This window comes from Streptomyces sp. NPDC043746 (assembly GCF_056436485.1).
The window spans coordinates 99,413-156,369 of record NZ_JBWKCM010000007.1 but is presented as its reverse complement, the minus strand read 5'-3'; the positions used below and the strand labels follow the sequence as shown (position 1 = coordinate 156,369).

At 73.3% G+C, this 56,957-nt stretch carries 47 protein-coding genes, 1 other RNA gene and 1 pseudogene (2 of these 49 running past the window's edge); 23 read left to right on the top strand and 26 right to left on the bottom strand.

What is annotated here, in order from left to right; translation table 11 throughout:
- The 3 genes from AC0682_RS10585 to AC0682_RS10575 form a co-directional block, all read left to right on the top strand.
- Positions 1–1,560, top strand: the 3' portion of a protein-coding gene (locus tag AC0682_RS10585) for an anthranilate synthase family protein (protein WP_478532195.1). 396 nt of this gene lie to the left of the window's left edge; only the last 1,560 of its 1,956 coding nucleotides appear in the window; its start codon lies off the left edge, out of view; the stop codon is at positions 1,558–1,560.
- Between the two features lie 137 nt (positions 1,561–1,697).
- On the top strand, positions 1,698–3,275 hold the full coding sequence (locus AC0682_RS10580) for a class I adenylate-forming enzyme family protein (RefSeq protein WP_478532194.1): 1,578 nt from the start codon (positions 1,698–1,700) through the stop codon (positions 3,273–3,275).
- Between the two features lie 38 nt (positions 3,276–3,313).
- On the top strand, positions 3,314–4,885 hold the full coding sequence (locus AC0682_RS10575) for an FAD-dependent monooxygenase (RefSeq protein ID WP_478532193.1): 1,572 nt from the start codon (positions 3,314–3,316) through the stop codon (positions 4,883–4,885).
- Positions 4,886–5,016: 131 nt separating this feature from the next.
- Here the strand turns inward: AC0682_RS10575 and pdxR are convergent, their stop codons facing one another.
- Positions 5,017–6,564 carry a MocR-like pyridoxine biosynthesis transcription factor PdxR gene (gene pdxR, locus AC0682_RS10570; protein ID WP_478532192.1) on the bottom strand — a complete coding sequence of 516 codons (1,548 nt, stop codon included), beginning with the start codon at positions 6,562–6,564 and terminating at the stop codon, positions 5,017–5,019.
- Between the two features lie 46 nt (positions 6,565–6,610).
- On the opposite strand from pdxR, the gene AC0682_RS10565 reads away from it, so the two are divergent.
- From AC0682_RS10565 to AC0682_RS10545, 5 genes are all read left to right on the top strand, one after another.
- A complete protein-coding gene (locus AC0682_RS10565; protein ID WP_478532191.1) occupies positions 6,611–7,063 on the top strand; it encodes a carboxymuconolactone decarboxylase family protein in 453 nt (150 codons plus the stop codon).
- Between the two features lie 95 nt (positions 7,064–7,158).
- Positions 7,159–8,367 carry an MFS transporter gene (locus AC0682_RS10560; RefSeq protein WP_478532190.1) on the top strand — a complete coding sequence of 403 codons (1,209 nt, stop codon included), beginning with the start codon at positions 7,159–7,161 and terminating at the stop codon, positions 8,365–8,367.
- 160 nt (positions 8,368–8,527) lie between these two features.
- Complete coding sequence (locus tag AC0682_RS10555) at positions 8,528–10,057, top strand: FAD-binding oxidoreductase (protein ID WP_478532189.1); 1,530 nt, start codon at positions 8,528–8,530, stop codon at positions 10,055–10,057.
- 380 nt (positions 10,058–10,437) lie between these two features.
- The gene (locus AC0682_RS10550; RefSeq protein ID WP_478532187.1) at positions 10,438–12,327 is read left to right on the top strand and encodes an AfsR/SARP family transcriptional regulator; all 1,890 of its coding nucleotides are present in this window, start codon (positions 10,438–10,440) and stop codon (positions 12,325–12,327) included.
- A 325-nt stretch (positions 12,328–12,652) separates the two neighbouring features.
- A complete protein-coding gene (locus AC0682_RS10545) occupies positions 12,653–14,179 on the top strand; it encodes an MFS transporter (RefSeq protein ID WP_478532185.1) in 1,527 nt (508 codons plus the stop codon).
- A gap of 137 nt (positions 14,180–14,316) precedes the next feature.
- Here the strand turns inward: AC0682_RS10545 and AC0682_RS10540 are convergent, their stop codons facing one another.
- Together AC0682_RS10540 and AC0682_RS10535 are read right to left on the bottom strand one after the other, a co-directional pair.
- The gene (locus tag AC0682_RS10540; RefSeq protein ID WP_162888353.1) at positions 14,317–14,490 is read right to left on the bottom strand and encodes a hypothetical protein; all 174 of its coding nucleotides are present in this window, start codon (positions 14,488–14,490) and stop codon (positions 14,317–14,319) included.
- 158 nt (positions 14,491–14,648) lie between these two features.
- Positions 14,649–15,935, bottom strand: coding sequence for a hypothetical protein (locus AC0682_RS10535; protein ID WP_478532183.1), 1,287 nt, complete (start codon positions 15,933–15,935; stop codon positions 14,649–14,651).
- A gap of 212 nt (positions 15,936–16,147) precedes the next feature.
- On the opposite strand from AC0682_RS10535, the gene AC0682_RS10530 reads away from it, so the two are divergent.
- The 4 genes from AC0682_RS10530 (at position 16,148) to AC0682_RS10515 (ending at position 20,383) form a co-directional block, all read left to right on the top strand.
- On the top strand, positions 16,148–17,185 hold the full coding sequence (locus tag AC0682_RS10530) for an ABC transporter substrate-binding protein (protein WP_478532181.1): 1,038 nt from the start codon (positions 16,148–16,150) through the stop codon (positions 17,183–17,185).
- 257 nt (positions 17,186–17,442) lie between these two features.
- Positions 17,443–18,279, top strand: coding sequence for a Nif3-like dinuclear metal center hexameric protein (locus AC0682_RS10525; protein ID WP_478532179.1), 837 nt, complete (start codon positions 17,443–17,445; stop codon positions 18,277–18,279).
- Positions 18,276–19,019 carry a zinc ribbon domain-containing protein gene (locus AC0682_RS10520; RefSeq protein ID WP_254813276.1) on the top strand — a complete coding sequence of 248 codons (744 nt, stop codon included), beginning with the start codon at positions 18,276–18,278 and terminating at the stop codon, positions 19,017–19,019. Before AC0682_RS10525 ends, AC0682_RS10520 begins: the two co-directional genes overlap by 4 nt.
- Positions 19,019–20,383, top strand: coding sequence for a bifunctional RNase H/acid phosphatase (locus AC0682_RS10515; RefSeq protein WP_254812658.1), 1,365 nt, complete (start codon positions 19,019–19,021; stop codon positions 20,381–20,383). Before AC0682_RS10520 ends, AC0682_RS10515 begins: the two co-directional genes overlap by 1 nt.
- Before the next feature lie 33 nt (positions 20,384–20,416).
- On the opposite strand, the gene AC0682_RS10510 is transcribed toward AC0682_RS10515, so the two are convergent.
- Positions 20,417–21,070, bottom strand: coding sequence for a bifunctional 4-hydroxy-2-oxoglutarate aldolase/2-dehydro-3-deoxy-phosphogluconate aldolase (locus tag AC0682_RS10510; RefSeq protein ID WP_478532178.1), 654 nt, complete (start codon positions 21,068–21,070; stop codon positions 20,417–20,419).
- Between the two features lie 63 nt (positions 21,071–21,133).
- A complete protein-coding gene (gene yaaA / locus AC0682_RS10505) occupies positions 21,134–21,934 on the bottom strand; it encodes a peroxide stress protein YaaA (protein WP_478532177.1) in 801 nt (266 codons plus the stop codon).
- A 401-nt stretch (positions 21,935–22,335) separates the two neighbouring features.
- Here yaaA and AC0682_RS10500 point away from each other — a divergent pair, with 401 nt between their 5' ends.
- The gene (locus AC0682_RS10500; RefSeq protein ID WP_478532176.1) at positions 22,336–23,034 is read left to right on the top strand and encodes a TetR/AcrR family transcriptional regulator; all 699 of its coding nucleotides are present in this window, start codon (positions 22,336–22,338) and stop codon (positions 23,032–23,034) included.
- A 144-nt stretch (positions 23,035–23,178) separates the two neighbouring features.
- Here the strand turns inward: AC0682_RS10500 and AC0682_RS10495 are convergent, their stop codons facing one another.
- From AC0682_RS10495 to AC0682_RS10460, 8 genes are all read right to left on the bottom strand, one after another.
- A complete protein-coding gene (locus AC0682_RS10495; RefSeq protein ID WP_478532175.1) occupies positions 23,179–23,949 on the bottom strand; it encodes an SDR family NAD(P)-dependent oxidoreductase in 771 nt (256 codons plus the stop codon).
- Positions 23,942–25,150 carry an MFS transporter gene (locus AC0682_RS10490; protein WP_478532174.1) on the bottom strand — a complete coding sequence of 403 codons (1,209 nt, stop codon included), beginning with the start codon at positions 25,148–25,150 and terminating at the stop codon, positions 23,942–23,944. The genes AC0682_RS10495 and AC0682_RS10490 overlap by 8 nt, the downstream gene beginning before the upstream one ends.
- 3 nt (positions 25,151–25,153) lie before the next feature.
- Positions 25,154–25,711, bottom strand: coding sequence for a quercetin 2,3-dioxygenase (locus AC0682_RS10485; RefSeq protein ID WP_478532173.1), 558 nt, complete (start codon positions 25,709–25,711; stop codon positions 25,154–25,156).
- 11 nt (positions 25,712–25,722) lie between these two features.
- A complete protein-coding gene (locus tag AC0682_RS10480; RefSeq protein ID WP_478532172.1) occupies positions 25,723–26,808 on the bottom strand; it encodes a methionyl-tRNA formyltransferase in 1,086 nt (361 codons plus the stop codon).
- 115 nt (positions 26,809–26,923) lie between these two features.
- Positions 26,924–28,138: an acyl-CoA dehydrogenase family protein gene (locus AC0682_RS10475; protein WP_478532171.1), complete on the bottom strand. Its 1,215-nt coding sequence runs from the start codon at positions 28,136–28,138 to the stop codon at positions 26,924–26,926.
- Positions 28,139–28,170: 32 nt separating this feature from the next.
- Positions 28,171–29,694 carry an FAD-binding oxidoreductase gene (locus AC0682_RS10470; protein ID WP_478532170.1) on the bottom strand — a complete coding sequence of 508 codons (1,524 nt, stop codon included), beginning with the start codon at positions 29,692–29,694 and terminating at the stop codon, positions 28,171–28,173.
- Positions 29,695–29,891: 197 nt separating this feature from the next.
- Positions 29,892–30,482 (bottom strand): chorismate mutase, encoded by a 591-nt coding sequence (locus tag AC0682_RS10465; protein ID WP_478532169.1) that lies wholly within the window; start codon positions 30,480–30,482, stop codon positions 29,892–29,894.
- Positions 30,479–31,012, bottom strand: coding sequence for a flavin reductase family protein (locus AC0682_RS10460; RefSeq protein ID WP_478532168.1), 534 nt, complete (start codon positions 31,010–31,012; stop codon positions 30,479–30,481). The genes AC0682_RS10465 and AC0682_RS10460 overlap by 4 nt, the downstream gene beginning before the upstream one ends.
- Before the next feature lie 202 nt (positions 31,013–31,214).
- Here AC0682_RS10460 and AC0682_RS10455 point away from each other — a divergent pair, with 202 nt between their 5' ends.
- Together AC0682_RS10455 and rnpB are read left to right on the top strand one after the other, a co-directional pair.
- Positions 31,215–32,585, top strand: a complete 1,371-nt coding sequence (locus tag AC0682_RS10455; RefSeq protein ID WP_478532322.1) for an amino acid permease — start codon at positions 31,215–31,217, stop codon at positions 32,583–32,585.
- Positions 32,586–32,885: 300 nt separating this feature from the next.
- An RNA gene (rnpB, locus tag AC0682_RS10450) (RNase P RNA component class A) lies at positions 32,886–33,294 on the top strand.
- A gap of 32 nt (positions 33,295–33,326) precedes the next feature.
- Here rnpB and AC0682_RS10445 read toward each other — a convergent pair.
- From AC0682_RS10445 to AC0682_RS10435, 3 genes are all read right to left on the bottom strand, one after another.
- On the bottom strand, positions 33,327–33,767 hold the full coding sequence (locus AC0682_RS10445; RefSeq protein ID WP_478532167.1) for a hypothetical protein: 441 nt from the start codon (positions 33,765–33,767) through the stop codon (positions 33,327–33,329).
- A 109-nt stretch (positions 33,768–33,876) separates the two neighbouring features.
- A complete protein-coding gene (locus tag AC0682_RS10440) occupies positions 33,877–34,743 on the bottom strand; it encodes a glycosyltransferase family 2 protein (RefSeq protein ID WP_478532320.1) in 867 nt (288 codons plus the stop codon).
- A gap of 117 nt (positions 34,744–34,860) precedes the next feature.
- Positions 34,861–35,610: a GNAT family N-acetyltransferase gene (locus AC0682_RS10435; protein WP_478532165.1), complete on the bottom strand. Its 750-nt coding sequence runs from the start codon at positions 35,608–35,610 to the stop codon at positions 34,861–34,863.
- 97 nt (positions 35,611–35,707) lie between these two features.
- Between AC0682_RS10435 and AC0682_RS10430 the strand changes: the two genes are divergently transcribed.
- Positions 35,708–36,814: a hypothetical protein gene (locus AC0682_RS10430; RefSeq protein ID WP_478532164.1), complete on the top strand. Its 1,107-nt coding sequence runs from the start codon at positions 35,708–35,710 to the stop codon at positions 36,812–36,814.
- A gap of 260 nt (positions 36,815–37,074) precedes the next feature.
- Positions 37,075–38,346: a hypothetical protein gene (locus AC0682_RS10425; RefSeq protein WP_478532163.1), complete on the top strand. Its 1,272-nt coding sequence runs from the start codon at positions 37,075–37,077 to the stop codon at positions 38,344–38,346.
- A gap of 96 nt (positions 38,347–38,442) precedes the next feature.
- Here AC0682_RS10425 and AC0682_RS10420 read toward each other — a convergent pair whose 3' ends face one another.
- From AC0682_RS10420 to AC0682_RS10410, 3 genes are all read right to left on the bottom strand, one after another.
- Complete coding sequence (locus AC0682_RS10420; protein WP_478532162.1) at positions 38,443–39,300, bottom strand: PhzF family phenazine biosynthesis protein; 858 nt, start codon at positions 39,298–39,300, stop codon at positions 38,443–38,445.
- A 138-nt stretch (positions 39,301–39,438) separates the two neighbouring features.
- On the bottom strand, positions 39,439–39,918 hold the full coding sequence (locus AC0682_RS10415; RefSeq protein ID WP_478532161.1) for a lamin tail domain-containing protein: 480 nt from the start codon (positions 39,916–39,918) through the stop codon (positions 39,439–39,441).
- A gap of 163 nt (positions 39,919–40,081) precedes the next feature.
- Complete coding sequence (locus AC0682_RS10410; protein WP_478532160.1) at positions 40,082–40,837, bottom strand: SDR family oxidoreductase; 756 nt, start codon at positions 40,835–40,837, stop codon at positions 40,082–40,084.
- Positions 40,838–41,086: 249 nt separating this feature from the next.
- On the opposite strand from AC0682_RS10410, the gene AC0682_RS10405 reads away from it, so the two are divergent.
- Positions 41,087–42,760 (top strand): alkaline phosphatase D family protein, encoded by a 1,674-nt coding sequence (locus tag AC0682_RS10405; RefSeq protein ID WP_478532159.1) that lies wholly within the window; start codon positions 41,087–41,089, stop codon positions 42,758–42,760.
- A 20-nt stretch (positions 42,761–42,780) separates the two neighbouring features.
- Here AC0682_RS10405 and AC0682_RS10400 read toward each other — a convergent pair whose 3' ends face one another.
- Complete coding sequence (locus AC0682_RS10400; RefSeq protein WP_478532158.1) at positions 42,781–43,797, bottom strand: Gfo/Idh/MocA family protein; 1,017 nt, start codon at positions 43,795–43,797, stop codon at positions 42,781–42,783.
- 88 nt (positions 43,798–43,885) lie between these two features.
- On the opposite strand from AC0682_RS10400, the gene AC0682_RS10395 reads away from it, so the two are divergent.
- Entirely contained in the window at positions 43,886–45,292 is a 1,407-nt protein-coding gene (locus AC0682_RS10395) for a multidrug effflux MFS transporter (RefSeq protein WP_478532157.1), read from the top strand.
- 209 nt (positions 45,293–45,501) lie between these two features.
- Here AC0682_RS10395 and AC0682_RS10390 read toward each other — a convergent pair whose 3' ends face one another.
- Complete coding sequence (locus AC0682_RS10390) at positions 45,502–46,863, bottom strand: hypothetical protein (RefSeq protein WP_478532156.1); 1,362 nt, start codon at positions 46,861–46,863, stop codon at positions 45,502–45,504.
- 190 nt (positions 46,864–47,053) lie between these two features.
- Between AC0682_RS10390 and AC0682_RS10385 the strand changes: the two genes are divergently transcribed.
- On the top strand, positions 47,054–48,049 hold the full coding sequence (locus tag AC0682_RS10385) for a small ribosomal subunit Rsm22 family protein (protein ID WP_478532155.1): 996 nt from the start codon (positions 47,054–47,056) through the stop codon (positions 48,047–48,049).
- Positions 48,050–48,307: 258 nt separating this feature from the next.
- Here AC0682_RS10385 and ddaH read toward each other — a convergent pair whose 3' ends face one another.
- Entirely contained in the window at positions 48,308–49,123 is an 816-nt protein-coding gene (gene ddaH / locus AC0682_RS10380) for a dimethylargininase (protein ID WP_254812661.1), read from the bottom strand.
- Positions 49,124–49,333: 210 nt separating this feature from the next.
- Between ddaH and AC0682_RS10375 the strand changes: the two genes are divergently transcribed.
- Positions 49,334–49,978, top strand: a complete 645-nt coding sequence (locus AC0682_RS10375) for a TetR/AcrR family transcriptional regulator (protein ID WP_478532154.1) — start codon at positions 49,334–49,336, stop codon at positions 49,976–49,978.
- Positions 49,979–50,130: 152 nt separating this feature from the next.
- Entirely contained in the window at positions 50,131–50,877 is a 747-nt protein-coding gene (locus AC0682_RS10370) for a bifunctional DNA primase/polymerase (protein WP_254812663.1), read from the top strand.
- A gap of 87 nt (positions 50,878–50,964) precedes the next feature.
- Here the strand turns inward: AC0682_RS10370 and AC0682_RS10365 are convergent, their stop codons facing one another.
- The 4 genes and pseudogenes from AC0682_RS10365 to AC0682_RS10350 form a co-directional block, all read right to left on the bottom strand.
- A complete protein-coding gene (locus tag AC0682_RS10365) occupies positions 50,965–51,969 on the bottom strand; it encodes an SCO2278 family lipoprotein (RefSeq protein WP_478532153.1) in 1,005 nt (334 codons plus the stop codon).
- Positions 51,970–52,149: 180 nt separating this feature from the next.
- On the bottom strand, positions 52,150–52,992 hold the full coding sequence (locus AC0682_RS10360; RefSeq protein WP_478532152.1) for a heme ABC transporter ATP-binding protein: 843 nt from the start codon (positions 52,990–52,992) through the stop codon (positions 52,150–52,152).
- Positions 52,989–54,029, bottom strand: a pseudogene (locus tag AC0682_RS10355) (FecCD family ABC transporter permease); the annotation flags it as partial. The pseudogene AC0682_RS10355 and the gene AC0682_RS10360, both read right to left, overlap by 4 nt.
- Positions 54,030–54,284: 255 nt before the next feature.
- Positions 54,285–55,352 carry a heme/hemin ABC transporter substrate-binding protein gene (locus AC0682_RS10350; protein ID WP_478532151.1) on the bottom strand — a complete coding sequence of 356 codons (1,068 nt, stop codon included), beginning with the start codon at positions 55,350–55,352 and terminating at the stop codon, positions 54,285–54,287.
- Positions 55,353–55,507: 155 nt separating this feature from the next.
- On the opposite strand from AC0682_RS10350, the gene AC0682_RS10345 reads away from it, so the two are divergent.
- Positions 55,508–56,957: the 5' portion of an HtaA domain-containing protein gene (locus tag AC0682_RS10345; RefSeq protein WP_478532149.1), read on the top strand. The gene runs 50 nt beyond the window's last position; 1,450 of the gene's 1,500 nt are visible here — the first part of the coding sequence; it begins with the start codon at positions 55,508–55,510; its stop codon lies off the right edge, out of view.

Here is a 56,957-nt window from a genome sequence, read left to right as displayed (position 1 = left end):
TTCGACCTGGACGACGCCGAGTACGCCGAGGTGGTGCGCCGCGTCATCACCGACGAGATCGGCCAGGGGGTGGGCGCCAACTTCGTCCTCAAACGGTCGTTCGTCACCCGGATCACCGACTACCACCCGCGCAGCGCGCTCACCCTCTTCCGCCGGCTGCTGGAGCAGGAGACGGGCGGCTACTGGACGTTCGTCGTCCACACCGGGGACCGTACGTTCGTCGGCGCCACCCCCGAGCGGCACATCAGCGTCCGCGCGGGCACGGCCGTGATGAACCCCATCAGCGGTACCTACCGCTACCCCGGCACCGGCCCGACCCTGCCGGAGGTCATGGACTTCCTCGCGGACCGCAAGGAGGCCGACGAGCTGTACATGGTCGTCGACGAAGAGCTGAAGATGATGTCCCGGATCTGCGACGGCGGTGTCCGGGTCACCGGCCCGTATCTCAAGGAGATGGCCCGGCTCGCCCACACCGAGTACTTCATCGAGGGCTCCACCACGCGCGACCCCCGCGAGATCCTGCGCGAGACCATGTTCGCCCCGACGGTCACCGGCAGCCCGCTGGAGAGCGCGGCCCGGGTGATCAGCCGTTACGAGCCCGGCGGGCGCGGCTACTACAGCGGGGTCCTCGCCCTCGTGGGGCGGGACCGGCACGGCGCCCGGGAACTGGACTCCGCCATCCTCATCCGCACCGCCGACATCGATGCCGGGGGCACCGTGAACATCGGCGTCGGCGCCACGCTGGTGCGCCACTCCGACCCGGAGTCGGAGGTCGCCGAGACCCGGGCCAAGGCGTCGGGGCTGCTCGCGGCGCTGCGTACGGGCCGGAGCGGCCGGTTCGCCGACCACCCCGACGTACGGTCGGCGCTGGCCCGCCGCAACGACGGCATCGCCGGGTTCTGGCTGGCCGAGGAGACCGAGCGCTCCCGCCCCCAGCCCGCGCTGTCGGGCCGGCGGGTGCTGGTGGTGGACGCCGAGGACACCTTCACCTCCATGATCGGCCACCAACTGCGTTCCATGGGCCTGGACGTGGCGGTGCACCGCTTCGACGAGCCGTACTCCTTCGACGGGCACGACCTGGTCGTCATGGGACCCGGCCCCGGCGACCCGCGTGACACCGCGCACCCCAAGATCGCGCATCTGCGCGGGGCGGTCCGCCGACTGCTCGCGGAGCGGCGGCCGTTCCTCGCCGTCTGCCTCAGCCACCAGGTGCTCTCCCAGGAGCTGGGCTTCCCGGTCGTCCGCCGTGCGGTTCCCAACCAGGGCACCCAGAAGGAGATCGACCTCTTCGGTTCGGTGGAGCGCGTCGGTTTCTACAACACCTTCGCCGCCCACAGCACCGACGGGAAGAAGGACTGCCCGGACGTCGGGACGGTCGAGGTGAGCCGCGACCCGGAGAGCGGGGAGGTCCACTCCCTGCGCGGCCCGCACTTCGCCTCCGTCCAGTTCCACCCCGAATCGGTCCTCACGCAGGACGGCATCCGGATCACCGGCTCGCTGCTGGCCGGGTTCCTGGGCGACGGGGACCTGACGCGGAGAGAACCCTCCGCGGCCCTGTGACGGGCCGGGGGCCGCCCCGACTCCCCCCGCCCCGCCCGTGATTCCCGGCAGCGCCGCCCCCCGGGTACACCCCCTGCTGACACGCACAGCGAACGACCAACGCCGAACAGCGAACCACGATCTGAGGAGCTACAGCGATGCTTCCCGCGCAGTCCAGCGACAAGGGTCTCTACATGGGCCTCGTGGCCGAACGGGCCGCGGCCCAGTACGGCGACCAGCTCATCATCCTCGACCACGACCTGGCCCTCTTCCCCGAGGCCGGGCGCGAGATCACCTACACCCAGCTCGCCGATTACATCGACGACACGGCGGCCCGGCTCCACGCGGCGGGCGTCCGCCAGAGCCAGCACGTGGCCATCCACAAGTCCAACGGCTTCGACATCAACATCGTCTCCAGCGCCGTCGCCCGGCTCGGCGCGGTCCCGGTCCAGCTCTCGCCCGCGCTGAACGCCGAGAGCGTCCTCGAACTGCTCCGCCGTCTGGGCGCCCCGTTCCTGGTCACCGACACGGCGAAGCTGGAGGGCCCGTTCGCCGGGGCCCCGCTGGACGAGATCACCAACGAGGTCATCGTCGTCGCCGGTTCGCACCCCGGCGCGATCTCGCTGGCGGACCTGGCCGGGTCTCCCCGCCAGGAGCCGGTCGTGCTCCACGCGGACCTGCCCGCGCTGATGACGCACACCTCCGGCACCACCGGACTGCCCAAGCTGGTGGTCCACTCCGCCCGTACCCTGCACGGCCGCTACCGCCCGCAGGCCAAGCTCTTCGACATGATCCGCGAGCACGAGACCGTGGCGCTCCATGTCTCCTACGTGCACTCGCGGATGCCGCTGGCGCTCGCCGTGCTGCTGCCGCGGGGCCACAAGATGGTCGTCATGAACGACGCGGACCCGCAGAAGGCCGCCGAGCTGTGGGCGAGGACCCGCCCCGGCTTCATCGAGTCCCACCCCAACTCCTTCATGGAGTGGGAGGAGTTGGCCGACCACCCGCTGAAGCCGCTGGCCTCGGTGAAGTACTTCTCCACCACCTTCGACGCCATCCACCCGAGCACCATGCACAAGCTGCTGCACGCCAGCGAGCGCAGCTCACCGCTCTTCTACCAGATCTACGGGCAGAGCGAGACCGGCCCGCTGGTCGGCCGCGGCTTCACCCGCAAGACCGCGCTCGGCGCCGACGGCCGCTGCCAGGGCTACGCCTTCCCGGGCGACACCAAGTTCAAGCTGGTCAGCCGGAACGGCAAGGAGGTCACCCGGGACAACCCCGGCTACATCGACGTCCAGGCCGCCGGCCGGGCGCTCGGCTACTTCGGTGAGCGCGAGCGGTACGACACCCAGGTGCACGGCGGCTGGTGGCGGGGCATGGACCTCGGCTACCGCACCGAGGAGGGCTGCCTCCACCTCCTGGACCGCGAGGTGGACTCCATCCCCGGCATCCACTCCACCCTGGAGATCGAGGACGTCGTCCTCGGCCGCCTTGACGAGCTGACCGAACTCGTCGTCGTCCCCGGCCCGTTGGGCGAGGCGGTCCCCGTCCTGTCCACCCGTGACGACCGGCCGCTGGACCGCGACCGCTGGAAGGACGCCACCACCCGGTGGCCGCAGCTGGCGGAGCCCGTGCAGATGAAGATCACCGAGCTGCCCCGCACCGCCACCATGAAGGTGCAGCGCATCGAACTCGCGGCGCGCCTGCGCGCCCTCGCCATCGGGCAGTCGTCCTGACCGCGGACGGACCGGCGACAGAGGGAGGAGGGACCGAGATGGCTGTCGGTGACGCCGACGTCCTGGTCGTCGGGGGCGGCCCCACCGGACTGCTCACCGCGTGCGAACTGCTGCGCCGCGGCGTACGGGTCCGGATCGTCGACCGGGCCCAGGAGCCCACCGGAGTACCCAAGGCGCTGTCGCTCTGGCCGCGGGTGCGGGACATCCTGACGGACCTCGGGGTGGGCGACGAGGTGCAGCACACCTCGGTGCCCGTCCGGGCGTTCCGCTACTTCTCCGACCGCCGTCCGGTCGCCTCCCTCACCTTCACCGAGGAGCTGGCGGCCCGTCAGCTCCCGCAGTACGAGACCGAGCGCGTCCTCACCGAGCGGCTGCACGCCCTGGGCGGCAAGATCGAGCGCGGGGTGCGGCTGCTATGCCTGGACGACGTGGACTTCTCCGGGCGGACCGAGCCCGGCGGCACCGTGACCGCCGTCCTCGAACACGAGGACGGCGGCGGGGTGGAGCGGTTCACCGTGCCCTTCGTCGTCGGCGCGGACGGGGCGGGCAGCGCGGTGCGGGGGCAGCTCGGGATCGGCTTCGAGGGCTCCACGTACGAGATGGCCTTCGCGCTCATCGACACGTACATCGAGGGCCATCTGCCGCCGGACGAGATCTCCTACTACCAGACCACCAACGGCACCCTGGTGGTCGTGCCCCAGCCGCGGGGGGTGTTCCGCTTCCTCTCGGTGATGCCCGACGGCGGCGAGATGTCCCGCGAGGCCATGCAGGAGATCATCGACACCCGGGGTCCGCACGGCGTACGGATCACCGAGCCGGTCTGGGAGACCGTCTTCCGGGTCCACGCCCGGCGGGCCACGGACTTCCGGCGCGGCCGGGTCTTCCTGGCCGGGGACGCCGCGCACGTGCACAGCCCGGCGGGCGGGCAGGGCATGAACAACGGCCTCCAGGACGCGCAGAACCTCTCCTGGAAGCTGGCGGCGGTGCTCAAGGGCCGCTCGCCGCTCGCCCTGCTGGACAGCTACGGCACCGAGCGCGCCGAGGCCACCCGCCGGATCGTCCGGGACACCGATCTGCACACCCGCGCCCTGACCGCCCGCACCGCCCGGCGGGCGGCCGTCCGCGACACCGCGTTCCGGCTGCTGGACCGCTCCGGGGCGGCCGCGGCGCTCTACGCCCCGGTCATGGCCGGGCGGCGGCTCGCCTACACCCCCGAGCGGGCCACCCAGCAGCCCTCCGACCGGCGCTGCCGGGTACGGAACCGGCTGCCGGGAGCCGTCGGGCCGGGCTCGGTCTTCCCGCGCGCCCTGGCCCTGGCCCTCGGTACGGCGGGCCCGGAGGCGGACCCGGAGGCATGGACGCTGGTGCTGCGCCCGCCCGCCGGAGACGCCCTCTGGGCGCCCCGCGCGGAACGCGCCCTGGCGGCGGGCCGGCCGGGGCTGCGGGTCCTCACCCCGCCGCCGAAACTGCTGGCCGGCCACGGGATCTGCGGCGCCCCCGGCTACCACCTGATCCGCCCGGACGGCCACATCGCCGCCCACGGCCACCTGGCGGACCTGGACCGCCTGGAGGCCGAACTCGCCCTCGGGATCATCGCGGAGGAGGGCTGAGGCGTCCGCGGCCGGACCGGCGCCTGCCTCATCCCGGCACCCGCCCGGCCACCTCGGGGCCACCCGCCGCCGGGCCTCAGCCCCGGGCCCGCGCCGGGCCGGCCGTGTGGCTGCCCGGCCGGCCCGCCCCCTCACGCCGGTGCCCGGCCGGTACGGCGGCCCCGGCCGCGCCGCGTCACCGTCTCGTCCTGCGGCGGATCGGGCAGGGCCAGGCACAGCGCGTCCAGAGCCGCCGCGAAGGCGTGGTCGGGCGGGGTTCCGTAGCCGATGACCAGGCCGTCGCGCGGGGGCACCGTGCTGTCGGGGTGGCGGTAGGCGTGCAGGCCGTCCAGGGCCAGCCCCTGCCGACGCGCCGCGCGCAGGGCCAACTCCTCTGTACCGTCGGGGAGTTCGAGTACCGCGTGCAGCCCGGCCGCGACCCCGCTGACCTTGATGTGCGGGGCCCGTTCGGCGATCATGCGGGCCAGCTGGTCGCGGCGGCGCCGGTAGTGCAGCCGCATCTGGCGCAGGTGCCGGTCGTAGGCGCCGCGGGCGATGAAGTCGGCCAGCGTGAGCTGGTCGAGCACCCCGGACCACATCTCCCTGGGCCCCTTGACCGCGAGCACGTCGTCCACGAGCCACCCCGGCAGCACCATCCACCCCAGCCGCAGCGCGGGGGAGAGGCTCTTGCTGGTCGAGCCGATGTAGACGACCCGGTCGGGGTCCAGGCCCTGCACGGCGCCGACCGGCTGCCGGTCGTAGCGGAACTCCCCGTCGTAGTCGTCCTCCACCAGCAACCCGCCGTGCGACCGCGCCCAGTCGACGACCGCCGTCCGCCGGTCCGGGTGCAGCGGCCCGCCGGTGGGGAACTGGTGCGCCGGGGTGAGCAGCACCGCTCCGGCGCCGGTGCCGGGGAGTTCGTCGATCCGCGCCCCGGAGGAGTCGACCGTCAGGGGTGCGGTGCGCAGCCCCGCCTCGTGGAGGATGCCCCGGTGGAAGTCGAGTCCGTACGACTCCACCGCGACGGTGCCCTTCAGCACCCCGCCCAGCAGCTCCAGGGCGTGGGCGAAGCCGGAGCAGACGACGATCCGGTCGGGCTCGGTCCGCACGCCCCGGGCCCGCGCCAGGTACTCCGCCAGCGTCTCGCGCAGCTCCACCCGGCCGCGCGGATCGCCCACCCCGAAGGCGTCGTTGGGTGCGGCGGCGACGGCCGAGCGCACCGAGGTGACCCAGGCGGCGCGCGGGAAGGCGGCCGCGTCGGGGGAGCTGGGCATCAGGTCGTGCACGAGCCGCCGGCGCATCTGCCGCTGCGGTCGGCGCTGCTGGTCGGGGTGGAGCGGGGTGGTGCGCCTCGCCACCCGGGTGCCCGAGCCCTGCCGGGCGGTGAGCCACCCCTCCTCGACCAGCTCGGCGTAGGCGGCGGCGACGGTGTTGCGGGCGATGCCCAGGTCACCGGCGAGGCTGCGGTAGGGCGGCAGGCGGGTGCCGGGCGCCAGCCGGCCTGAGCGGATGGCCTCCTGTAACGCGTGCATGAGCTGGGCCCGCAGACTGCCCTCGCCGGAGAGTTCGAGGTGGAAGTCGGTGCCGACCGAGGTGCCGGACGGGGGGTCGGCCGGAGTGTCGGCCGGGGCGTCGGGGGAGGGCCCGGGTTCGTTCTCCGCGTCCCCGGAGCCGGGAGTATTGACCCATGTTTCTGCCATGGGAATGCACCATACCTGGGGTCGTTTCCGCGCTTACGGTCAATGCATGACCACTTACCAGGTGCCTCAGCGCATGAACTTCACCACCGTCGCCCCCAAGGTCTTCAAGGCCGTTCTCGCCCTCGACGCCGCCGCCCGCGAAGGCATCGACCCCGTTCTGCTGGAGCTGGTGCAGATCCGCGCCTCGCAGATCAACCGCTGTGCCTACTGCATCGACTACCACACGTCCGACGCCCGCAAGGCCGGCGAGTCGGAGGAGCGGATCTACCAGCTCTCCGCGTGGGAGGAGTCGAGCCTCTTCACCGAGGCCGAGCGCGCCGCCCTGGCCCTGACCGAGGCCATCACCGTCCTGCCCGAGGGCGTCTCGGACGAGGTCTACGCGGAGGCCGCGAAGCACTTCGGGGAGAAGGAGCTGGCCCAGTTGATCGCGCTCATCTTCACCGTCAACACCTGGAACCGGATGAACGTCGCCACCCGCAAGACGCCCGGCACCGAGTAGTCCACAGCACCCCGCGGGCGGTGGCCGCCTCCTCGCCCGTCGGCCACCGCCCGCGTCATGCCTCGACCATTTACTGATGAAGGGCTGACCAAGCCATGACCACCGTCCAGTCCGGGGTCCCAGCCGACACCGGTCGTTCGCCTGTCAAGGGTTGGCTCGCCGTACTGGCGGTCACCCTCGGCATCTTCTCCCTGATGACCTCCGAGCTTCTCCCCGTGGGGCTGCTCACCCCCGTCGGCACCGCCCTGGACGTCTCCGAGGGCACCGCGGGCCTGATGGTGACCGTACCCGGCCTGGTCGCCGCCGTCTCCGCGCCGCTGGTCACCGTGGCCACCGGGCGCATCGACCGCCGGATCGTCCTGGTGGTGCTGATCGGGCTGATGGGCGCCGCGAACCTGGCCTCCGCCTTCGCCACCAGCTTCACCGTGGTCCTGGTCGCCCGGTTCCTGATCGGTGTCAGCGTCGGTGGCTTCTGGTCCATCGCGGGCGGTATCGCCCTGCGCCTGGTGCCCGCCAAGCATGTCGCCCGTGCCACCGCCGTCATCTTCGGCGGCGTGGAGACCGCGTCCGTCCTGGGTGTGCCGCTGGGTACGTTCATCGGTGACATGAGCAGTTGGCGTACGGCCTTCGGCGCCGTGGGCATCCTCGGCCTGGTCTCGCTGGCCTGCATGCTCTTCCTGATGCCGAAGATCCCGGCCGAGCAGTCCCTCTCGTTCTCCGCGCTGCCGAAGGTCTTCAAGACCAACGCCGGGGTCCGGATCGGTATCGCCCTGACCTTCCTGGTCATCACCGGCCACTTCCTGGCCTACACCTTCGTCCGGCCGATCCTCCAGGAGGACGGGATCCGGGCCGGTGCGATCGGCGCGCTGCTGCTGACCTTCGGCGTCGCCGGCATCTGCGGCAACTTCATCGCCGGGGCCCTCATCACCAGGAGCCTCCGGAAGACCGTCATGGGCATCTCGGTGGTCCTCACCGCCGGCATGGTGATCCTCGCGGTCGTCGACGCCAACGTCTTCACCGCCGGAGCCATCCTGGTCCTGTGGGGCCTGGGCTACGGCGCGGTGCCGGTCACCTTCCAGAGCTGGATCATGGACGCCGCGCCGGAGGCGACCGAGGCGGCCACCTCGCTGTACGTCTCCGCGTTCAACCTCTCCATCGCGCTCGGCGCGCTCTTCGGCGGCTTCGCCGTCGACGGCATCGGCGCCACCAGCGTGCTGTGGATCGGTGCCGCACTGGCCTTCGCGGCCCTGTTCGTGGTCGGCGGCTCCCGCCGCGCCACCGCGGCCGAGCCCGCCGCCCCGTAGCGGCCACCCCCGAAACCGCCCGTCCCCCGTGGACGTCCCCCGCGCACGGGGGACGGGCTTCCTCGCTCTGCCCGATTCACCCCAGGGCCCCTTCGCGCGCCCTGGACGCCGCCGCCCGCCCGGTCCGGCGGCGTCCCCGACCATCGAACCGAGGAACGGCATGACCGAGAACACCGTCCCTGTCGCAGGAGTGGTCCGCCCCGGAGACGAGGCCTACGAGGCACTGTCCGTCCGGGGCCTCAACAAGCGCTTCACCGCCGAGCCGGAGAAGTTCCACGTCGCCACCACCACCGAGCAGGTCGTGGACGCGGTGCGCGAAGCGGTCTGGGAGGGCAAGCGCATAGCCGTACGCAGCGGCGGCCACGGCTACGAGAACGCGGTCGGCGACCCCGCCGTCCAGGTCGTCATCGACCTGGGCGAGATGCGGGAGGTCTCCTTCGACCCCGAGCGCAAGGCGTTCGCCGTCGGACCCGGTGTCCGCACGGCGGAGCTGTACCGGGCCCTGTACGAGGGGTGGGGCGTCGCCCTCCCCGCCGGAGACAGCGCCACCGTCGGGCTGGGCGGCCACGCGGCAGGCGGCGGCTTCGGCTCCCTGAGCCGCCGCGAGGGCCTGGCCGTGGACCACCTGCTGGCCGTGGAGGTCGTCGTGGTCGACCCCTCCGGCGAGGTCCGCGCCGTCGTGGCCACCCGCGACCCCGAGGATCCGCACCACGAACTGTGGTGGGCCCACACCGGCGGTGGCGGCGGCAACTTCGGCATCGTCACCCGCTACTGGTTCCGTTCCCCCGACGCCACGGGCGACGACCCCCGCGGCGCCCTGCCCAAACCCCCCGCCTCCGTACTGACGGGCACCGTCCTGTTCAACCGGGAGTCCCTGGACCGGACGGCCCTGCGCACCCTGACGGGCAACTTCGCCCGCTGGCACGAGGCCAACGGCGCGCCCGGCTCCCCGTACGACTCCCTCTTCGGCGGCCTCGTCCTGTTCGGCCGCCCCCGCACGGGCGACGCGGGCATGGGGGCCGTGGGCTTCGTCCACCTGGACGCCGCCCTGCCCGACGCCGGACGGCTGCTGGACGACTACGTCGCGGCGCTCACCGAGGGGCTCGGCGACTTCCCGGTCGTGCTGCCCACCGAGACCCTGCCCTGGCTGGAGGCGAAGAAGGCGCTCGCGGCGGCCCAGGACGCGGAGATCGGCCGGCAGAAAGTCAAGTGGGCGTTCCTGCGCACCGGTTACGCCGACGACCAGATCGACACCCTCCACGACTACCTCGACAGCGTGGACCACAGCAACGACAGCAGCCTGGTGGCGCTCCAGTCCCACGGCGGCCGCATCAGCGCGGTGGCGCCCGACGCCACCGCCTCCGCCCAGCGCGGTGCCGTCATGGGCGCCTTCTTCATGAACACCTGGCAGGACCCGGAGCTGGACGACGCCAACGTCGACTGGATGCGCCGGCTCTTCCGGGACCTGCACGCCAAGACCGGCGGGGTCCCGGTGCCGGGGGAGCGGTACGACGGCTGCTACATCAACTTCCCGGACGTGGACGTGGCCGACCCCCGCTGGAACACCTCGGAAGTCCCCTGGCAGCAGCTCTACTACCAGGGCAACGCCGAACGCCTGCGCGCGGTCAAGGCCAGGTGGGACGCCCTCGGCGTCTTCCGCCACACCCTGTCGATCGGTGACCAGGGCTGACCCCGTCTCCCGGTGGGCGGCCGGCCGGTCCCGGAACCGGTCGGCCCGCCGGAAGGTCCGTACTTGACGTGACCACAACGAGCGAAAACGCCACTTCCGGCCACTCACCGTTCTATTCCGGACACTCTGAGGTCTCATGATCGGGAAGTGGCCCCGGTGCACGAGAATTCTGTCCGTCCACGGCGGAGGGGACGGCCACCCCTCCGACGGGACGGGACGGCCTGGGGCGGGCCGTCCGGGGGACAGGACCACCTGAGGACAGAACGACCTGACGTGGACAAGTGTCCGCAGCGGACTGCTCGTCGTGCGACCAGAGCCAAACCACAGGTAAGGACGTCGTAATGCCGCACTTTGCCCTTCTCGGACCGATGGAAGTACGCGTGAACGGCGAGCTGCGGACACCCAGTGCGCCCATGGCCCGCCGGGTCCTGGCCCTGCTGCTCGCCCATGCGGACCGTGTCGTCCCCATGGAGCTGCTGATCGACGAGCTGTGGGGCGAGCAGCCGCCCAGGAAAGCACGCAAGACCGTGCAGACCTACATCTACCAGCTGCGCAAAGCCCTCTGCGGCGAAGGGGCCGGCCAGAGCCAGGAGCTGGTCGAGACCCACCCGCACGGCTACCGGCTCCCGCTCCAGGACTGCCGACTGGACGTACAAGAGTTCCAGACCCTGCTGCGCGAGGGGCGCGAGGCGCTCACCCGGGGCCGGGCGAGCGAGGGCGCCGCACTCCTGCGCCGGGGCCTGGAGCTGTGGCGCGGCGCACCGCTGGAGGACGTGGAGACCGGGCCCCTCCTGGCCGCCCAGACCGCACGGCTGGAACGGCTCAAGATCCAGGCGCTGGAGCAGCGCATCGCGGCGGACCTGGCCCTCGGCGGCAACCAGTCCCTGCTGGAGGAGATCCGGGACCTGACCCATCAGTACCCCCTGCACGAGGAGTTCTGCGCCCAGCTCATGACGGCCGCCAAGCGCTGCGGCCAGCGGGGCGAAGCCCTCTCCGCCTACGCCCGGCTGCGCCGGGCCATGGCCGAGCAGCTCGGTCTGGAGCCCTCCACCCGGCTGCGGGAACTCCAGGACCGGGTGCTGGCCGGACACGACGAGCAGGTCCACGCCCCCGCCCGGGGCGGAGCCGCCGGCGCCCCCTTCCAGCTGCCCCCGGCCATCGGCGACTTCGTCGGCCGCCGGGACGAGCTGGAGCGCATCGAGCGCGCCGTGCGCGAGACCGGGCCCGTCCCGGGGGTCCGGATCGTGACGGTGACCGGCGCGCCCGGCATGGGCAAGACCCAGATCGCGCTCCAGGTCGCCCACCGGCTGCGCAAGGACTTCCCCGACGGGCAGCTCAAGGCGAGCCTGCACATGGAGGACGGCACGGCCCAGCCCCCGGCCGAGACGCTCAGGGAGCTGCTGGCGGCCGTCGGGTACGACCGGCGCTCCCTGCCCGAGCGGACCGACGACCTGGCCCGGATGTTCCGCAGCTGGGCGGCCGGCCGCCGCTTCCTGCTGCTGCTGGACGACGCGGCGGGCCGCGAGGAGGTGCTGCCCCTGCTGCCGGCGGGCGTGGACAACGCGGTCATCGTCACCTCCCGCTGGCGGATGATCGGCCTGCCGGGCGCGGTGACCTCCGTGGAGGTGGGGCTGCTGCCCGAGGCCGACGGGCGGCGGCTGCTGGCCCAGGTGGTCGGCGCCGACCGGACGGCCCGGGAGCCCGACGCCGCCGCGGCCATCGTGGCCGGGTGCGAGGGGATGCCCACCGCCATCCGCGCCATCGGGAGCCGGATCACCGCCTGGCCCGGCCACAGCCTCGCGGACTTCGCCGCCCGCCTGGCGGACGAGCGGGGCCGCCTGGAGGAGCTGAGCAGCCCGCACCTGGACGTCCGCCGCTATCTGGTCGGGGCCGCGGACCGGCTGCCGTACGCCGCCCGGGAGGTGCTGGCGGAGATCAGCAGCGCGGGGGACGCGGACGTCACCGTCACCGACCTCGCCCACGTCCTGCACCGGTCGGTGCCCTCGATCGAGCACTCGGTGGAACTGCTGACGGCCCACCGCGTGCTCACCCCCGTGGTGCAGAACGGCAGCCACGTCCTGCGTATCCCGCCCCTGATGCGCCTCGCCTTCGCCCGCGACGGCCGTGCCCGCACCGGTGACCCCTTAGTCGGAGAGACGGCGATCCACGACAGCCGGTGCCCGTACGCCGCGCAGGTCTGCTCCTGCCCGCTCGCGCGGGGCGCGCACCGGTCGGAGAGCAGGCAGCTGCGGGCCGCGCCCGCCTGCTGAAGCCCACCGGCCCCGTACCGGCCCGTGGGTTCGGTCGTGGCGAAACGTGTTCTCCTCGCGCGCCGTTTCCCCGTGGCTGCCACCGGCGAGGGAACCGCGGGGGCAGCGGCACGGGTGACCCATCGGTACGGCGACCGGCGTCGGCGACACCGAGGAACACCGCGCGCCGGCCCGCTCCGTACCGGGGCGCGGCGGCGGTGGTGAGCGGCGGGGAGGGGGCGCCGGGGCTCCGGCCCCAGGCCCGTGGGGACCCCGGTCCTACGACCGAGGTGAGCCGGGATCTCCTTCCGATACCCGATGTACGGGGCACGTACTACCTGCGACCATGACCGGCATGGCAGATGTCCCCGCACCCGCGTCCCCCCGTACCTCCCGCTCCCGGATACCCACCGGCGCGTGGGCCGTCGTGCTCGCCGCCTGTACGGGGCAGTTCCTCGTCGTCCTCGACGTCTCCGTGGTCAACGTGGCGCTGCCCTCCATGCGGGCCGACCTGGGGCTGAGCCACGGCGCGCTCCAGTGGGTCGTCAACGCCTACTCGATCGCGTTCGCCGGGTTCATGCTGCTGGGCGGGCGGGCCGCCGACATCTACGGCCGGAAGCGGATGTTCCTCGTCGGGCTCGGGGTCTTCACCGCCGCCTCCCTCGCGGGCGGCCTCGCCCAGGAGGGGTGGCAGCTCCTGGCGGCCCGGGCGGCGCAGGGGCTCGGGGCCGCCGTCCTGGCCCCCGCCACCCTCACCATCCTGACCGCCGCCGTCCCCGAGGGGCCCGCCCGGACCAAGGCGATAGCGACCTGGATGGCGGTCGGCGCGGGCGGCGGCGCGGCCGGCGGGCTCATCGGCGGGATCCTCACCGACGCCCTCTCCTGGCGCTGGGTCCTCCTCATCAACGTCCCCGTCGGCGCGCTCGTCCTGGTCGCCGCCGCCCTGTGGATCACCGAGGGCCGGGCGGGCGACCGCCGCCGTATCGACCTGCTGGGGGCCGTCCTGGTCACCGCGGGCCTCGCCACCGTCGCGTACGGCATCGTCCAGACCGAGGCCGTGGGGTGGACGGCCGCCGCCACCCTGGTCCCGCTGGCGGCCGGGGTGGTGCTGCTGGGGGCGTTCGTCCTGGCCGAGGCGCGGACGGCGGTGCCGCTGGTCCCGCTGCGGGTCTTCGGCGTACGGGCGGTCTCCTCGGCCAACGCGGCGATGCTCCTCATGGGGTCGGCGACCTTCGCCATGTGGTACTTCATGACCGTCTACGCCCAGAACGTGCTGGGCTACACGCCGTTGCAGGCCGGTCTCGCCCTGATGCCGACCTCCGCCGCCGTCATCCTCGGCTCCAAGGCCGCGCCCCGGATCATGGCGCGTACGGGTCCCAAGGCCCTCGCTGTCACCGGGGTGCTCGTCACCGCCGCCGGGTTCGGCTGGCAGTCCACCATGGGCGTCCACGGCTCCTACCTCACCGCGATCATGTTCCCCGGCATCCTGATGATGGCCGGAGCGGGCCTCGCCTCCACCCCGCTGGCCGCCCTCGCCACCTCCGGCGCGGCCCCCGCGGACGCCGGACTCGTCTCCGGCCTCGTCAACACCTCCCGCACGATGGGCGGCGCACTCGGCCTCGCGGTGCTCTCCACGGTCGCCGCCGCCCGTACGGCGGGCTCGTCGGACCCGGCGGAGGTCACCGCCGGATACGCCTCGGCGTTCCGTACGGCGTGCGGGGTGCTGCTGGTCGGCGTGGTGGTGATGCTGGCCTGGCTGCCGAACCACCGGACACCCCGCGTACGGCAGGAGCAGGCGGCGGAACCGGTGCCGACGGCGAAGGCGCGGACGCGCGAACGGCCTCAGGAACAAGGCCTGGGGAACAAGGTCTGAGGGGCGGTGTCCGAACCGCCCGGACCTGACATGCCGTCACCTCTCGTCCCGGCTTCCGGGGCTGCGCTGTGCATGAGCCGAACGGGCCCGGAACGGCTGTTCGCCGTTCCGGGCCCGTCATACTCTCCGCCTCCGGCTCAGGCCGCCCGGGACTCCTCCGGGGCGGGCCTGCGGTGGCGTCCGTGCGGCTGCACCGAGGTGTTCTCCATCGACGCACCCCCTCGGTGCTTTCCGGAACCGCCGGTCGCGGCCCCTTCCGCGTCGCCCCCCGGCGTACGCGGTGCGGTCGTGTCGGTTCGGGCTTCAGACATGTGGGAAGTCACCCCGTTGTGATCGCTTACCTGTGTCGCACGCAGGTGTTCCTGTGCGCCTGCGCGTGTGGTGCGTGTACCGGCCCCGCCTCCGCCGCCCGACGCGGTCACCGTCGGCGCCCGCCAGGTACGGCTGCGTAGCCCCAAGAGCCCCGAGTCTAGTCAGTCGACGCCACTCGGTGCAGAGGCGCCTGCCCCAGAGGAACGGGCTTGCACACGACAGGAGGGGCGACAGCCGCGGACGGTTCCGTTCCGTGTCCCTCACCGCCCGCTCCGACCGTTCCGCCCGCCTCCGGGGACGGTTCCTCGTCGCCCGGAGCGTCGAGCAGCGCCACACCGCAGGGCGTCGAGGCGTTCGCGTACGGAAGGTGCAGCACACCGTCCCGGCTCCAGAAACCGGCCCCCGCCGACCAGCCCTCCGGCGCCGCGAAGTGGTGCAGCCGCCGCCCCTGCGGGCGCCAGATCCCCACCCAGCTCCCGGCCGCCCCGTCCACCCGCAGCGCCACGGCGCAGCTCTCCGGCATCAGCATCTGACCCGGCTGGACCGCGAACGGCGTCACCGCCACATCCGCCGGACGCAGGCACTCCGGGAAGCGGACCGGCAGACAGCTGCCCAGCACGCCCCAGCCGAGCCGGTCGTGGCCCGGCGCGTTCGAGCGGATGAGCAGCAGCCCGCTGTCCGCGTCGGCCAGCAGCAGCCGGTCGTCGCTCGACGGCGCGATCTGGAGCAGGGGGGTCACCTCGCCGTTCCGCTCCAGGTCCACGGCGACCGCCTTGACCGGCCCGCCGCCCGGCAGCCGCCGGTCCAGGGCCAGCATCCGGCCCGCCCGGTCCAGCCACACCCCGCCCGAGCAGCGCCCCGGGACCTCCGCGACCAGCTCCGGCCCGAAGGCGCCCCCGGCCACCAGCCAGAGCAGCGAGGAGTGGTCGCCGCAGGAGAGGCCGTACACGCTGCGACCGTCCGGTGAGGGCGGCAGCAGCGTCATCGCCTCGCACTCGACCGCGCCCAGGGCCAGTTCGCCGGTGGCGGGCCCGGTCGGGTAGAGCAGCGAGAACATCTGACGGTCCGCCACCCGCCGCCGGATCAGCACCCGCCCGTCGGCGAGCGGCACCACCTGCGCGTCCGGCTCCTCGGGCTGGTTGAGCGGCAGCGGTACGGCGTAGGGCTCGGGCCCGTCCAGCGTCCAGCGCTCCGGGTACCAGGCCCGCTGCCCGCCGGGCGGGCCGGGCGCCGCCGTCAACCGGGCCCCGTACGCACCGTCCGCGGTGAGCGTGAGGACGTCGGGGGCGTGGGGCGCCCCGGGCGCGGGACTTCCCTCCCGGGCGGGCTCCCGCGCCCCGCCGGGCCCCCCGGGTCCGTCCGGGCCGGGGCCAGCCGTCTCCGGGCCGGGATCCGCCGCCGTGGCGGCCCCGGCGGTTCCGCCCTCGATGGCACAGGCAGTCATGGACTCGTCACCTCCAGCTACGCAAGCTAGTTTTCGCACTTCCAGCCGAACAACACGTGCCACCGCACTTCACACATAAGGGTGGTGATGCCCGGATTCTCCTGAGGTGGAGAGGGTGGATGTGCTGGCGGAGCGGGGGCGCGCCTAGGGTGAGTCAGCCCTCACCGAACAGGCGTGCCTCACGCACGTACGCGCACCAGCAGGAGCAGACGATGTCCCTTCGGCCTCGCGGCACCGCCGCCCTCGCCCTGGCGGTCGCCGCCTCCCTCGCCCTCTCGGCCTGCGGGGGCGGCGACGGCGCAGACGCGGCCAAGGGGGAGGCGGGCGGTGACAGGAAGGCGGCCGCCGCCACCGGCGGCAAGGACTTCGCGGAGGCGGCGAGGAGGACGGCGGCGTACGGCACCGAGGCTGAGCCGGGCGCGTTTCCCCGTACCGTCACCCACGCCATGGGGAAGACCGAGATCAAGACGCCCCCGAAGAGGGTGGTCGTCCTGGACGTCGGGGAGTTCGACAACGTCGTGTCGCTCGGCCTGAAGCCCGTCGGCTACGCGCCGAGCGAGGGTGACGCGGCGATCCCCTCGTACCTGGAGAAGGGTGCGGGCAGCCCGAAGAGCGTCGGCACGATCAACAGCCTCAACCTCGAAGCCATAGCGGGGCTCCAGCCCGACCTGATCCTCGGCAGCCAGCTGCGCGCGGCCGACAAGTACGACGAGCTGTCCAAGATCGCCCCGACCGTCTTCTCCATCCGCCCCGGCTTCACCTGGAAGGAGAACTACCTCCTCAACGCGGCCGCCCTGGACCGCACCGAGAAGGCCCACTCCGCGCTGGCCGCCCACCAGGCGAAGGCGGAGAAGCTCGGCCAGGACATCGGCGCCGACAAGCCGACCGTCTCCATGGTCCGCTACATGCCCGACCGCCTCCGCCTCTACGCGAAGGCGTCGTTCATCGGCACGATCCTGGAGGACGTCGGCCTGCCCCGCCCGGAGAACCAGCGGGTCGACGACCTCGCCACCGAGATCAGCCCGGAGCGGATCGACGAGGCCGACGCCGACTGGATCTTCACCGGCGTCTACGGCGACCCGAAGGCGACCCAGCGCGACAGCGCCCGGTCCAACCCGCTGTGGAAGAAGCTCGACGCGGTGAAGGAGGGCCGGGCCAAGGACGTCTCCGACGAGACCTGGTACCTGGGCCTCGGCGTCACCGCGGCGGGCCTGGTCCTCGACGACCTCCGCGCGAACCTGGTGAAGTAGGCCCCTTCGCGTGAGGGGGGCTGAGGCGACCGTCTCCGCGCGGACCGGGAGGGAGCGGCCGCTTCCGCCTGAGGGCGGGTGAAGCGACCGTCTCCGCGCGGACACGGGAGAGAGCGGCCCCTGCCGTGGAAGCCGGGTGGAGTGACCGCCTCCGCGCCGACCTGGTGGAGTAACGATTCGTGTCCGGCCGCCGGTCCCGGCGTACAGGTCCGGCGGCCCGGGGCGGCGGGCCTGCGCGGACAGGTAGCCTTTCCCCCGTGCCCCGTCTGTCTGAAGTCCTCGCCGCCCTCGACGCCCTCTGGCCCCCCGAGCGGGCCGAGGGATGGGACGCGGTCGGCACCGTCTGCGGCGACCCGGACGCCGAGGTCGACCGGGTGCTGTTCGCCGTCGACCCCGTCCGCGAGATCGTGGACGAGGCCCTGGAGTTCGGCGCCCAGCTGATCGTCACCCACCACCCGCTCTATCTGCGCGGGACGACGACGGTCGCCGCCGACACCTTCAAGGGCAGGGTCGTCCACACCCTCATCAAGCACGACATCGCCCTCCACGTCGCGCACACCAACGCCGACACCGCCGACCCCGGCGTCTCCGACGCCCTCGCGGGCGCCCTGGACCTGCGCGTCACCGGACCCCTCGTACCGGACCCCACCGACCCCCGGGGGCGGCGCGGACTCGGCCGGATCTGCGAGCTGGACCACCCCGAGACCCTGGCCGACTTCGCCGCCCGCGCCGCCGCCCGGCTCCCCGCCACCGCGCAGGGCATCCGGCTGGCCGGCGACCCGGAGGCCTGCGTGCGGACCGTCGCCGTCAGCGGCGGCTCCGGCGACAGCCTCTTCGACGCCGTACGAGCCTCCGGCGTCGACGCCTTCCTCACCGCCGACCTGCGCCACCACCCGGCATCCGAGGCCGTGCGGCACTCGCCGCTCGGCCTGGTCGACGCCGCGCACTGGGCCACCGAGTGGCCCTGGTGCGAGCAGGCGGCCGCTCAGCTCGACGTGATCTCCGACCGCCACGGATGGGACCTGCGGGTCCATGTCTCGAAGCAGGTCACCGACCCCTGGACCACCCACCATTCCTCTGGAGCCCCCAACTGAACGCCGCGCCCGCCGACCAGATCCGACTCCTCGAAGTCCAGGCCCTCGACGTACGCCTCGCCCAGCTCGCCCACAAGCGCGCCTCGCTGCCGGAGCACGCCGAGATCGAGCAGCTGACAGGCGACCTCGCCCAGCTCCGTGACCTGCTGGTCGCCTCCACCACCGAGGAGAGCGACACCAGCCGCGAGCAGACCAAGGCCGAGCAGGACGTCGACCAGGTGCGCCAGCGCGCCGTCCGCGACCAGCAGCGGCTGGACTCCGGCGCGGTCTCCTCGCCCAAGGACCTGGAGAGCCTCCAGCGCGAGATCGCCTCGCTCGCCAAGCGCCAGGGCGACCTGGAGGACGTCGTCCTGGAGATCATGGAGCGCCGCGAGGCCGCCCAGGAGCGGGTCGCGGAGCTGACCCGGCGGGTCGCCGCCGTCCAGGCCAAGGTCGACGACGCCACCGCCCGCCGGGACGCCGCCACCGCCGAGCTGGACGCCGAGGCCGCCACGGTGACCAAGGACCGCGAGGTCGTCGCCGAGGTCATCCCCGCCGACCTGATCAAGCTGTACGACAAGCTCCGCGCCCAGCAGGGCGGGGTCGGCGCCGCCCGCCTCTACCAGCGCCGCTGCGAGGGCTGCCGCCTGGAGCTGAACATCACCGAGGTCAACGAGGTGAAGGCCGCCTCCCCCGACACGGTCCTGCGCTGCGAGAACTGCCGCCGCATCCTGGTCCGCACCGCGGAGTCGGGCCTGTAATGAGCGCTGTCCGGCGGCTGGTGGTCGAGGCGGACGGCGGCTCCCGGGGCAACCCGGGGCCCGCCGGTTACGGTGCGGTGGTCATCGACGCGGCCACCGGCGAGACGCTCGCGGAAGCCGCCGAGTACATCGGCGTCGCGACCAACAACGTGGCCGAGTACCGGGGCCTGATCGCCGGCCTGACGGCCGCGAAGGCGCTCTTCCCGGACGCTGGGACCACCGGGGCGGACCTGCGGGTCCACGTCCGGATGGACTCCAAGCTGGTGGTCGAGCAGATGTCGGGGCGCTGGAAGATCAAGCACCCCGACATGAAGCCGCTGGCGGCCCGCGCCGCCGCGATCCTGCCGCCGTCCTCCGTCACGTACGAGTGGATCCCGCGCGCCCGGAACAAGCACGCGGACCGGCTCGCCAACGAGGCGATGGACGCGGGCCGCGAGGGCCGCCCGTGGGAGGCCTCCGCCTCCACCGCCGAGCTGGACGCCCCCGCCCGCACCCCGCTGCCCGACCGGGGCCCGCCCGGCGACGCGGTGGCGGGCGCGGCGAAGGCCCGGGCCGCACTGGCGGCGGCGCGGGGCGGGGCGGAGGCGGGCAGGCTGTTCGAGGTCGGGGGAGTCGGGGGAGAGGAACCGCAAGCGCCCGTGCCGACGGCCGCTGGGCCGACGACTCCGGAGCCCACCGACGTCACCGCCGTGGTCGCCGCCCCGGCCCCGCAGGTCGGCTGGGCCGCCGCCCCCGACCTGGGCGCACCCGCCACCTTCGTCCTGCTCCGGCACGGCGAGACCGCGCTCACCCCCGAGAAACGGTTCTCCGGCAGTGGCGGCACCGACCCCGAACTCTCCGCCACCGGCCGCGACCAGGCCGCCCGGGCCGCCGCCCACTTCGCGGCCCTCGGCACCGTCCAGGAGATCGTCAGCTCACCGCTGCGCCGCTGCCGGGAGACCGCCGAGGCCGTCGCGGACCGCCTCGGCCTGGACGTCCGCACCGAGGACGACCTGCGCGAGACGGACTTCGGCGCGTGGGAGGGGCTGACCTTCGGTGAGGTGCGTGAGCGGTACGGGGACGACCTGACGGCCTGGCTCGCCTCCCCGGACACCGCGCCGACGGGCGGCGGCGAGAGCTTCACGGAGGTGGCGGCCCGGGTCGCGGCTGCCCGGGACCGGCTGACCGCCCGGTACGCGGGCCGCACGGTCCTGCTCGTCACCCACGTCACCCCGATCAAGACGCTGGTGCGGCTGGCGCTGGAGGCCCCGGCGCAGGCGATGTTCCGGATGGAGCTGTCGGCCGCCTCGATCTCCACGGTCGCCTACTACGGGGACGGCAACGCCTCGGTGCGGCTGCTCAACGACACCTCGCACCTGCGCTAGCCGGGCAGCCCCGGTGCCCTGGTTTACGGGGGCTCAGGCCCCCAGAGCCGCCGCCTCCGCCGCCAGCCGGCCCACCCGGTCCCAGTCCTTCGCCGCGATCGCTTCGCCCGGCACCATCCAACTGCCGCCCACACAGGCGACGTTCGGCAGGGCGAGGTACGAGGGGGCGGAGGCGGGCGAGATGCCGCCGGTCGGGCAGAAGCGGGCCTGGGGGAGCGGGGCGGAGAGGGCCTTGAGATAGGCGGTGCCGCCCGCCGCCTCGGCCGGGAAGAACTTCATGTCGCTCACCCCGTGCTCCAGCAGGGCCACCACCTCGGAGGTGGTCGAGACGCCGGGCAGGAACGGCACCCCGGACTCCCGCATCGCCTCCAGCAGCGCGTCCGTCCACCCCGGGCTGACCAGGAACCGGGCGCCCGCGTCGACGGCGTCCCGGACGTGCTGCGGCGAGATGACCGTGCCCGCGCCGACGACCGCGCCCGGCACCTCGGCGGCGACGGCCCCGATGGCATCGAGCGCGGCGGGCGTCCGCAGGGTCACCTCGATCGCCGGAAGCCCACCGGCCACCAGCGCCCGTGCCAGCGGCACCGCGTCGGCCGCGTCGTGCAGGACGACGACGGGGATGACGGGGGCGAGATCCAGGACGGAGGTGTCGGAGGGCGCGGCGGGCGGCGGCGAGGAGGAGGTCATGGGCTCCATCCTGCCGCGCCGCCGACGAAATCTGCAACGCTCGTTGCGTAGGATGCAACGAGACTAGTGGATCTCCGTCACCACCACATCGAGGGACCACGGCCGCCCGGCGCGCGCGGGGGCCTCGGCCTCCACCGCGTACCCGAGATCGCGCAGCGCATCCACCAGCTCCGCCGGGTCCTTCGGCCGGGCCCCCGCCGACAGCAGGTCGCGGACCAGCCGCCCCTTCGTCGCCTTGTTGAAGTGGCTGACCACGGACCGCTTCTCCACCCCGTCCACGATCTGGGACTGGAGCACCCGCACGCTCGCCGTCCGTGCGGCGACCTCACCCTTGGGCTTCCACGCGGACGCGTAGGCGGAGGACCGCAGGTCCAGGACGAGCCCGTCCCCGGCGGCCTCGGGCAGGACCGCCTCCATGGGCCCGCGCCAGTACGCGCCGAGCGCGCCGAGGCCGGGGAGCTTCACGCCCATCGAGCAGCGGTACGGCGGAATCCGGTCCCCGATCCGGACCGCGCCCCAGAGCCCGGAGAAGACCAGCAGCGACGAGGACGCGAGCCGCCGGGCGCCCGCGTCCAGGGAGGCCAGGCCGAGGGCGTCGTACAGCACCCCGGTGTACAGCTCCCCGGCCGGCCGGGTCCCGGCGGTCCGCAGCTCCGCGTTCTTCCCCACCTCGCCCCGCAGCCCCACGCTCAGCCCGAGCACCCCACGGGCCTTCTCCTCGTCCGCCTGGCACAGCTCCACCAGCTCGTCCAGGACCGCCGCCCGCCCCTCGGCGAGCCCCGGCAGCGACAGCGACTCCGGCTTCAGGGGAGCCCCGCGCCCCGAGGCGGCCTTTCCTTCGGAGGGCGGCAACAGCACGAGCACGGCGGTTCTCCTTCGTACGCACGACCGGTCGGCCCCCGGTGGGCGTGCGGGCGCGCCGGGATCCTCGGCAAGGGTACGGGGGCGGGGGGTGCCGGCGCCGACCTGTACCAGCCTGCCGTCCGGGTGGCGGCGCTCCACCCGGCCCGTGAGGTGACTCCGACGAGCGCGGCGATCTCTCCGATGCGCATGCGGCTAAGGGCCCCTGGCGTCGCGGCAAGGTCGAGGACCTTCCGCCGCGCCCCGTCGGCGGATGAAAGGGCAGGGCGGAGGCGGGGCGGAAAGCGCGGGACGGAAAACGGTGAGTGATCGGCACTCAGTTTATTAACGGCGTTTATCTTACCAGGCGTACGCTGCGAACCAAACGCCGTATAGTTCTGCCCCCCGACCAGGAGGACAACAGCATGGATGCGAAGCCCACCCGCCGCGCGCGGCTCCGCCGGCAGACGATCGTGGAGATCAAGGAAGCCGCCCTGAAGGCGCTGGCGGAGTCGGGCCCGGCAGGCATCACGCTGCGTGGGATCGCCCGGGAACTGGGCATGACGGCGGCGGCGCTGTACGGCTACTTCGACACCCGGGACCAGCTGATCTCCACCCTCGCGGCGGACGCCTACAACGAGCTGGCCGACTCCCACGAGGCCGCCCTGGCCGGACTCCCGCCCGAGGAGGCGGCTGCCCGGGTGCGCGCGGTCTGCGACACGTTCCGCACCTGGTCGGTCGCGAATCCGGCGGCGTTCCGGTTGATCTACGGCGACGGCCTGCCTGGCTTCAGCCCCCCGGAGGACGTCACGAAGGCGGCGCGGCGATGTTGCATGGCGCTGCTGGACGTGGTGGCCGGTGCGTGGGGCCGGGTACCGGCGGCGATCCGCGAGGACCAGGCCGAGTGGTCCGACTTCCAGGAGTCCCTGGTCACCCCGGCCCGGGAGCAGTTCCCGCACCTGCCGCCGCAGGCGCTCGGCCTGACCCTGCGGATCTGGGGGCGGATGTACGGCCCGGTGATGCTGGAGGTGTTCGGCCACCTCGGTCAGCAGATCGTCGACCCGTCCCAGGTGTATCGACGCGAAGTCGAAGCGATCATCGAAATGCTGGGTCTTGGCGAATGATTTCCTTTGAATGGTGATAATTCCTGGCGGCAAGCCTTCGTAAATAATGGATGGGGAATCCGAAAGCGTTTTGCGTTTCATGCACATCGTCGATGAGGGGCCGGGCGGTCGTGGACAGCCCGGCCCCTCACCAGGACGCGTACGTCAGGCGGTGGCCCCGCCGTCCACCGCGAGGGTGGCGCCGGTGACGAACGCGGCGCCGGGCGAGACGAGGTAGGCGACCGCCTCGGCGATGTCGGACGGGGCGCCGTAGCGGCCCAGCGCGGTGCCGGCCCGCTGGAAGTCGGCCGTGGGCCCGTCGGTCGGGTTCATGTCGGTGTCGACCGGACCGGGGCTGACCTGGTTGACGGTGATCCCGCGCGCACCCAGGTCCCGCGCCAGTCCCCGGGTCAGCCCCAGGATCGCGGCCTTGCTGACCGCGTACGGGGTCATCCCCCCGCCTGGCACCCGCTCGCCGACGCAGGAACCGATGTTCACGATCCGGCCGCCCTCCGGCAGGTGCCGGGCGGCGGCCTGCGCGGTGAGCAGCGCGCCGCGCACGTTGACGTGCAGTGTGCGATCGACCACCTCGGGGGTCACATCGGTCAGTCCGGCCCCGCTGAGGTCCATGTACCCGGCGTTGTTCACCAGGATGTCGAGGCGGCCGAAGTGCGCGACGGCGGCCTCCACGGCGGCGGCCGGACCCTCGTGCCCGGCCGCGTCGGCCCGGATCGCCAGGGCTGTGCCGCCCGCCCGCTCGATCGCGCCGACCACCTCGTCGGCGGCCGCGGCGCCCCGGGTGTAGGTGAGGGCCACCCTGATCCCCTCAGCGGCCAGTCGGCGGGCGATGCCCGCGCCGATGCCGCGGCTTGCCCCGGTCACCAGGGCGACCCGGTCCTGCGCGGGTGCGGAGGGCGGCGTGGTGGGATCAGACACGGGTCGGCCTTTCGGTCGTCGGGAGCGAGGAGTCCACGGCGGAGGGCGCGGAAGGGGCGGTCCGGCGCAGGGCTTCGGGCAGCAGCGTCAGCAGCCCGAGGACGGCCATCGCCGCGCCCGTCCACAGCGGGGCGCGCAGGCCCCAGTGCGCGACGCCGATGCCGCCGACCCAGGAACCGACGACCACGCCGAGGGTGATGAAGGAGGTGTGGACGGTGTTGACCAGCGGACGGTCGTTGGCGGTGCGCATCACGCGGGTCACCATCGCCGGGTTCATGGTCACGCCGACCAGCCCGATGCCCGTCATCGCGACCAGCGCCGTCACCGCGTTGCCCGCGCCGAGCGCGAACACCGTCAGGAACACGGTGTTCAGCGCCAGACCGGTGCCGAGCACCGTCATGGTGTGCCGGTCGGCGAGGCGGCCCACCACGGCGTTGCCGACGACGGTGGCGGCGCCGTAGAGCACCAGCAGCAGCGGGACGGTGCCCGCGGCGAAGCCGGTGACGTCGGTGAGGATCGGTACGAAGTACGAGAAAGCGGCGAAAGTGGCGCCGATGATCAGCATGCTGGTGGCGAAGGCGGCCCACAGCCGCGCGTTGCCGAACGCGCCCAGCTCGGCCCGCACGGAGCCGCCCGCACCGTCGGTCTCCTCCTTGGGCAGGGCCGGAACCGCGCCGCAGGTGACGACGAGGGCCAGCGCGGCCAGGGCGGCCACCGCCCAGAACGCGAACCGCCAGCCGTAGTGCTCCCCTGCCAGCTGCGACATCGGCAGGCCGAGTACGGTGCCGACCATCAGGCCGCCGAGCACGATGGAGGTGGCCCGGCCGCGCACCTCGGGCCCGGTGATACGGACGCACACGGCGAGCGCGACGCCGAAGAACGCGCCGGAGGCGGCCCCGGTGACCAACCGGGCGACGACCATCAGGCCGTAGTCGGTGGCAAGGGCGCCCAGCGCCTGGCCGGCCAGGAAGACGACGTACAGGAGGACCAGGGCGGTCTTCTGACGCAGCCTCAGCAGGAAGGCGGTCAGCAGGGGGCCGCCCAGGGCCATGGCGGCGGCGTAGATGGAGACCAGGTAGCCGATCTGCGGGATGCCGGCACCCAGGTCCTCGGAGAGCTGGGGCATGAGCCCGGCCACCAGGAACTCGCTGGTGACCATGGTGAAGATGCCCAGGCCCAGGATGTAGATGGCGAAGGGCACGACTCACACCCTCATCGTGCTGCTGGCCGGACCGGGCTGCGGTACCTCGGGCGACTCGGCGATCTGGTACGAGCCGAGCGACTCGGCGATCTCCTTGGCCCGGGGGTTGTCGGCCGGGTCGAAGACCGGGATCGGCTCGCCGGGCCGGGCCTCGACACCGGCCTGGAGGAAGAACTCCTCGAAGCCGCTCGGGGTGAAGATCAGCAGCTGCTTGGCGGCGTGCAGGCCCTTGTTGCGGAAGCGGTGCACCGTGCCCTTGGGTACGAAGACGAAGTCGCCGGCGCGTACGTCGTAGGTCCGGCCGTCGGCGTAGAACTCGAGTTCGCCTTCGAGGAGGTAGAAGGCCTCGTCCTCGTTGCGGTGGTCGTGGGCGGGCGGACCGCCGCCGGGCGGGACGGAGGCCTCCAGCAGCGTGATGGTCCCACCGGACTGCGCGGTGTCGACCTTGACGGTGTAGACGTCGCCGTTGAGCCAGACGGATGGGCCCTGGCCCGCGGGGATGTGCAGCACCTTGCCGAGGGTCGGCGGGTGCTCGCCGTGGAGCTGTTCGTTCAATGACATGGGTACGGACCTCAGGGGACGGGAACGGGGGCGGGGGGTGATGGCACGGGAGCCGGGCCGGACGCGGAGACCGGGCCCGGTGCGGAGCCCGGCCGGGCCGGAACCGGCGTGTGCGGTGATTCCAGGCGGATGCCGTCGGTCAGTTGGCCGGTGCCGCCGACCGGGGTCTCCCGGCCGTCGCACTCGGTGGTGAGCACCTCCAGCCAGCCGTCGGCGCAGCCCGCGAAGACCCGGCCCGCCGCGTCGCACACCACAAGACCCGGCGCGGGAGGCTGGTCGGGTGCGTCGGCGGGCTCGGGGTCGGCGGACAGGACGCGCACCCGGCGGCCGGCCTCGTCGGCGGTCCAGGCGCCGGGCGAGCGGTAGCCCGCCCGGACGTGCCGTGCCACGACGGCGGTCGGCAGACGGAAGTCCAGGCGCAGGTCGGCGTCCGAGGGACGGCCGAAGTACGAGCGCCGCGCCGGGTCCTGGGGGATCGGGCGGTAACTGCGGTCGACGAGCTGCGGGATGAGCTCAAGGAGCATCAGGACGTTGGCCCGCTCCTGCGCGGTGCGCAGTTCGATCGCGGTCTCGTCGCCGGTCAGCGGCACCTGGTGCTGCATGATCAGGTCGCCGCTGTCGAGGACGGGCGCCATCTCGATGGCGGACACCGCGGACTCGGTCGCGCCCTCACGGATCATCCAGTAGAAGGGCGAGAGGCCGGCGAAGGCGGGCAACGGGGACGGGTGGAAGTTCACCGCCGTGACCCGGGGCACCGACAGCAGCCGCTCGCGCAGGATCTGCTGGAAGTTGGCGACGAGGAAGTAGTCCGCGCCGCAGCCCTCCAACTCCTCGACGAACGAGGGCAGGTTGACCGAGGAGGGTCTCAGCACCGGCACGCCGAGCGCGGCGCCCTGGGTGACCAGGTCGACCTGCTCGGGGTCGTCGGTGAAGTACGAGCAGCGCTTGCCCTGCGGGGAGGTGACCACCGCTGCCAGGTCGACCTGCGGGTGGCCGTGGAGCATGCTCAGGAACGGCGAGCCGAGCTTGGAGTTGACCTCCGAGAACAGCACGACGCGTATCCGGCCCGCGGGTTCCTGGGGAGCCGTGGGAGCCATGGGGCGTGACACCTTTCTGTTCGACGTGTCTCTGCGACGTACGGGAGACCGGCCGGTCCGGAACAGACCGTTCAGAAGACCGGAACGGGCCGTCCGGAAGACCGGAACGGGCCGTCTAGAAGAAGGGACTGGTCGACTTCCCGCCGAGCAGCACGTTGCCGGTGAGCTGGAGGATCGAGTCCTGGGCGACGGCGTGCTGGTTCATGGTCCAGGCGTCGCGCAGCCAGCGGTCCAGCGGCGAGGGCTTGTAGACGGAGGAGCCGCCGACCAGGTCGAAGAGGGTCTGGACGATGTCGCGGGCGGTACGGAAGGCGTGTCGGCGGGCGATGGCGGTGGCCACCCGGGCTTCGTCGGTCAGCTCGGTGCCGCCGACCAGCGCGTCCCACTGGCGGGTGAGGCTGGCGTACACCCCGGAGCGGGCGGCGAGCAGCTCGCCCTCCAGCCGGGCGATGGTGCTCTGCACCCGGTGGTCCTGTGTCCAGGGGGTTCCGGTCTCGCGGTCGGTGCGGTGCGCGGCCATCTCCCGCACGTGGTCGAGCGCCGCGCGGGCCATGCCGAGCGGGATGCCGGACATCTTGCGCAGGATCGCGTCGGGGCTGGTGTGCAGGGGGCCGGTGCGGCGCGGGTCGGAGAAGCTGAAGGAGCGCTCCTCGGGGACGAACAGGTCCTCGCAGGAGTAGTCCTGGCTGCCGGAGCCGGCCAGGCCGGTGGTGTGCCAGGTGTCGTGGAAGGTGTAGGCGTCGGGCCGGGAGACGAGCACCCGCCAGTGGGTGGGCTCGCCGGTGACCGGGTCGGGCTCGGGGTTGCCGTCCTCGTCCGTGATCAGGCAGCCGGCGCCGAGCCAGTCGCAGTGAGCGGAACCGGAGCCGAACTTCCAGCGGCCGGTGAGCCGGTAGCCGCCCTCGGTGCGCACGGCGCGGCCCTGCGGGTAGATCCAGCCGGAGTTGGCCAGGTCCAGCGAGGGGTACATCTCGCGGGCCACCTCGTCGTCGAGGTAGCCGGAGTAGATGCCGGAGTCCATGCCGATCATCGCGCACCAGGCGGTGGAGGCGTCGCCGGTGGCGAGGGTCTCGATCAGCTCGCACTGCTGCATGGACGTGAGCTCCGGGCCGCCCCAGGTCTTGGGCATGGCGGCACGGAAGACGCCGCCGTCGCGCAGCAGGGCGACGATGTCCTCGGGCAGGGTGCGGTTGGCCTCGATGCGGGGCCCGGCCTCGCGCAGCAGCGGGACCAGGGTGCGCGCGTGCGCGAGGATCGCCTCGGCGGTGTCGGGGACGTGCGCGCGGTCGGCTTCGGCCGTCGAGGGCGTGGTGGTCGTGGTCTCGGTCATGACGGGGTCCTTCGGTGAACGGGGCGGGACGGTCAGAGGTAGCGGCCGGGCGCGAGCGTGCGGTGCGGGTCGACGAGAGCGGCGATGTCACCGACCAGGTCGGCGTCGGCGGCGTCCGGGGCATGGGCGCGGCCCCAGCCGCCGTGCGCGGAGTCCAGCCGGTAGGGCGCCCAGCCGGAGTCGGCGAACAGCTCGTACGCCCGGTCCAGCGCGCGGTGCGCGGCCTCGGCCTGGGTGGCCCGGTCGAAGGGGAAGGAGACGACCAGGTCGATGACGTCGGCGTCGAGCGCGTTGACGGTGGCACCGGGCCGGATGCCGGTCTCGGCGTGGATGGTGTCGAGCAGGGTCAGGGCGCGGGAGGTGTCGGCGCCGGTGAAGGGGATCAGCGGCAGGAAGAACAGCCAGCCGTTGCCCTCGGCGTCGACGAGGCCGGCGCGGGTGCCGGTGGCGGAGGCGAGCATGTCCTCGTTGAACTCGACCGAGCCCGCGTAGGCGGCCTGGACGACCTTGGAGACGGTGTCGTCGGCGGCGGGCTCCTCACCGGCCGCGATCCGGTCGAACAGGCCGGTGGCGCGGGCCTCTTCGACGAGCGCGCCGACCAGGGCGTCGAGAGTGCCCGCGGTGGCGTCCACGCACAGGTGGGCGAGGTAGCCGAGGCCGCGCTCGCCGCCGTACGTGGCGGTGGAGGCGGTGTCGTAGATCTTCACGACGCCGGAGAGCACGTTGCCGGCCCGCCAGCGGCGGATCAGGTCCACGGCCTCGGGCAGTCGGTCGCGGCCGAAGGAGAGCCGGACCACGCGCTGCGCCTCGGGACGCGGCAGCAGCCGGACCACGGCGGCGGTGACCACGGCCAGCGGGGACTGGGTGAACAGGTGCAGGGTGCTGGGTCCCAGGCCGTACGGGTTGGCGGCGCGGCCCGCGGTGGTGCCGGGCCACCAGCCGGTGCGTATCAGGCGGCCGTCGGGGAGCACCAGCTCCAGGCCGAGCAGGTCCTCGGTGCGCTGGCGGCGCAGGCCCACGCCCCGGTCGACGAGGTTGCCGACGAGGGAGGTGTGGCCGGAGGAGGCGGTGACGTTGAGCATGCGGTCGGTGCCGGCGAGCCGGGCGGCGAGAGCGGCCTGGGTGACGCCGGGTTCGACCACGGCGTATCCGGCGTCGGTGTCGAGGGCGCGGACGGCGTCGAGGCGGTCGAGTTCGAGGCGGACCACGGGTCCGGTCGCCGGTTCCTTCGAGCCCAGGCCCCAGTTGCGGCCGGTGGAGACGGCGTGCAGGCCGGGCAGCCCGGCGCGGGTTCCGCCGTGCGCGTCGAAGGCGCGGACGACAAGCCGTACGTCCTCGGTGCTGCCGGGGCGGAGGACGGCGTGCAGCGGGCGGGCGGCGAAGGCGGAGACGTTGGTCTCCGCGGGCAGCGGCTCGGCGGCGCCGACGACGGACCGGATCACGTGCTCGGGACCGAGGGCGGCGGCGACGGTGTCGAGGACCGTGTCGAGGCCCGGGGCGGGCGGCGCGGTGGTCCGGGCGGTGGGGAGGTCGGGGTGGGTGGCGGTTTCGGACATGGCGAATCCTCGGAGGGTGCGTACCCGTCGGCGGACGAGGACGTACGGCGGGCGATGGGAGGTGGGGGAAGGCGGGGCGCCGGGGCGAGCCGGCTGCACCGGGTCGGGCCCGGACTCCGGCCCGGGCCTCATGGAGCACCGGGCTCTGTGCCGGGGGCCCCGGCCGGAATCCGGCTCAGGCTCCGTCGGGGTCCGGCTCAGGCTTTGTCAGGGGCCGCGCGCGGGCCGACGTCGGCGCCGGGCCGGGTGGGGGCCGCGCCCGCGAGGTAGGCCGGGGCGGGCCGGTCGGGACGGCCCCAGCGGAGGTGCGCCAGCACCCGCAGGGTGCGGGCGGGCGCCCCCGCGAAGGCGGCGTCCTGAGCGCAGAGCGCGGGCAGGTCCCAGCCCGCCTCGTGCAGGGCGAGCGCGGGGTTGGTCGCGGTGAGATCCGGGGTCTGGGTGAACACCAGGCTGACCAGGTCGTCCCGTTCGAGACGGTTGGCGGCCAGCAGCGCGGCGAGAAGGTCGTGGGTGGCACGGGCGATGGCCGGCGCGGTGTCGGCGGCCACGGCGATGGCGCCGCGGACCGCGGCCAGGGCGACGGTGCGGGTGTCCTCGGCAGAGACCGCGGCGGCCGTGGCGTCGAGCGCGCCGTCGGCCGTACGGGCTTCCGCGGACCCGCCCGTGTCGGTCGTACGGGCCCTGCGCGCGGCCGCGTGGGGCGTACGGGCTCCCGCCCCCGTGCCGGTCGGCCACGCCGTACCGGAACCCGCCGCCGGGGCGGCGCGCGGGGCCGCTTCCGGGCTCAACTCCCGTCCGCGGTGGCGGAGGTGAAGCGCCCCTGGTGGAACACCAGCGCGTCCTGCGGCTCCTCGGCGCACGTGGTGTGCAGGACGCGGGCCAGGAAGAGGCTGTGGTCGCCGCCCGAGTAGGTGTCCTCGACCTCGCAGGTGAGCGAGGCCAGGGCGCCGGGCAGGACGTCGTGCCCTTCGGCCAAGCGGTCGAGGTAGGACCCCAGGGAGTGCCCGGACGGCTTCTCGCGGGAGGCGAACAGCCGTGCCACGTCGCCCTGGTGGGCGGCGAGCAGGTGGATCCCGAGCTTGCCGCTGGCGCTGATGACGGGGTGCGCGCGGGCGGTCTTCATGACGGAGACCAGGACGCGCGGCGGGTCGAGCGAGACCGAGGTGAACGCGTTGACGGTCATGGCCACGGCGGTCTCCGCGCTGCCGCTGCTGAGGAGGGTCACTCCGGTGGGATAGCGGCGCATGACGTCCCGCAGATCCGCGGGCGCGCGGCCCGCGGTCGTGCCGCGGGCATGGATGATGGATGGTGCAGGCATTGATTCCCCCTCGCACGGTAGTGCGAATCTTGTTGCTGCCTAAACGCTAGCGCGTCTTGTAAACGCTGATAGCTTTTCTAACACAGATTGCGCCACGCTGGTCAACCGGGCGCTCGCCGGCAGACCGCTTGCACAAGGGAAATTTGTGACACCACCGCCTGCCCGCACCGCTCAAGCGGCTCTCCGTTCCCGCCACTTGGCGATGCTCGCCCTGGGTGGCGTGATCGGCGCCGGACTGTTCGTCGGCACCGGCGCCGGGCTCGCCGCGGCCGGTCCCGCGGTGCTCGTCTCGTACGCGCTGGCCGCCACGCTCGCCCTCGCGATCATGCGCATGCTGGGCGAACTGGCCGCCGCCCTGCCGGAGTCGGGGTCCTTCTCGGCCTACGCGCGCCGGGCGCTGGGGTCGTGGGCCGGGTTCACGACCGGCTGGCTGTACACATGGGTCACCGCGGTCGCCATCGCGGTGGAGGCCCTGGCCGGTGCGGCGATCCTGCACACCTGGTGGCCGGCCGTACCCTCGTGGGCCTTCACGCTTGCCGCGATGACGATCTTCGCTATGGTGAACATGACGGACGTCCGTACCTTCGGTGAGGCCGAGTTCTGGTTCGCCTCGCTGAAGGTCCTGGCCATCCTCGCCTTCATCGCCCTGGGCGCCGCAGCCCTCCTCGGGCTGCTGCCCGGCACCAGCTCGCCGGGCCTGGCGCACCTCACCGGCGACGGCGGGTTCGCCCCGTACGGCCTGTCCGGCATCGTGACGGCGCTCCTGGGAGTGGTCTTCGCCTTCGGCGGCATGGAGGTCATCGGCATGGCGGCGGCCGAGTCGCACGACCCGGGCCGCAGCATCCGCACCGCGGTCCGTACCGCGATCTGGCGGATCGCCCTGTTCTACCTGGGGTCGGTGCTCGTCCTCGTCCTGCTCCTGCCCTGGCGCTCGGCGCGCCCGGGCGAGAGCCCGTACGTCGCCGCGCTCGTCCGCCTCGGTATCCCGCACGCGGACGTGATCACCCAGGCGGTGATCCTCGTGGCCCTGCTCTCCGCCCTCAACGCCAACCTGTACGGCACCTCGCGCATGCTGTACTCCCTGGCCGAGCGGGGCGAGGCGCCCCGGGCGCTGGCGCGCCGCACCCGGCGCCGGGTGCCGATCCGCGCGGTCGCCACCGCTTCGGCCGTCGGCTTCGCCGCGGTCGTCCCGGAGGCCGTGGCCCCGGGCGCGGCGCTCCCGCTGCTGGCCAAGGCGATGGGTGCGGCGATGCTCTTCATGTGGCTTGCGCTGGCCTGCTCCCACCTGGTGCTGCGCCGGTCCCTGGAACGCGCCGGCCGTCTGGTGCTCCGTACCCGCGGCTTCCCGGCCACCACACGGGCGGTGATCGTCGCCATCGCCGTGCTGATGGTGCTGATGGCGCTGTCTCCCGCCACCCGCCCCCAACTCCTCACCTCTGCGGCCCTGTCGGCGGCCCTGGCCCTGACCGGCGCCCGCCTCGCCCGGCGCCGCGCCCCGCACCCGACCGGGCAGACCGCCCCCCTCCCCCCTCCCACCCCGTCACGTGAGCCATCAGTTCCGGCCGCCGACTGACCCCCGGGCCCGAGGCGCGCGGTCGGCTTCCCCGGGGCGCCGGAGCCCCGCGCCGGGTGCTCTGTCCGGGAGCGATGTGACGCGACCCGGGACAGCAGCCGGGTGCGCCTCGTGCCGCGTCCCGGCACGCCGGGTGATCATCAGGCGGGCCTCCGGGACGGGGACGTCCACATGGGCGTCGGGGGGATCTGCCCGTCGAGCCGGTCGGCCGCGTCCGTGGTGACCGAGGGACCTCGGTCTCCGGCTGAGGGGCACCGACAGACCTGTCGGTCTGCCCGGTAGGATGGCGATCACGGCAGACGAGCCGTGCGGACGGCCGCGTGAGGATCTTTCGGGACCCTCCCGAGGAACGTCCGGGCTCCACAGAGCAGGGTGGTGGCTAACGGCCACCCGGGGTGACCCGCGGGACAGTGCCACAGAAAACAGACCGCCCGGGACTCCGGTCCCGGGTAAGGGTGAAACGGTGGTGTAAGAGACCACCAGCGCCTGAGGTGACTCAGGCGGCTAGGTAAACCCCACCCGGAGCAAGGTCAAGAGGGGCCGGTCCAGCGATGGACGGCCCTGCGTGAACGTTCGAGGGCTGCTCGCCCGAGTTCACGGGTAGACCGCACGAGGCCGGCAGCAATGCCGGTCCTAGATGGATGGCCGTCTCCCCGGCCGCCGCGAGGCGACCGGGCGACAGAACCCGGCGTACAGCGCGACTCGTCTGCCGGCCGTCTTCCGGGCCTCCGGCCGGGTGTCTCACCCGGTCGGAGGCTCTTTCGCCGTCGCCGGGAGCTCTTTCGCCGCCGACTCCTCCGCCCTCGGCGGCTCGGCCGGCCAGCGGTCGGTCAGCTCCTCCGCGTACACCTGCGAGAGCGGCTGAGGTCCCACGTACTGCTGGCAGGTGCACCGGCCCGCCTCGTAGCGCAGCGGCTTCTTGTTCTCGTCCCAGGCCGTCGCCAGCTCCACCTGCTCATGGCAGCGGCCCTGCTTGTCGTGCTTGGCCAGGTGGTGGGTGCAGCCGCAGACCGGCTCCGGCGGCCTGTTGGCGGCCTCCAGTGCGAGCTGCCGATCCGTCGTCGCCTTCAGCAGCTCCAGCTTCCGCTTGTGCCGCTTGCGCAGAGCCTTGCGGACGGTGTCCTGGGTCCAGGTGAAGCCCCCGATCCAGAAGAAGATGAGAACCCACCAGTACCAGCTCATCGCGGCCTTCCTCCCCCGGTGTTCCCGACGCGCGTCTTCCCCCGGCGCCGGACCCCCTCGCTCGTGTTCCTGCCATTGTCCCCCACCTGTACGCGAGGGACACCGCTCGTCAGATGACCGGCGGGCGGCCCAGCCTCGTCATCCGCCACACCGTCGACCAGCGCATCGGCCGCCGGTCCCCGCACGGCGTGCGGACGCCCTCCGCGAACCCGCCCGCCCACGCGCGCAGCCCCTTCGGGTCGCGGGTGCGGGCCAGGGTGAGCAGGGTCCAGGTGGAGAGGTAGGCCGGGACCAGCGGGAGGGGCAGATTGCGGCGGGCGAGCCAGACGCGGTTGCGGGCCGTCATCCGGTAGTACACCGCGTGCCGGGCGGGGGACGTCTTCGGGTGCTGGAGCAGCAGCTCCGGCTCGTACAGCACCTTCCACCCCGCGTCCAGCGCGCGCCAGGCGAGGTCCGTCTCCTCATGGGTGAAGAAGAACTCCGCAGGCCACAGCCCCGTCTCCGCCAGCATCTTCATCGAGAACGCGTGGCCCCCGCCGAGGAACGCCGTCACCTGGCCGCCCCGCATCGGGTCGCCCGCCCGCAGCCGGGGCACGTGGCGGCGCTGGGTCTCGCCGTGTTCGTCGGCGATCCGGAAGCCGACGATACCGAGCCGGTCGTCGGCGGCGAAGTGGTCCCGGACCCGGCGGAAGACGTCCTTGTCGACCAGGAGCCCGTCGTCGTCCAGCTCGATCACCACGTCCACGTCGCCGATCTCGGCGAGCCGGCGCAGCCCCTCGTTGCGGCCGCCCGGGCAGCCCAGGTTCTCCGGCAGCTCGATGGTGGTCACCCCGCCGTCGAGATCCTCCAGACCGGGGGTGGCGGCGTAGTCCGGAAGCGTCGTCCCGTTGCCGATGATCACGAGTCGGGTGGGCCGGACGTCCTGCATCGCGACCGACGCGAGCAGCGCCTCGACCGCGTGCGGGCGGTCCCCCATGGTCACGATGGAAACGCCGATGCGTGGTGCGGACGCGGACAAGTTCGGTACTCCTGGGCTCGGCTGCCGTGCGGCTGCTGGTCGGCAGCGGTGCCCGCGATCGTAACGCCTCGGTGTTCAGTCCTCTGTTACCGCCCGGCCGTCCGTAGGCCCGTCGGTGTTCAGCAACCCGTACACGGCCATGTCCCGCCGCTCGCCCCCCACCCGCTGCCAGCCGCGCAGCAGCCCCTCATGCCGGTAGCCGACGTCCACGGCGATCCGGGCGGAGGCGGTGTTCCAGGGTTCGATGAAGAGCTGGAGGCGGGGGATGCCGAGGTCGCGCAGGGCCCAGCTCGTCACCGTACGCAGGGCGGCGCGGGTCACCCCCTGGCCACGCCCGGATGCGACCATCCAGTACCCGATCGAGGCCCGGCCCTCCGGCAGCTCCCGCAGCCAGAGCCCGATGGAGCCCACCGGCCGACGGTCCCGCGAGCGGACGATCGCGAACGGGTACCCGGCCCCCGTGGCCGCCCGCTCCCACTGCCTGCGGACGAACGCCTCGGCGGCCGCGTCCGAGTAAGGGGAGGGGATCGTCGTGATGAGGGGGATGTACGGGTCCTGGGAGGCCTCGCGGACCAGCGGCAGATCGCTCATCTCCCAGGGGCGCAGGACGAAGTCCGGGCCGGCGGTCATGCTGGGGACGGTCAGCGGCTCGGGACCGGGCGGGGCGTCGGTCTCCGCGTCCCCGTCCGCGTCCTGGTTCGGGTCCGTTTCCCTGCTCTCATCGGCTTCCGCGCCCGGGACCGTCACGTGGTCGACGCCCGGGTCCGACTCGGCGTCGACCACGGCCTCGGGCTCTCGCGGGGCATCGGGCTCGGGAGCGGCCATGTCCGTATCCTCCCGCGATCGGCGCGGTTCCGCCCCTCGGCCCGCCGGACCCCGACCGGCCTCACCGCCCCCGATGGGGCGTCGATAAAGTGACGGAATGATATTCAGCAAGGCCGGCTTCGGGGGAGCGGTCGCGGACTTCGAGGCCGCGGTGGTGGCCCAGGACGCGAAACGGTCCGGCAAGGCGTTCGTCCGGCTGCAGGAGACCTTCGGGCGGGCCAAGGAGAGCGAGCTGTTCACCGGTGGCCCGCGCCTCGCCGCGGTACTGGAACAGGTTCCGCCCAGCCCCCGCGCGGTCGTCGCCGTACTCGTCGGGGCCTGCGTCGAGCGCGGCGCCGACGCCGAGCGCTGCGCCCCCGGCGTACTGGCCGGGCTGCGGGCGGCACTCGAGGGAGCCGTGGCGTTCGGCGAGGCGTGGGCGGCGACCGGGGGCGGCGCGTTCCCCGTCCCGGACGGCGGGGAGCCGGGCGAGGAGATCGTCGAGCGGACCGGGTTCGCGGCGGCGGTGGGCTGGTGGACGCTGAGCCAGTGGGAGACGGCGGCGGTCGCCCTCCTGAACCACCGGGCGGTACGGGCGGGGCTGGACGGAGAGGCGGTACCGGCGGGGCTGGACGAAGTGGCGGCAGGCGCGGGGCTGGGCGACGCCACCGTACGCGGGCAAGCCGGTAGTGGCCGGGGCGAGCTGCTGCGGCTGCTCACCGCCGTCGCGCAGGCGTCCGGCCAGGAGCTGCGCTGCCTCTCCTACGCCCTCCAGGTGCTGGACGACGAACCGCTCGTCGTCCTCCACCGCCCCAGCGCCACCGGCTATCTGCTCCGGCTCTCCGGCATCGGCGACAACTTCCAGCTGCACACCCTGCTCGCCGACGCGCTCATAGGCGGCGGCCACGTGGCGGGGCGCGCCCCCTCGCCGCAGGAGGTCGCCGTCTGCCGCGAGACCCCCGGGCAAGTGGGGACCGCGGGCTCCTTCGAACTGGTGGCCCCGGACGGCGACCGGCTCTGGAACGAGGGGACCCCCGCCGACATCCCCCTCGTCGACGGCGTACGCCTGCTGGTGCTGGACGAGCCGTCCTACGCGCGCTCCTGGCCCGCGGGCCGCTTCTTCCCGGGCATGCGCGGCGACCTCATCCTGGAACGCGCCCTCGAACCGGAGGAGACCGAGCGCTGGTTCGCCCGGGTCTCCCCGGCCGGCGAACTGACCGGCTGAGCCGGGCACGTCCGGCCCCGGCGGCGGTTCGCCCGGCCGCCCGGAGTGCCGGAGGCCCGTGAGACTGTTGGGTGAAAAGGGGGACACCAGCGGCGTCGGCGGTGCGTATCCGGGCTGCCGTCGTGGATGCGTGGGTCGTCCATGGCGGTTCGAACGAGTCGGCCGGTGGCCGGGAGGCGGTGCAGGGGATGACGGGGATCAGTCGGCGGGGGCTGCTGCGCGGGGGTGTGGTGGCGGGGGCCGCCACAGTCCTGGGGGGTGTGGCATCGGGAGCTCCGGCCCATGCCGCGGGCATCAATCCGACGGTCGCGGGGGAGGCGGCGCACGTGCGGGCCCTGCGCAAGGCGCTGGACGACGCGGCGGAGGGGGTCGTCGGGCCGCACGGCACCGACGGCAAGGGCCGGATCATCGTGAAGGCCGGGTATGCGGGCGTGCCCACCTACACGCTGCTCAACACCCTGGTGATCGGCGGCAATACGGTTCTGGACGCCACGGGTGCGCGGTTCGTCGCCAGGTTCGGCACCGTCATGCGGAAGTACACCCTGGACCGGACGAACCAGCACTCGCCCACTCCCGAGTACGTGACGGACGCCCAGGGGGCCTTCAGCGCACCGGCGGTCAGCGGGGCCAAGGCCGCCACCATGCTCATCAACCACGTCCCCAGTTCTGCCACCACCGGCTACTCGGCCCCGGGCAACATCATGGTCAAGGGCGGTGAGTGGGACCCCATTTCCGCATGGGTGTGGGAAGACTCCGGCCCGGCCCGGGCCCGGGCCGACAAGGCCCCTCCGATGAACGTGCTGACCTTCATCCACACCCAGGACGTGGAGATCGAAGGGGTGACGGTCTGGAACGTGAAGTGGTGGCACGCGGTCGAACTCAACGCCGTACGCCGGGGTGCGGTCCGGGACTGCTTCTTCAAGGGCTGGGTCGAGAACCCGACCTGGGGCCTGTGGCAGGGCGAGGCGGTCCAGCTCGATCTGCCGCTCTCCGGCAACACCTGGGCCGGGGCCAGTGACGGCACCCCGACCGTGGACGTGCAGGTCCAGCGCAACTACGCGGGTGCCTCCGGCTCCCAGCCGTCCTGGGCGAAGCTGGTCGGCTCGCACACCGGCGGCCAGAAGGTCGGCCAGGTGCACGCGCGGGTGCTGATCGAGGGCAACGTCGTCGACAACGCCAAGTGGGACGCCATCGGCGCGATGAACACCACCGCCATCGTCATCCGCGACAACACCATCAACAACAGCGCCGGCGGAATCTACGTCAGCTCCATGTCGGCCAGGGTGGGCGGCCAGCCGCCGGTCCAGGTGGGGCCGAACCCCGTCTCCGGCGTCGACATCGTCGACAACCGGGTGACGGTGACCGCAGGCGCCTCAGGAGCCCTGCGCAACGCCGTCCGCGTCAGCGCGGACACCGTCGGGCACGTCTCCCCGGTGAGCGATGTCCGGGTCACCGGCAACCAGGTCAGCGGCGGAACCTTCTACTACACCCCGAACGTGACCTTCCGCCCCGGCACCACACCCCAACAGTGAGCGGCACGGACGAGCACTGACCAGCGCTGACCACCGGCGGGGCGGGGGCGGGCCCGCCCGGTGGTCAGGGCAGGCGAGCCCGACACGGCCCGCGGATCAGCCGCCGATCCGGGCCCCCGTCCCGGCGACCCGGACCCGGGCGTCCCCCGCGCGCAGCTCGACCGTGAGGGTGCCGGGGCGGCCCATGTCCGCGCCCTGGTGGAGGGTGAGCACGGCCGTCTCGGGGGTCAGCCCCAGCTCGCGGACGTACGCGCCGAAGGCGGCAGCCGCCGCCCCGGTCGCCGGGTCCTCGACCACCCCGCCCACCGGGAAGGGGTCCCGGACGTGGAAGACCTCCGGCGCCTCGCGCCAGACCAGTTGCAGGGTGGTCAGGTCGAGCCGGTGCATCAGCGCTTCGAGCCGCGCGAAGTCGTAGGCCAGGTCGGCCAGGCGCTCCCGGGTCGCCGCCGCCAGCACCAGGTGGCGGGCGCCCGCGTAGGCGATCCGGGGCGGCAGGGCCGGGTCGAGGTCGGCGGCCGGCCAGTCCAGGGCGGCCAGCGCCTCCGTCAGATCCGCCGCGCCGATCTCCGTGACGTGCGGGGTCACGCTGGTCAGGGTGGCGCGCAGCTCCCCGTCCTCCCGGACCACGGTGACCGGCACCCGGCCCGCGGCCGTGGTGAACTCCAGCTCGCCCGGACCGTCCCGTTCGGCCAGTGCGATGGCCGTGGCGACCGTGGCGTGGCCGCAGAAGGGGACCTCGGCCTTGGGGCTGAAGTAGCGGACGGTGTAGGCGCCTTCGCCGGTCCGCTCGGTGAGGAACGCCGTCTCGCTGTACCCCAGCTCCGCCGCGACGGCGAGCATCCGCTCCTCGTCCAGTCCCGCCGCGTCCAGGACGACGCCCGCGGGGTTTCCGCCCTCGGGGTCGGCGGAGAAGGCGGTGTAGCGCAGGACCTCGGGCACGGGATCGTGTGTCATGGAGCAGTCCAACCCCGGTGCGGGCCCCGGCATTCCCGGAGGCTGTCCCGCCGGGTCCGGCCCGTCACCCCGGTCACGTACGCGGACGGCTGCCGCAGTCCCCCCGAACCGCGGCAGCCCCACCATCAGCACAGGGCGTCAGTGGCAGTTCTTCAGGCCCTTGTTCTTGGGCGTCGACTTCCCCCAGGAGCAGGAATCCTGGAGCTTGCCGTTCGGCTTGATCAGCCGGGCCTTGTCGCCGGTGTTGTTCCAGACGTACGAGCCCCGGTTCCAGTACACGGTGCCCGAGACGTTCTTGCCCTTGCCGGTGCGGAGTTTGACGGTCTGGCCCGCGCCGATGGTGTGGCTGCCGAAGGTGTAGGTGAAGCCGGTGTTGTCCTTCACCTGGTAGCCCTTGAGCTGGACCTTCTGCTTGCTGTTGTTGTGGATGTTCACCCACTCGGCGTTCAGCGACCTGTTCGTCCGGTCGTCCTTGCCGGGACCGTCGTACTGGATGGCGCCGAAGTGCAGCCCGCCCTTGTGGGCGGCCGCCGTGGCCGGTGCCGCCGTGGCGAGGAGCGAGCCGGCCAGTGCGGTGGCGGCGGCCAGGGCGATCGGCGCAGCGGTGCGTATGCGCATGCGGTGTTCCTTCTGTGTCGTTCTGGTGAAGGTGGAGCGAGATGCGATCATACGGTCAGCACGCGCTTGCCTGTCCGAGAATGGGGAAACCCGCAAAGCCGGTCGCCCTGAGGCGAGTTCGGGCAGAAACGGTCGCACAGGAAATGTCGTGGGGCGGTCCTCCTCAGCCCCGCCCCACGTACGGCATGTTCGTCGCCATCACCGTCAGGAACGGGATGTTCGCCTCCAGCGGCAGCTCCGCCATGTGCACCACGGTCCGCGCCACATCGGCCGCCGCCATCACCGGCTCCACCGCCAGCTCCCCGTTGGCCTGGAGGATGCCGGTCCGCATCCGCTCGGTCATCTCGGTCGCCGCGTTGCCGATGTCGATCTGACCGCAGGCGATCCGGTACGGCCGCCCGTCCAGCGACAGCGACTTCGTCAGCCCGGTGATCGCGTGCTTGGTCGCCGTGTACGCCACCGCGTGGGGGCGCGGCGCGTGGGCGGAGATCGAACCGTTGTTGATGATCCGGCCGCCCCGCGGGTCCTGTTCCTTCATCAGCCGGTACGCCGCCTGTGCGCAGAGGAACGCCCCCGTCAGGTTCACGTCCACCACCGCCCGCCAGTCCGCAGCGGTGAGGTCCTCCAGGGGTACGCCTCCGGGGCCGAACGTGCCCGCGTTGTTGAACAGCAGGTCCAACCGGCCGAACCGCTCCCGTACGGCGGTGAAGAGCGCGTCCACCTCGTCCTCGTCGGTCACGTCCGTGGTGACGCAGAGCGCGTCCGGGGAGCCGGCCGCGGCCGCGGTCTCCGCCAGCGGCTCCGCCCTCCGCCCGGCGAGCGCGAGCGACCACCCCGCACCCGCGAGGGCGAGCGCGACGGCCCGCCCGATCCCCGAACCGGCACCCGTGACCACAGCGACGCGTCGATCAGTGTCCATGGCCCGGGAGCGTACGGGAGGCGCCCGGCGGCGGGCGGGAGGTCCCAGAGGGTGGACGGGGCGCCGCCGGGCGGGGGTCCGAAGGGGAGGGCGGGAGGTCTCGCGGCGCCCGGGCGGGCTCCGCGCATCGGGCACGCGGTGCTCATCGACCCGCCATGCGGATGTTGTGCACGCGACAACGGCGCGTCGGGCGCCGACGGTGCGCTGGATTCCGACAGCATCCGGCTCCATCCGACCAGTGAGGGGCATATGACAGCCGCACGGACAACCATGGCGCCGGTCCGGGACGACCGGCCCGCCGAACTCCCCACCGCCACCAGGCCCTTAGCCCGGACCGGCGGCCTGGACCGCCGTCGGGTGCTCACCGGGGCGGGTGCCGTCGCCGCACTCGCCTTCTCGATGGGCCTGCCCGCCGCGGGCACGGCGAGCGCCGCCGTGCTGGACGCCCGGCGCATCACCGAGGACCCCTTCACGCTCGGCGTCGCCTCCGGCGACCCGCTGCCCGGCTCCGTCCTCATCTGGACCCGGCTCGCCCCCCGCCCGTACGAGCCCGGCGGCGGCCTCCCCGCCTCCCGGATCGAGGTCCGCTGGGAGCTGGCCCACGACGAGGGGTTCCGGCGCACCGTACGGCGCGGGTCGGTCACCGCCCACGCGGAGTTCGGCCACAGCGTCCGCGCCGAGGTCCAGGGCCTGGACTCCGGCCGGGTCTACTACTACCGCTTCCGCACCGGCGACTGGACCAGCCCGACCGGCCGCACCCGCACCGCCCCCGCCGCCGGAGCCCGTATCGGCTCCCTCGCCCTGGCCGCCGTCTCCTGCCAGGCGTACCACGACGGGTACTTCACCGCCCACCGCCACCTGGCCGCCGAGGACGTCGACGTCGTCTTCCACCTGGGGGACTACCTCTACGAGTACGCCGTATCCGCCACCGGAGGCGCCCGCAACTACACCGACCGCCGCCTCCCGGCCCACTACAACCGCGAGACCATCACGCTGGAGGACTACCGGCTGCGCTACGCCCTCTACAAGTCCGACCCGGACCTGCGCGCCGCCCACGCCGCCCACCCCTTCGTCGTCACCTGGGACGACCACGAGACCGAGAACAACTACGCGGGCGAGATCCCCGAGAACGACGTGCCGCCCGAGGAGTTCCTGCTCCGCCGGGCCGCCGCCTACCGCGCGTACTGGGAGAACCAGCCCCTGCGCACCCCGCAGCGCCCCACCGGCCCGGACATGCGGCTCTACCGCCGGCTCGGCTTCGGGCGGCTCGCGCAGTTCGACATCCTGGACACCCGGCAGTACCGCAGCGACCAGGCGTACGGCGACGGTTGGCGCACCCCCGGCCCCGAGTCCGAGGACCCCGCGCGGACGATGACCGGGGCCGCCCAGGAGCGCTGGCTGCTCGACGGCTGGCGGGCCTCCGGCGCCACCTGGAACGTCGTGCCCCAGCAGGTCGCCTTCGCCCGGCGGCGGGACGTGCCCACCGCCGCCTACAAGCTCTCCATGGACGCCTGGGACGGCTACCCGGCCTCCCGGCAGCGGCTGCTGGACGGGGCCGAGTCCGCCGGGGTGGCCAACCTGATGGTGCTGACCGGAGACGTCCACGTCTCGTACGCCTTCGACCTGAAGAAGGACTTCGACGACCCGGCCTCCCGGACCGTCGGCACCGAGATCGTCACCACCTCCATCTCCAGCGGAAAGGACGGCGCGGAGCGGCCCGCCAACTGGGAGAACCAGACCCGTGCCAACCCGCACATGAAGCACTACAACGGGCGGCGCGGCTACGCTCTGGTCACGCTGACGGAGACGGCGGCCCGCGCCGACTTCCGTACGGTGGCGGCGGTCACCACGCCCGGGGCCCCGGTCACCACGGCCGCCTCCTTCGTCACGGAGGCGGGCAACCCGGGGCTCACACCCGCGTAACCGGTTCTACGCAACCGGGCTCAGCGGTCCGCCGGGTAGCGGACGCCGATGCGGTCCCGTACCGCGTCGAGCGTCCGCATCACCGCCAGCGTCCCTTCCAGCGGGACGAGCGGGGACTCCGTCTCACCCGCCCGGATGGCGCGCGCCACCTCGGCCGCCTCGTACTGCATCCCGGAGAGACCCCGCGGCCCCGGTCCCGAGGTGACCGTCTCCGGCGCCTTCCCCGGGCGGTGCAGCACGAAGTGGTCCGGGTGGAAGAAGTCGCGCGGGAGGTCGATCCGTCCCTCCGTGCCGATGACGGTGGCGGCGGTCGGATGGTGGCCGACGATCGAGCAGGAGAGCAGCGCGGTGGCGCCCGAGTCCCAGCCCAGCAGCATCCCCGTGTTCAGGTCCACGCCCTCGGGCGAGAGCAGCGCGTCGGCCCGCACCCGGTCCGGCTCGCCCAGGAGCAGATGGGCGAAGGCGACCGGGTAGACCCCGAGGTCCAGCAGCGCGCCGCCGCCGAGGTCCGGGTCGCGCAGCCGGTGGCCGGGGGCGAAGTCGCCCGCGAAGCCGAAGTCGGCCTGTACGGTACGGATCTCCCCGATCGCCCCGTCCCGCACCAGCTCGGTCAGTCGGCGGACCACCGGGTTGAGGTAGGTCCACATGGCCTCCATCAGGAAGAGGCCCCGGTCCCGGGCGAGCGCGACCAGCTCCTTGGCCTCCCGGCTGTTGAGCGTGAACGCCTTCTCGCAGAGCACATGCTTCCCGGCCCTCAGCGCGAGCGAGGCCGCCGCGTGGTGCGCCGAGTGCGGGGTGGCCACGTACACCACGTCCACCGTGTCGTCCGCGACCAGCTCCGCCCAGCTCCCGTGGGCCCGCGCGATGCCGTGGCGCTCGGCGAAGGCCCGCGCCGAGGCCTCCGTACGCGAGGCGACGGCCACCACCTCGGCGTCCGGCAGTGCCTGTACGTCCGCCGTGAAGGTCGCGGCGATGCCGCCCGTCGCCAGCACACCCCAGCGCACCGTCGTCCCGCCCGTTCCGTCCGTCCCGCCCATGCCCGCCCCACCGCCGTAACGAAAAAGGTATCGACCACTCCGGCCGAGCTGAGAGCATAGATGCGGATTCAACGATTCGGAGAAGAGAATGCCGGAGAGCGGCGGCAGCCGGGCCCAGCGCGAGCACATACCGAGCCACGAGACCGGGCCCGGAGCCGGGGCCCCGCCCATCCTTCCGGCACAGGCGGCCGGGGCGGCCGGGGCGGACACCGTGTCCGGGGCGGCCGGAGCCGTGGGGGCGGCCGAGGCCGGACCGACGGCCAAGGCCACGCGGGCCGCCCGGCGTACCGGCTTCCTGGTCACCATGGTGCTCGGCGGGCTCACCGCACTGCCGCCGCTCTCCATGGACATGTACCTCCCGGCGCTCCCCGCCGTCACCGACTCCCTCTCCGCCCCCGCCGCCACCATCCAGCTCACGCTCACCGCCTGCCTGGCCGGGATGGCGCTCGGCCAGCTCGTCGTCGGACCGATGAGCGACCGCTGGGGCCGCCGCAAGCCGCTGCTGCTGGGCATGGTCGTCTACGTCGTCGCCACCGCGATCTGCGCGCTCGCCCCCACCGCCGAACTCCTCATCGGCTTCCGTCTCCTCCAGGGGCTCGCGGGCGCGGCCGGGATCGTGATCGCCCGGGCGGTGGTGCGCGACCTCTACGACGGCGTGGAGATGGCCCGGTTCTTCTCCACCCTGATGCTGATCTCCGGCGTCGCACCGATCATCGCCCCGCTGATCGGCGGGCAGGTGATGCGCTTCACCGACTGGCGCGGCATCTTCGTCGTGCTGACCGGGGTCGGCGTCCTCCTCACCCTCGTCGTCTGGAAGTGGCTGCACGAGACCCTGCCGCCCGGCAGCCGCCACACCGGCGGGGTCACCGACGCCCTGCGCACCATGCGCGGGCTGCTCGCGGACCGGGTCTTCACCGGCTACATGGTCACCGGCGGGCTCGCCTTCGCCGTCCTCTTCGCGTACATCGCCGCCTCCCCCTTCGTCGTGCAGGAGATCTACGGGGCCTCGCCGCAGACCTTCAGCCTGCTGTTCGGGCTCAACTCGATCGGCCTGATCGCCGTCGGGCAGATCAACGGCAAGCTGCTGGTGGGCCGGTTCCGCCTGGACAAGGTGCTCGGCCTCGGCCTCGCGGTCATCGTCCTCGCGGCGCTCGCGCTGCTGCTCATGACCCTGGGCGTCTTCGGCGAGGTGGGCCTCCTGCCGATCGCCGCCGGGCTCTTCGTCCTGATGTCGGCGATGGGTGTGGCGATGCCCAACACCAACGCCCAGGCGCTGATGCGCACCAAGCACGCGGCGGGCTCCGCCTCCGCGCTGCTCGGCACCTCCTCGTTCCTGATCGGGGCGATCGCCTCGCCGCTGGTCGGCATCGCGGGCGAGGCCACGGCCGTCCCGATGGCGGTCGTACAGCTGGTGTGCGCGGTGGCGGCGGTGGGCTGCTTCCTGGGCCTGTGCCGCCCGTGGCAGCGGGCGGGCCGCGAGGCGGCGGGGCTGTGACACGCGCCGAGGGCTGATCCGGTACGCGTACGGGGGCCGGGGCTGATCCGGTACGTGTACGGGGGGCCGGGGCTCCGCCGGTACGCGGGTACGTGAGGACCGGGGCCCCCGTGGGTCCCGGGGCCCGGCCCGTACGGCCGGGTCCGGTCGGCCCGTCCGGTCGGTCCGTACGCGGACAGCCGATGAGTCCGTCCGGTCGATCCGTCTGGTCAGCCCGTACGCGGGTAGCCGATCAGATGCGTCCGGTCCTGCCGGTCCGTCCAGTGGAACACCCCCACGCCGGTCGCCTCCACCCCCGGCAGCCGGGCGTTGCGCGACAGCCGGGAGGCCGTCCAGGTCGCGAGGTCCACCGCGACCGGCAGCCCGCCCCCGGAGAGCGCGTCCGCCGCGTCGCGCGCGTTCTCGGCCCCGTACGCGATGCCGTCGTCCGTCACCGTGGCCAGCGACAGACGGCCCACCCCGTCCGCCCCCTCGAAGCAGCGGCCCTGCCCCGCCTCCAGATCGAAGGCCAGGTTCCCGGCGACCAGGTGGTCACCGGAGGCGGAGAGGACCGCCTGCGGGTGGCGCCCCGGCTCTATGGCGGGCCGGTGGCACTCCACCGAGGCCAGCGCCTTGCCGGTCGCCGCGTCGTGGACCGCCCACAGGTCATGGGTGGCGGCCCGCTCGGCCTTCTTCTCCAGGGCCCATCTGGCCAGCACCCGGCCCGGGGCCACCGAGGTCACCACGCCGCTGCCCCGGTCCGTGCCCCCGGGCGCCACGTTCCGGCTGAACCAGCTGCCGCGCACCCAGAACTCCCGGACTCCGCCGGCCAGCAGGCCCGCGGCGGTCTGCCCGTACACCTCCGTGAGCTGTTTGCAGGCCGGGCAGCCCTTCGGATACTTCAGGCTGTCCGCGCTCAGCTCGGAGACCATGCCCGTGACCGGGTCGATCAGCGTGCTGTTGGCCTGCCCGTCGCTGATCACGATCTCCGGACCGCTCGTGCTGACGCTCGGAGCCCCGGACCACGGCACCTCGACACGCCGCTGGGAGCCGTTCGTCACGTCGTACAGATCGAGCGCCACGAAGGTGGACGCGGGCGTCGTCCCGTCGCCGACCTTTCCGTACGACCAGGTCACGAAGTACTGCCGGTCCTGGGCGGTGACGGTGGCGAGCCTCGGGTAGTGCAGCGGGTCCGGCGGCCGTGAGGCCTGGCCGCTCCAGCCCGGCTCGCCGGTGGCGGTGTCGACGGTGCGCAGCCGGTAGCGGCGGCCTTCCGTCCGTTCCAGGTAGGCGAGTCGGCCCGTCGTGTGGGAGACGGCGATCTCGGGGGAGGAGCCGATGACCTCCCAGCCCCGGTCGGTCGTGTACTGCGGCGGAACCGTGAGCCGGGTGACCGGCCCGGCGCTCCGCGCCACCCGCCCCGCCGGGTGGGGAGCGGTGCCGCCGCTACCGGATGCCTCCGTGCGGTCGCCACCGCCCCGGCCCGCGCCGCGTCCCTCGTCGGGGGAGCCGCCGCAGGTCGCCAGCAGGAGGAGCAGGGCGAGGAGGACCACCCCGCCGACCAGGGCCAGCCGCACGGCCTTCTGTCTCATGGCTTCCCCCGGTGGCCCTGTCCTGCCTGGTCCCGTGCCCGCTCCCGCGCGGGCCAGCGTAGCAATCGGCCCCGGACGGCGTGGAGTTCAGGGAAATCCCGTTCCGTACGGGGTGCGGGAGCCCGCCCGGGGCCCCCGCACCCCCGGGGACGGAACACATCCGCCCACCCCCTCCGCCTACAATTCGGCGGTGAACGTCACCCTCCCCACCGCCCAGTCCCTGCGCTCGGCCCTGGCCGGGCTGCTCGACGGGCTGCCGCCGAAGCAGGCGGCGCAGGCCGTCGACCGGCTGATCGCCAGCTACCGCGGGGAGACCCCGACGAACGCCCCGATCCTGCGGCACCGCTCCGACGTCGTCGCGTACGCCGCGTACCGGATGCCCGCCACCTTCGAGGCCGTACGCTCCGCCCTCGACGCCCTGGTCGAGGGCGCGCCCGACTGGTCGCCCGCCACCCACACCGACGTCGGCGGCGGCACGGGCGCGGCGAGCTGGGCGGTGGCCGGCGCCTGGGAAGGGGCGGCGACGACCGTCCTGGACTGGGCCGAGCCCGCCCTGGCCCTGGGCCGCGAACTGGCCGAGGCGTCCGGGGTGCCGGGGCTGCGGGAGGCCCGCTGGGAGCGGGCCCGGATCGGGGCGGAGCTGGAGCTGGCCCCGGCGGACCTGGTCACCGTCAGCTACGTACTCAAGGAGCTGACCGCCCAGGCCAGGACCGAGCTGGTCGACGCGGTGGCCGGGGCCGGGCAGGCCGTCGTCATCGTGGAGCCGGGCACCCCCGACGGCTACGCGCGGATCATCGAGGCCCGGGACCGCCTGATCGCCGCCGGGCTGAGCATCGCCGCCCCCTGCCCGCACAGCGCCGCCTGCCCGATCGCCCCCGGCACGGACTGGTGCCACTTCTCGGCCCGGGTCAGCCGCTCCTCGCTGCACCGGCAGGTCAAGGGCGGCTCGCTCAGCCACGAGGACGAGAAGTTCAGCTACGTCGTCGCCACCCGCTTCCCCACCACCCCGGCGCCCGCCCGCGTCACCCGCAAGCCCCAGATCCGCAAGGGCCAGGTGCTTCTGGAGCTGTGCACCCGGGACGAGGGCCTGGACCGCTCGACGGTCACCAAGCGCCACGGCGGGCTGTACCGGGCGGCCAGGAACATCGCCTGGGGCGATCCCTGGCCGCCGGAGGGCGCTGCCTGAGCCGGTCGTGACGCGGAACCAGTCGGCTCGGGCCGGCCCCCGCGCCCTCCTTCCTGAGCCCCGGGGGCCGCTAGGGGGTGTCTGGGGCGAACACGTGGTCGGGGGGCTCCGGAACGTGCGTTCCGTCGTGCAGCGCGCTCGCAGTCCAGTCATCGGGACCGGAGATTCCGCGCCGGCCGACCACGGACGCCGTATTCCCTGAGGAACACGGCGTCCATGCATGGCGGAAAGACGACGGGACCCCCCCCGGGACAGCCCTTACCCCCGCAACTCCTGCGTGCAGCACTTCACGCTGCCGCCGCCCTTGAGCAGTTCTCCCAGGTCCATCGGGATCGGCTCGAAGCCCCGGTCCCGGAGCGGGTCGAGCAGGCCCGTCGCCGCCTGGGGGAGCAGGACGTGGCGGCCGTCGCTGACCGAGTTGAGGCCGAAGGCCGCCGCGTCCGCCTCCTGCGCGAGCAGGGCGTCCGGGAAGAGCCGGCGCAGCACGGCCCGGCTGCCGGGGGAGAAGGCGCCCGGGTAGTACATGATCTCGTCGGCCGCCGCGTCCAGCACGCAGAGCGCGGTGTCCAGGTGGTAGTAGCGCGGGTCCACCAGGTCGAGCCCGATGACCGGCAGGCCGAAGAACTCCTGCGCCTCGTCGTGCGAGAGCGGGCTGGAGCGGAAGCCGCGTCCGGCCAGGAGATAGGAGGCGGTGACCGCGAAGTCCCCCTCGCCCTCGTTGACGTGGTCCGGCTCGCGGATGTCGGTGAAGCCGTGCGCGCGGAACCACTCGCGGTGGGCCTCGGCCTCCTCGAACCGCTCCCGGTAGGCGAACAGGGCGCCGAGCACCCGCCCGCCGATCACCGTGGCCCCGTTGGCCGAGAAGACCATGTCCGGCAGGTCCGGGCGGGGGGTGAGCAGATCGACGGTGTGGCCCAGGGAGCGGTAGCGGTCGCGCAGGTCCTCCCACTGGGTCTGGGCCAGCGGCAGGTCGACGGGTTTGGACGGGTCCATCCACGGGTTGATGGAGTAGGTGACCCGGAAGTGCGTCGGAGCGCACATCAGGTAGCGACGAGGGGTGGCGTCACGGTTCAACTGGGCTCCTCGCGATCGGCGGCCGGAGCCGCGGAGCGGTGGGATGCGCACGGTCTGCGCGTGAGCCCATGGTGCGCCGTGCGGGCCGGATCCGCAGTGGACCGATCGGGTGGTTCGGCGGATCGTCCTACCGAGGCCGGTCGGCGGTCCGTTTCCGGCGGATTCCTGCAAGACGATACGTATCGGCTCGTTCGGCGCTACATTGGCGGCATGTCACCCCGCAAGGCCCCCGACGCCGGCCGCCGCAGCGACCGCTCCCGCCGCGCCATCTACGACGCCGCCCTCGCCCTCGTCGGCGAGAACGGCTACCGGCGGACGACGATCGAGGGTATCGCCGCCCGCGCCGGCGTCGGCAAGCAGACGATCTACCGCTGGTGGCCCTCCAAGGCGGCCGTCCTGATGGAGGCCTTCCTCGACCTGGCCGCCCGGGCCGCCGAGCAGGCGGCCCCGGAGGGCGGCGCGGACGACCGGGCCGGCGGCGAGTACGGCATTCCCGACACCGGCGACCTCGCCGCCGACCTCAAGTCCGTCCTGCGCGCCACCGTCGACGAGCTGAACGATCCCCTGATGGAGGCACCCACCCGGGCGCTGACCGCCGAGGGCATCGTCGACGCGAAGCTGGGCGCCGAATTCGTCGAGAAGCTGCTCGACCCCCAGCTCGCGTCGTACGTCACACGGCTGCGGGCCGCCCAGGAGGCCGGGCACCTCCGGGCCGACGCCGATCCGCGGACCGCCCTGGAGCTGCTGATCGCGCCCCTCACCCACCGCTGGCTGCTGCGCACCCTCCCGCTCACCCATGCGTACGCCGACACGATCGTCGACTACGCCCTCGGCGGACTGGCCCCGCGGCCTTGATCCTTATCCGTTATGTGGTGACATCGGGCGTGATGGTGCTCACTCGCCGCAGTGGTACACGGCCTCACTGGTGAACTCTGGCCACCCCGACCGCAGGATGGTGCGACGATGGAGGGGAAACGCTGAGGTGAAATGCTGAGGTGAGGGGATAGATGGGCGCCGATTCCGGCCGTTTCCGCGGCACAGAGAGCAGGATCTCCCAGTGGCTGCGGCGACGTCCCAAACCGATGGAGGCCGAAGCCGGGGAGACGGCCAGAGTGGAGCTGCTCCTGGCGGTCGCCGACGCGGGTATGCCCATCGCCCCCGCCGCCCACCCCCTCGGATACCGGTGTTCGTGCGAGCGCATCGGCTGTCCCACTCCCGCCCGGCACCCCATCTCCTTCGCGTGGCAGACGCAGTCCACGACCGACCGCGCCCAGATCGAGCGCTGGGCCCGCAGCCAGCCGCTCGCCAACTTCATCACCGCGACCGGCATGATCCACGACGTGCTGGACGTCCCCCTCACCGCCGGCCGCGGCGCATTGGAGCGTCTTCTCGCGGCGGGCATCAGCGTCGGCCCGGTCGCCCGGTCCGGCGAGGACCGGATGCTCTTCTTCACCGCCACCCGCGGCACCCCCGAGGACGAGGACGAGTGGTGGCCCTGCGAGCTGGACTGCCATCCCGAGACCCTGGACGCCCATCCGGGCCTGCGCTGGCACTGCCGCGGCAGCTACGTGCTCCTGCCGCCCGCCCGGCTCCCCGGCGAGCTGGACGTCCACTGGGTGCGCGGTCCCGAGTACGAGCTGCCCGACCCGCTGACCCTGCTGGAGACGCTCACCGACGCCTGCGCGCGGTACGTGGGGAGCGCCGAGCAGAGCGAGCTGGACCACGACTCGATCGCCTGGCCGCTGAGCCGCTGAGCCGCTGAGCTGGTGAACCGTTGAACGGGTGAACCGGCGAGCTGCTGAGGCGACAGCTGCCGACCGGTCGCTCCGGTTCCGTGCGTTCTATTCGCCCTTCGCCGCCACCAGGCCCGGCAGCCGGTTCAGCACCCGCACCCGGCCTCCGGAGTCGCCGGACCCGGCGCGCGCGGGCACGTGGACGAGCTGGCTGGAGATCCGCTCCTTGGTGAGGGTGTTGGTGACCTCGCCGGTCATGAGCGCCTTCACATCCGCGTTGACCTCGGGCTTCAGCCCCTTCGCCGCGACCTGCCGCTCGAAGTGCTTGCTGCTGAAGAAGACCAGCGCCCCGCCGTCCTCGGTGCGCAGCCCGAGCGGCCCGAACGCGCCGCTGTCCAGCGGCTGGTCGATGTACTGGTACGAGAATCCGGCCCGCCGGGTCGTCCGGCGCGTCTCGCGCCACTGCGAGGTCGCCGTGCCCGGGGCGAACACGTCCGGGGTGCCCTTCTGCAGGTACTCGGTGTAGGCGATGCTCAAGTCGACCGGTTTCACGATCAGTTCGCCGCTCTGCGGCTCCACGGGCGAGGCGAACCCGTCCCCGTCCAGGGTGAACTCCGGTACCTGGGAGGCCGGGACGACCCCGAGATAGGACGCCTTCCACAGGGCTTCGGGGCCGCTCCGTACGAACACCACCAGCCAGCGGGTGTCCAGCTTCCCGCCGTCCTCGTCCCGGTTGGAGTCGGTGTCCGCCAGGAACCAGCGCGGCCACCCCGCCTTCTTCGGGATGACGTAGGTGGCGTCCGTCAGCTCCAGGGGCTTGTGCGCCTTGTTGCCGTCCGGGTTGTACGTCTGCCGCGCCTTCAGTCCGGCCTGGTTGATCGCCCCGAGCGACCCCGTCACCCGGTCCGCGTCCAACGCCGGATCGTACGCCCTGTCCGCCGCGTTGTAGGCGTCGGTGAAGTCCTTCAGCGCCTGGGCGGCCTCCGACTCCGTGGCCCCCGGCAGCACTTCCAGCTCACCGTGGACCGTCACACAGCCGCTCGCCGTCAGGCACAGCACCGTCGCCGTCGCGAGCGCCGCCGTCAGCCGACCCACCCCAGGGACTCTCGTCATCCGTTGCTTCTGCGCCTTCTGCATCCGTCGCCCGCACTGACCGTCGAAACCCTACCGGGGCGGCGTACGGCGTGCGGGCGCGGACCGGATACCGCGTTCACACCGTGATCCGGCACCGCGGAAGGCGTGCCGGAAAGCACCCCGGAAAGTGCCGGGGAAGGTGCCCCGGGGAGCGGGAGTTCAGGCCCGGTCGCGTACGGGGACGACCAGCGGAGCCCCCGTACGCGGATGCGGGAACACCTCCACCGGCTGCCGGTACACCTCACCGAGCAGCTCGTCGCTGAAGATCTCCTGCGGTGGGCCCACCTCCGCGATCCGCCCCTGGTGCAGCACGGCCACCCGGTCCGCGTACGCCGCCGCAAGGCCCAGATCGTGCAGGACCACCACCACCGCGTCCCCCGCGGCGGCCCGCTCCCGGCAGATCCGCAGCACCAGCTCCTGGTGGCGCAGGTCCAGGGCGGCCGTCGGCTCGTCCAGCAGCATCAGCGGGGCCCGCTGCGCCAGCACCCGGGCCAGCGCCACCCGGGCCTTCTCCCCGCCCGACAGCGCGGAGAACGGACGCCCGGCGAACCGCGTCACCTCGGTGGCCGTCATCGCCGCCGCCACCGCCGCGTCGTCCTCGTCCTCCCGCTCCGTACCGGCCCAGGGCGCCCGCCCCATCCGTACGACGTCCTCCACCGGGAACGGGAAGGAGAGCGCGGCTGACTGCGGCAGCACCGAGCGGCGCAGGGCCAGTTCGGGCGCCGTCCACTCGACGGCGGGGCGGCCGCCGATGACCACCTCGCCGCCGCCCGGGGCCAGATCGGCGGCGAGCGCGGCCAGGAGCGTGGACTTGCCGGCCCCGTTCGGACCGACCAGCGCCACCACCTCGCCCGTGTGCGCGGTGATGTCGACGGCGTCCAGCACCTGCCGCCCGCCCAGCCGCACCGAGACCCCGACGGCCTCGACGGCGGGGGAGCCGGGCGCGACGGGCGAGGGCAGCTCCCGGCTCCGTACCGCGAACAGGTCTCTCAACGTCCTCATGCCCAACCACCTTGCCTACGACGGGTCCTGCGCAGCAGCCAGAAGAAGAACGGGCTGCCGAAGAGCGCGGTCAGCACACCGAGCGGCAGCTCGGCGGGGGCGGCCACGGTCCGGGCCGCGAGATCGCCGACGACCAGCACCAGCGCGCCGCCCAGGGCGCTGCCCGGGACCAGGAAGCGGTGGCCGGGGCCGTTCGCCATCCGCAGCAGGTGCGGGACCAGCAGCCCGACGAACGAGATGATCCCGGCCACGGCCACGGCGGCGGCCGTCAGCAGCGCCACCACCAGCACCAGCGTGATCCGCAACCGCTCCACGTCCACGCCCAGATGGCGGGCGGGCCGCTCACCGAGGGCCAGCAGGTCCAGCTTGCGGGCGTAGAACGGGGCGATGAGCAGTCCGGCCACCGCGCACGGCAGCACGGCGAGCACCTTGGGCCAGGTCGCCTGCGAGAGCGAACCGAGCTGCCAGAAGGTGATCTGGGTGATCTGCGCGTTGTCCGCGAAGAAGATGAACAGCCCGATCAGCGCGCCCGCGAAGGCGTTGACGGCGATACCGGTGAGGATCAGGGTCACGACCTCGGTCCGGCCACCGGAGCGGGAGAGCGTATAGACGAGCAGCACGGTGGCGAGACCGGCGACGAACGCGCAGACCGTGATGGTCCAGTTGCCGAAGAAGGTCAGCCCCAGCGCGATGGAGGCGACCGCGCCGACCGCCGCGCCCGCCGAGATCCCGATGACGCCGGGCTCGGCCAGCGGATTGCCGAACACGCCCTGCATCAGGGCGCCCGCGCAGCCGAGCGAGGCGCCGACGAGCAGCGCGAGGACGACCCGGGGGAGCCGGACGTTCCACAGGACGCTCTCCCCGACCCGGTCCAGCGGCTGGCCGCCGAGGCCGATCCGGTGCTGGACCGAGGCGAGGACGTCCCCGATGGGGAGGGAGTACGCGCCGATCGCAGCGGAGAGCAGACACCCGGCGAGCAGGGCGAGCGAGAGCCCCAGCGTGAGCGCGAACGCCTTGCCGCGCGGGGACTTGGGGGCGGGGGGGGGGGCGGGGGGGGGGGGGGGGGCCCCCCCCCCCCCCCCCCCCCCCCCCCCCCCCCCCCCCCCCCCCCCCCGTGCCCGTGCCCACGGTCCCGGCCGTCCCTCTCGTGTCCGAAGGCTCGCCCGCCTCGCCCGCCCCGGCTGTGCCCGCCGGCCCGGTTCCGGGCTCGGGCGCCTTGGCGGGCTGCTCCTTCGAGAGCGACGGGCCCTGGTCGGGGCGGGAGCTGTCCGCCCGTTCCTCGTACGACGTCGTCACTGGCCCGTGCCGCCCTTCGCGTACAGCTGCTCGACGATGTCCGCGAGCACCCGGTCGGTGCGCGGACCGTAGTTCAGCAGCACACCGTCGTCGATCGAGACGACCCGGCGGTCCATTCCGGCGGGCGTCTCCGCGATGCCGGGGATCTTCACCAGGCCGTCCATACCGCCCACCGAGTCGAGCCCCTTGCTCATGAGGAGGATCGCGTCGGGCGCGGCCTTGGCGAGCGCCTCGCTGGTGATGGCGGTGAAGTCCTTGCTCAGCCCGGACGTCTTGCCCGCGTCGACCGCGCCCGCCGCCTCCAGCAGCGAACTCGCCCCCGACTCCGCGCCGCCCAGCAGATAGACGGAGGCCGAGCCGCGCAGATAGAGGAAGGCGACCCGGGGCTTCTTGCCGTCGGCGTGGTCCGGGATGGTCTTCCGTACGGCGGCGATGCGCGACTCGGTGCGCTCCTTGAGCTCGGCGCCGGCGGCCGGTACGCCGAGCGCCTCGGCGACCGTGTCGATCCGGCGGCCGACATCGTCGAGCCCCGTGGCGGGCTCGACGACGACCAGCGGGATGCCCGCGCTGCGGATCTGGTCGATCGCCTCGGCGGGGCCGGTCGTGGTGTCCGCGAGGACGACGGTCGGCTTCAGGGAGAGCACGCTCTCCGCCGAGACGTCGTGGGCGCGGGTCACCACCGGGAGCTTCTCGGCCTGTTCGAAGGTGGCGGTGATGTCCCGGGCGACGACCTGCTTGCCGAAGCCGAGGGTGAAGACGATCTCGCTCAGCGATCCGGTCAGCGGCACGATCCGGTCGGCGGAGTCGATCGTGACCTTCGTGCCGTCCGCCGACTCCACCGTCACCGGCAGCGCGGGCTCGGGCACAGCGGCCAGCGGCTCGACCCGGTCCGCGTCGGCGGCGCCCTGGGCGGGCTTCGCTGCGGACCCGTTGCCTCCGCCTCCACAGCCCGTCAGCAGCAGGGCGAGTGCCACCAGGACGGTGAGGGCGGCGCCCGCCCGGCCGCCGTCCTGCCGTCCGGCGTCCTGGCCCTGATGGGGGCCGTGGTCCTGAGAGATGCGCACGGGGCACCGTCCTGTCGTTCTGCGGCGGATGGTTGGGGGTGGTGCGTGTGTGATGAATGTGGCGAGAGTGTGGAGGTACCGGAGGGGTTCCGGTGCGGACTCGGAATAGCTTAGGTTAGCCTTACCTGCACATCCAGCCCTCGGAGGGGTCCCTCATGCTGCCGTCCAGATCCGCCCGCGCGCTCGCCGTCGCGCTCCTCGCGGTGCTGCTGGGAGCGATGCTCCCCGCCACCACCGCGCAAGCGGCCAGCCGTACGGTGCAGGGCGGACGGCTCGACTGGGGCATCAAGTCCTCCTTCCAGAGTTACGTCACCGGCCCCATCGCCCAGGGCAGTTGGAGCCTGACCGGCGGGGCCGCCACGGTCGGCGGCAGCCAGTTCCGCTTCCACTCCGCCAACGGCTCCTACGACCCGGCGACCGGCGCCTTCAGCTCGGCCTTCTCCGGCGGGGTGCACTTCACCGGCCACAAGAAGGCCGACGGCACCAACGAGCTGGACCTCGTCATCAGCCGCCCCGTCATCAGGATCAGCGGCGGCAGCGGCACGCTCTTCGCCGATGTGGTCAGCAAGGAGCGGGGGACCGGCAAGGTCTCCAGCCGCTCCCAGGTGCCGCTGGCCGCCCTCGGCCTCGGCGGGATCAACATGAAGGGCGGCTCCACCCCCATCGCCCTCAGCAACGTCCCCGCCACGCTGACCGCCCAGGGCGCCTCCGCCTTCGCCGGCTACTACACCGCCGGCACGCCGCTCGACCCGATCAGCCTCTCCGTCGACACCAGGGCCCCGGCCGAGCCGAAGCCCGCCCCGTCCGAGAAGCGGGACGAGGACGCGAAGAAGGACGAGGAGAAGGAGAAGGAGAAGGAGAAGGCGAAGGCCGAGGCCGAGGACGAGGTCAGGAAGAAGGCCGAGAAGGAGAAGGCGGGCCGCTTCGAGGACGCCGCCGTCGACTGGGGCGTCCGCCGCACCTTCCGCGAGTACGTCACCGGCTCCATCGGCCAGGGCAAGTGGACGCTGGCCGACGGCGCCCAGGACGGCGGGGCCCTCTTCCGCTTCCCGCAGGGCAAGGGCACGTACGACGCGAAGGAGCAGACGCTGGACGCGGACTTCGGCGGCAGTCTCCACTTCACCGGCGCCCACGACCTCGACCTGAAGTTCGCGGCCGTCAAGGTCGCCGTGGCCAAGGGCGAGGGCACCCTCTCCGCGGACGTCACGACCGCGGGCACCACCCGCAAGAACGTCCCCCTCATCACCTTCGAGGCCAAGGACTTCGCGCCCAAGGAGGGCCTCGCGGTCCTGACCGAGGCGCCCGCCACCCTCACCGAGGACGGCTCCAAGGCGTTCAACTCCATGTACAAGGCCGGCACCGCGATGGACCCCGTCTCGCTCGCCGTCACCGTCGACGCCAAGGCCCAGCTGCCTGCGCTGCCCGACCTCGGCAGCGAGCCCACGGCCGCGGCCGAGCCCACCGCGGAGCCCTCGGCCGAGCCCTCCGCCACACCGGTCGCCGCCGCCTCCGACTCGGGGCCGGGTGCCGGGACGTACGCCGCGATCGGCGGTGGGGTGCTGCTGCTCGCCGCGGCCGGAACGTTCTTCGCCCTGCGCCGCCGCA

Excerpts from the sequence above, each read along its gene's own strand:
- AC0682_RS10420 (WP_478532162.1), bottom strand. The coding sequence starts at position 39,300 with ATGACACACGATCCCGTGCCCGAGGTCCTGCGCTACACCGCCTTCTCC.
- AC0682_RS10560 (WP_478532190.1), top strand. The coding sequence starts at position 7,159 with ATGACCACCGTCCAGTCCGGGGTCCCAGCCGACACCGGTCGTTCGCCT.
- AC0682_RS10395 (WP_478532157.1), top strand. The coding sequence starts at position 43,886 with ATGCCGGAGAGCGGCGGCAGCCGGGCCCAGCGCGAGCACATACCGAGC.
- AC0682_RS10400 (WP_478532158.1), bottom strand. The coding sequence starts at position 43,797 with ATGGGCGGGACGGACGGAACGGGCGGGACGACGGTGCGCTGGGGTGTG.
- AC0682_RS10430 (WP_478532164.1), top strand. The coding sequence starts at position 35,708 with ATGATATTCAGCAAGGCCGGCTTCGGGGGAGCGGTCGCGGACTTCGAG.
- AC0682_RS10480 (WP_478532172.1), bottom strand. The coding sequence starts at position 26,808 with ATGGCTCCCACGGCTCCCCAGGAACCCGCGGGCCGGATACGCGTCGTG.
- AC0682_RS10370 (WP_254812663.1), top strand. The coding sequence starts at position 50,131 with ATGGGCGCCGATTCCGGCCGTTTCCGCGGCACAGAGAGCAGGATCTCC.
- AC0682_RS10500 (WP_478532176.1), top strand. The coding sequence starts at position 22,336 with ATGGATGCGAAGCCCACCCGCCGCGCGCGGCTCCGCCGGCAGACGATC.
- AC0682_RS10580 (WP_478532194.1), top strand. The coding sequence starts at position 1,698 with ATGCTTCCCGCGCAGTCCAGCGACAAGGGTCTCTACATGGGCCTCGTG.
- AC0682_RS10515 (WP_254812658.1), top strand. The coding sequence starts at position 19,019 with ATGAGCGCTGTCCGGCGGCTGGTGGTCGAGGCGGACGGCGGCTCCCGG.
- AC0682_RS10375 (WP_478532154.1), top strand. The coding sequence starts at position 49,334 with ATGTCACCCCGCAAGGCCCCCGACGCCGGCCGCCGCAGCGACCGCTCC.
- AC0682_RS10455 (WP_478532322.1), top strand. The coding sequence starts at position 31,215 with ATGCTCGCCCTGGGTGGCGTGATCGGCGCCGGACTGTTCGTCGGCACC.
- pdxR (WP_478532192.1), bottom strand. The coding sequence starts at position 6,564 with ATGGCAGAAACATGGGTCAATACTCCCGGCTCCGGGGACGCGGAGAAC.
- AC0682_RS10435 (WP_478532165.1), bottom strand. The coding sequence starts at position 35,610 with ATGGCCGCTCCCGAGCCCGATGCCCCGCGAGAGCCCGAGGCCGTGGTC.
- AC0682_RS10510 (WP_478532178.1), bottom strand. The coding sequence starts at position 21,070 with ATGACCTCCTCCTCGCCGCCGCCCGCCGCGCCCTCCGACACCTCCGTC.
- AC0682_RS10390 (WP_478532156.1), bottom strand. The coding sequence starts at position 46,863 with ATGAGACAGAAGGCCGTGCGGCTGGCCCTGGTCGGCGGGGTGGTCCTC.
- AC0682_RS10530 (WP_478532181.1), top strand. The coding sequence starts at position 16,148 with ATGTCCCTTCGGCCTCGCGGCACCGCCGCCCTCGCCCTGGCGGTCGCC.
- AC0682_RS10360 (WP_478532152.1), bottom strand. The coding sequence starts at position 52,992 with ATGAGGACGTTGAGAGACCTGTTCGCGGTACGGAGCCGGGAGCTGCCC.
- AC0682_RS10545 (WP_478532185.1), top strand. The coding sequence starts at position 12,653 with ATGACCGGCATGGCAGATGTCCCCGCACCCGCGTCCCCCCGTACCTCC.
- AC0682_RS10405 (WP_478532159.1), top strand. The coding sequence starts at position 41,087 with ATGACAGCCGCACGGACAACCATGGCGCCGGTCCGGGACGACCGGCCC.
- AC0682_RS10365 (WP_478532153.1), bottom strand. The coding sequence starts at position 51,969 with ATGACGAGAGTCCCTGGGGTGGGTCGGCTGACGGCGGCGCTCGCGACG.
- AC0682_RS10440 (WP_478532320.1), bottom strand. The coding sequence starts at position 34,743 with ATGGGGGACCGCCCGCACGCGGTCGAGGCGCTGCTCGCGTCGGTCGCG.
- AC0682_RS10565 (WP_478532191.1), top strand. The coding sequence starts at position 6,611 with ATGACCACTTACCAGGTGCCTCAGCGCATGAACTTCACCACCGTCGCC.
- AC0682_RS10540 (WP_162888353.1), bottom strand. The coding sequence starts at position 14,490 with ATGTCTGAAGCCCGAACCGACACGACCGCACCGCGTACGCCGGGGGGC.
- AC0682_RS10410 (WP_478532160.1), bottom strand. The coding sequence starts at position 40,837 with ATGGACACTGATCGACGCGTCGCTGTGGTCACGGGTGCCGGTTCGGGG.
- AC0682_RS10475 (WP_478532171.1), bottom strand. The coding sequence starts at position 28,138 with ATGACCGAGACCACGACCACCACGCCCTCGACGGCCGAAGCCGACCGC.
- AC0682_RS10415 (WP_478532161.1), bottom strand. The coding sequence starts at position 39,918 with ATGCGCATACGCACCGCTGCGCCGATCGCCCTGGCCGCCGCCACCGCA.
- AC0682_RS10460 (WP_478532168.1), bottom strand. The coding sequence starts at position 31,012 with ATGCCTGCACCATCCATCATCCATGCCCGCGGCACGACCGCGGGCCGC.
- AC0682_RS10445 (WP_478532167.1), bottom strand. The coding sequence starts at position 33,767 with ATGAGCTGGTACTGGTGGGTTCTCATCTTCTTCTGGATCGGGGGCTTC.
- AC0682_RS10575 (WP_478532193.1), top strand. The coding sequence starts at position 3,314 with ATGGCTGTCGGTGACGCCGACGTCCTGGTCGTCGGGGGCGGCCCCACC.
- AC0682_RS10485 (WP_478532173.1), bottom strand. The coding sequence starts at position 25,711 with ATGTCATTGAACGAACAGCTCCACGGCGAGCACCCGCCGACCCTCGGC.
- AC0682_RS10470 (WP_478532170.1), bottom strand. The coding sequence starts at position 29,694 with ATGTCCGAAACCGCCACCCACCCCGACCTCCCCACCGCCCGGACCACC.
- AC0682_RS10535 (WP_478532183.1), bottom strand. The coding sequence starts at position 15,935 with ATGACTGCCTGTGCCATCGAGGGCGGAACCGCCGGGGCCGCCACGGCG.
- AC0682_RS10555 (WP_478532189.1), top strand. The coding sequence starts at position 8,528 with ATGACCGAGAACACCGTCCCTGTCGCAGGAGTGGTCCGCCCCGGAGAC.